Raw genomic sequence first — 57,671 nt, forward strand, 5'->3', positions numbered from 1 at the left:
TATTATGTCTGGACATTATTTTATTGCTATTTTATTTATGGTAATGTATCTGATTATTCATATTATATTCTATAAGGCGCATCAAATTAAAAACGATAAAATTAGAGTTATGACTTTGTTAATCTTACCATTTCTTATGTTCTTTCTTATTATCATAACCATTCTAATAGATACTGGAATTGGCGCATTCTTGATAATTTATGGAGGGGTGGAAGTATGAAGCGTATTATTTTAATGATTCTTTTTGGATTTCCATTTAACTTTCTGTATATCGCATATATGTGTAACCCTTTAGTAGAAGAAAATAATCTTTTGTTTTCCTTTTCATATGTTTTAATGGGCATTGTAGCTATTATACCTATTATTATTGCCGCGCTTTACAAATGGGATAAAGATTTTTGGTTATTCACAAGCTTACAATGTACCAATATATTTATCTCATGTTTATTAACGCGATTATGTATTGATTTAAAGGCTTCAGCAGAAATATTTGAAATACAAGATGCTTCTGGTGCAGTTATAATGTGTTTCATGGCGCAATCAATAATTTTCGTTTTTTTTACAGGTTGGATTTCTACTGGACGAGAACTGTTTAAAATTTTTAAATCTAAAAAGCAATAATGGGATAATAACATTATTTAACGATCAAACTCATTTATATATTTTAACTTTTTAACGTCTGTAATATTACGTTGCATTATTATTTTTTGTTTTTATATACTTTATTTTGTTCAAAAATAAAATTTTGCTTGTAGGATTTCTTGAGGAAATCCTTTGTGTTGGGGCCCCGTGTTTGTTTTGGAGCTTATGTGGGAATGTGTTTTGTAAATGTAGAGGAGGTTGATTTTTGTGAGTTTATTGGATTTTCATAAGGAGATAAAAGGTTATACTCAGGATAGACAACCGGGGATTGAAGCGGATATGAATCCTAAACCAATTGCAGAGTTAGATGAATATAAAGCTGCAGGAAAGTTACAAGGTAAAGTAGCATTAATTACTGGCGGGGACTCTGGGATTGGTCGTTCAGTCGCAATCCTTTATGCGAAAGAGGGCGCAAACGTAGCGATAGGTTATTACGACGAACACCAAGATGCAGAAGACACTGTTCGACGCTTAGAAGAATTAGGTGTCAAAGCGAAAGCTTATGCACATGACTTAAAAGATGAAAAGCAATCTAAACAACTCATTGATAATGTCGTTAAAGATTTCGGTGGATTAAATATTTTAGTAAATAATGGTGGCGTTCAATTTCCTAGAGATAACTTTGAAGACATTACACCCGATCAAGTGAAAGAAACATTTATGACAAATATTTTCGGAATGATGTTCTTGTCACAAGCAGCTGTGCCACACTTATCAGAAGGCGATGCCATTATTAATACTACGAGTGTGACGGCTTATAGAGGTTCTGGACATCTGATTGATTATTCTGCTACGAAAGGTGCTATTGTCTCATTTACTCGCTCTCTTGCGACAACATTAATGGAGAAAAGTATTCGTGTAAATGCTGTAGCACCTGGTCCAATTTATACGCCATTAATTCCATCTACTTTTGATGAGGAAAAGGTTGAAAATCAAGGTGGCGGTACACCTATGGGACGTCGTGGTCAACCAGCAGAACTTGCGCCGTCTTATGTTTTCTTAGCTACACATGCTGATAGCTCTTATATCACTGGTCAAGTGATACACGTTAATGGTGGAGATTATATTACAACTTAATACGTTGAATTGTGGAGGCTGGGACATAATTAATTGTCTCAGCCTTCTTAACATATTGGCAGTAGATGTCTGAATTAAAAGTGCACTTATATCAAGCTTCTTTTAATCCTAGCCATCCTTGCCGGCGGGGCCCCAACACAGAGAATTTCTTTTTAAGAAATTCTACAAACAATGAAAGTTGGGAGAGGGACAACGAATATAATTTTGCTAAATTATATTTCTGTCCCACTCCCTTTTTAAAATAAATTGATTAAGCAAAGATTGAGGAATGTTTATGACTGAAAAGGAAAAAATGTTAGCACATCAATGGTATGATGCAAACTTTGATGAGGAATTAAAACAAGATAGATTGAAAGCGAAGGAATTATGCTTTGATTTGAATCACACGCGTCCAAGTGATGAAGAAAAACGAGACAGAATCATGAATGAATTATTTGGATATCAAACTGAGAACGTAGGTATCTCTATACCTTTTGATACTGACTATGGTTGGAATGTTAAATTTGGAAAAAATGTATTTATTAATACAAATTGTTATCTAATGGATGGTGGAGGTATTACATTTGGAGATAATGTCTTTATCGGACCTAATTGTGGCTTTTATACCGCTACGCATCCTTTAAATTATAAAGAACGTAATAAAGGTTTAGAACTCGCTGAACCTATTGTCGTAGGAAGCAATACTTGGTTTGGAGGACACGTGTCAGTGATGCCTGGCGTCACAATTGGAGACGGTAGTGTCATAGGTGCAGGTAGTGTTGTAACTAAAGATATACCTCCTAATAGTTTAGCGGTGGGTAATCCCTGTAAAGTAATCAAATCTATAGAACAATAGAAGCAGTGATAGAGTTTAGAATAAATTTACATTGAACATATATAACATTATATAAAAAAGATATATAATATTTTATGGATAAGGAAAGATAAATTTAAAGAGAAGTTTTAACACTCGCACATTTAAATTTATGTATATTAATGACATCTAAGAAGGGAAATCTATGAAAAATTTCAAAAACTTTATCGCTAATCAAAGTAGAAGAAAAATTAATTTTATTACATCTCCAATAAATATGATGAATAAATCAAATTATAATCATCAAGTGATGACTTACGCTAAATATTATGGTGATTTAAAAGTCAATGACCATCAAATTCTATATCAAGTGAGAAATGGTAAGAATATTACAGGTAATCCTTATGCAATATTTCTATACTTAGTTAACCATAAAGAATATAAAAGGTTTCTTCATAAATGGGTGGTCGATTCTAAAGAAACATTGAACTTCTATAAAAATAAATTTAAGAATTACAATAACGTAGACTTTGTCATTATAGACTCGAGTGATTATTTGAAATCACTTGCTGAAAGTAAATATTTAATTAACGATTCAACCTTTCCCTTATATTTTGCCAAAAAGGAAAATCAAATTTACATCAACACATGGCACGGGACACCTCTGAAATATATGGGATTAGATATGGACAACAATGTACAAGGATCACAGAACATTATTAAGAATTTTTTATCCAGCGATTATATAATCAGCTCAAATAGGCATACTACAAATATATTCAAAAGCGCATTTAACCTTCATCACATCTATAATGGAGAAATTCTTGAAAAAGGATACCCCAGAATTGACTTAACATTAAAAAATCAAAAATCTCAAATTTTTAATACATTGAAAGATCTTATTAGTGAAAATGAAGAGAAAATATTATTATATTGTTCGACATGGCGAGGAGAAGATTTAAATAATCCAGATATAAATATAGAAAGCATACTTAGTGAAGCAAAAGCGCTTGAAGCACATTTAAATTATAAAGTATTAGTAAAAGTACATCCTTTTATTTATGAAGAGGCTAAAAAGGATTGTGATTTGAAAAATTATTTAATTCCTGACTATGTTGATACCAACGAAGTATTAGCAATTGTTGATTTAATGGTTACAGATTATTCGAGTATTTTCTTTGATTATTTAGTAACGAATAAACCAATCATTTTTTATACTCCTGATTATGAGGACTATAAGTTCTGTAGGGAATGTATATTAATCCAAATGAATTGCCTGGTCCCGTTTGCACCCATATTGAAGATGTCATTTCTTCAATCAATAATAAAAGTTATGAAAATCATCAAATTAAAAGTAATTATGAAAAATTTAAAACGACTTATGTAAGTTTAGAAGACGGATATGCTTCTAAAAATATCGTTGAACATATTTTTAATCGAAAAGCGGAATCCCCAAAACGTAATACAACAGGAAAGAAAACAATTTTAATTTATCCAGGTGGAATGAAAAATAATGGCATCACTACATCAATCATTAATTTATTAGAAAATATTGACTATCATCAATATGATATTACGATATTTTTGAACTATAGTAAGAAAAAAGAAATGTTGAGCAATTTAGATAGAGTGAATCCAAATGTAAGAATTATATTTAGAAGAGGGCCATTACTTGCATCCTTAAAAGAGTGTTATAAGGTTGATTTTGTAAAACAAAGAGGGCTTCAATCATTTTTAGAAAAATTCCTCTACCCTAAAAAGGTATATCAACGAGAATTTAGAAAAATATTTGGAGATTCTCATTTTGATTATGCTATCGATTTTAGTGGTTATTCTATGTTTTGGGCTAATCTTATTTTAGCAAGTAATGCTAAACGTAAATTAGTTTATTTACATAGTGATATTAAAGCAGATATGGAAAGAAGAATTAATGGTGTGAGACCACATTATCAAAATTTAAAAGGTTTGGTTTCTCTTTATCCATATTTTGATAAACTCGTCAGCGTTTCCGAAGCTACGAGTCTTTTAAACAAAGAAAAAATAAATAATCCTTTATTAAGTGATAAGTATTGTTCTTCGAGAAATACGATTAACTTAAATAAGATACACACTTTAGTAGAAGATGATTCAGATCGATTCGAGAAAAATGGTGAGTCAGTCTTAATCAATATTAAAAATGGTAATGTTCAAACAGTTGAGTTTAGTTACAATGACTTTAAAATTGTGAGCATAGGGCGACTTTCTCCTGAAAAAGGATTTGATCTACTCATTAATGCTGTTGCTAAATTAGTGCCAAAATATCCAAACATAAAGTTATATATTATGGGTGAAGGACCATTAAAAAAATCTCTACAGTCGCTTATAAAAAAATTAAAAATGAGAAACCATGTGTTTTTATTAGGACACAGAAAAAATCCATTTTATGTGATGAAACAATCAAATTTATTTGCACTCACTTCTCATTACGAAGGACAATCAATGGTATTATTAGAAGCTTTAACTCTAGGAGTGAATGTTCTTGCATCAGATATTGTTGCTAATAGATATGTATTAAAGGATGCAAGTATGGCACACTTGTTATCAACGAGATAGAGGAGATTGCAAAAGGTATTGAAACATTCATATTAGGTCAAAATGAGAAATATGAAAAGTTTGATGCTGAAGCATATAATGACAAAGCTATTAAAGAATTCTATGATTTATTACAATAAAAATTAAAATCAAAACGGTTGGTCAGCTCATGATTCACCGTTTTGATTTTTTTAATGACTAATTTTTGCTATATGACACGTAAGCGTTAATACCACTATGAATATTAAATTGTGGTGAATAACCCAGATGCCTAAGTGGGGTAATATCTGCATATGAATGTTTGATATCACCTATTCGACATTCTTTATAAATGTGAGGAATGGTATAGCCAAAGACTTTTTCAAAGGATTTAAAAACAGCATTAAGAGATGTTTCGCTTCCAGTTCCAACATTGAATATCCCCCCATTAGTATCTTTAGAATAAAGGACTGTCCATATTGCTGAAACTAAATCATCTATATATACAAAATCACGCGTTTGTTCACCGTCACCATAAAACGTAAATTGTTTTTTATTCATAAATTTTTCATTAAGAATTGATAAAACGCCTGAATAATCAGAGTTCGGATTTTGTTTTGGTCCATAAACATTGAAAAATCTTAAACATACAGTAGGTACGTTATAGAGATGATGATAAATGTGAGCGTACTGTTCTCCAGAAAATTTTTGTATCGCATAAGGGGAAAGCGGGGCTACTTTAGAATTTATCGTTGATTTAGGTAGATCAGGCAAATCGCCATACACAGCGGCAGATGATGCGAAAATAAATTTTTTAATTTGACTATCCCATTTTCGTGTAGCTTCTAATAAATTAATCGTTGCATTAATATTGGTCTCGTTTGAGATAACAGGTTTTTCAATTGTTTCAACTACACTTACCATCGCAGCTAAGTGAAAGATATAATCAAATTGTTCTTTTTTAATTAACTCTGAAACAAATGCCACATCAGTAATATCTTTTAAATAAAAATGTTCTTTAGGTATGAAAGGAATATTTTCTAATCTTCCTGTACTAAGATTATCAATGACATGCACTTCCACACCTTCATGAGTTAACCGTTCTGAAATGTGTGACCCAATAAAACCTGCGCCTCCAGTAATTAAAGCTTTCATAGATGCACTTCCTTAAGATGTATTGAATAATTAACACTAACATTATACTATAATATTTTTATCTAATTTAACTAAATTTCAAGGTTGAGTATTGTTGAGTTAAGGATATTTTTCATAAACTAAAAAAAGACAAGTTCTATATAGATAGAACTTGCCTTTTATACTTTAACCGAAGAAAATTAGTCTTAATTTATTTTAATCCATATTATTATTTTGATAGCTTTCGTAAATATTTTCATATTTAATTTTTCCTATTCCACCTACAATGTATTTTCCAAATTTGAATAAATTAAAGAGATATCCAACTGTAATAGCTAGAGTAAGTGTAACGATGGTATTGAATAATACATTTTTAATGGGGTTACGACTCAGTAATCCTAAATCATGAACAAAGAAATAATGAATTAAGTAGATACAATAAGAATAATTACTAATAAATACAATAAATTTTGGTACATACTTAATATAAGAAGAGAAAAGGAAAAACAATAAAATTACCATTGTTACATAAATAGGAGTGTCCACTCTTTTTGATTCTACCCATGTGCTTATACTCAATATATAATTTAAAAACATAAAAATTATTGAGAGAAATGCTCCAATAATAATATGCCAAGTATAATCTTTGATTTTATTCATAAACGCTTCATAATAAGTTCCTATATAAAAGCCAAGCAAGAAATAGCTCAACCATCCTATGAATATCATCCATCCCTCACGATCCTATATAGCTGCTAATATTGGATTATTAGGAGGCGATATAAAAGTTCTCATGGCCCAATACATAGTAGTTATTAAAATTGATATTACAATCATTTTAATAGGATTTAGACCAATTAAGTATTTAGAAAATAGCCAATGTAGTAAATAAAATTGAAAAATGATTACTATAAAATATGTAACAGCTCCTCCGTGAAACATTGTATCTCCAACATGGAAGAGATATTCATGTAAATTTTTCGGTCTAAAGTAAAAATAGGAAATGCTTAAATTGATTATTACATAAGGTATCCCTAAATAGATTAATTTATTTTTGAAGAATCCTTTCTTTATCTTGGAACCATAATTTTTGGCTAGTAAGAATTCTGATATAAACACGAACATAGGTGTACTAAACATTAATAATAGTTGGAATAGTCGGAGAGATGTACTATGTGGAACGTCATGCATTTTTGAAAAAGTAGTGGTAATTGAGTGGATAATTACTATACTTAAACAAGCAATGGAACGCATCCAAAAAATTACAGATGTATAAGTTTTCATGTAGTGATACCTTTCTGAATTTATTTTGTTTTATAAAATACTGGCCCAGTCATTAATTGTATATAATAACCTTCTTGTTTTCAACAATATTTTTTAATATAAAAAGAATTAAATATATATACGATAATCATATTATTGACTATGATAAATCATTTGCTGTGAACTTATTTTCAAGACTTTTCTGATAATATAAATGTAAGCGATTGCAAAATCATGTTGTTACATAGTAGAATGAAATAAATGATATGAACTATCATTTAAATGTATGTCAATGTTTTGTGATTTTTTAATAAATTTAAAATACATAGGGGGTAAATGAGAATGGTAGTACCTTTCAAAAATGAACCTGGGATTGATTTTTCAGTTCAAGACAATGTAGATCGCTTTAATGAAGAATTGAAAAAGGTAAAAGGCCAACTTGGTCAAGATATTCCTTTAGTCATTAATGGAGAGAAAATTGATAAAAGCGACAAATTTGAGTCTTTAAACCCTGCAGATACATCTCAATTGGTTGCAAAAGTCTCTAAAGCTACAAAAGATGATGTGGAAAAGGCATTTAAAGCAGCTAATGAAGCATATCAATCATGGAAGAAATGGTCGCATAAAGATCGTGCTGAATTGTTATTACGTGTAGCAGCGATTATCCGTCGTCGCAAAGAAGAAATTTCAGCTGTTATGGTTTATGAAGCAGGTAAGCCATGGGATGAAGCGGTTGGTGATGCTGCTGAAGGTATCGACTTCATCGAATACTATGCACGTTCAATGATGGATTTAGCAGATGGTAAACCTGTATTAGATCGTGAAGGGGAACATAACAAATATTTCTACAAACCAATTGGTACAGGCGTTACAATCCCGCCTTGGAACTTCCCATTTGCAATTATGGCTGGTACAACTTTAGCTCCTGTAGTTGCAGGTAATACAGTGTTACTTAAACCTGCTGAAGACACTGTATTAACAGCATACAAATTAATCGAAATATTAGAAGAAGCTGGTCTACCTAAGGGCGTTGTCAACTTTGTCCCTGGTGATCCTAAAGACATTGGTGACTACTTAGTAGACCATAAAGACACACACTTTGTTACATTTACAGGTTCTCGTGCCACAGGTACACGTATATATGAACGTAGTTCAGTAGTTCAAGAAGGTCAACACTTCTTGAAACGTGTCATTGCTGAAATGGGTGGTAAAGATGCCATCGTTGTTGATGAGAACATAGATACAGATTTAGCTGCTGAAGCGATTGTAACTTCTGCATTTGGCTTCTCAGGACAAAAATGTTCAGCATGTTCACGCGCCATTGTTCATAAAGATGTACATGATGAAGTCCTTAAAAAAGCAGTTCAACTTACAAAAGATCTCACACTAGGTAATACTGAAAATAACACATTCATGGGACCAGTCATTAACCAAAAGCAATTCGACAAAATTAAAAATTATATCGAAATTGGTAAAGATGAAGGCCAATTAGAACAAGGTGGAGGCACTGATGATTCAACAGGTTACTTCATTGAACCAACTATCTTCTCAGGTCTTAAATCTTCTGACCGTATCATGCAAGAAGAAATCTTCGGACCAGTTGTTGGATTTATTAAAGTAGATAATTTCGATGAAGCCATCGATGTAGCGAATGACACAGAATATGGCTTAACTGGTGCTGTGATTACTAATAACCGTGAACATTGGATTAAAGCTGTGAACGAATATGATGTAGGTAACTTATATCTCAACCGTGGTTGTACTGCTGCAGTTGTTGGTTACCATCCATTTGGTGGCTTTAAAATGTCTGGTACAGATGCAAAAACAGGCAGCCCTGACTACTTATTAAACTTCTTAGAACAAAAAGTTGTTTCTGAAATGTTCTAAATAAAAATAATTTAGCCGTCATGATGAAGGTGAAACGCGTTCAATTACGTTCTATTCTTCAAATGACGGCTATTTTATATCACTTTTAATTGTAGATGGCTTACTCAGAAATGCTTAGATTAATCGCTTTATGAAAGACGGCGTCGATTTCTGAAGCTGGCCAATCAATATCTTCTTGTTTAATCCATTCCATAAATCCATCTAATGTCGAACCATAAATGTAAAAGACAAGATTTTCTGGGATTGCAGTATCTACAGAAATACGATGTATATTTTCTTTAATATCTGCCTTCATAATGTCTACACAAAATTCTCTAAATATTTTAGCGAATGAGACATCATCTTTTTGAACTTTCTCTATTCTTTCTAATTCTTCTTTATTCGTAAAGGTAGCTTCAATCGTTTGGAACGGATTATTTAAACGTTCTTTTAAATCTGTTGAAAAGTAGTCTTTAGTGAGTAATTTAAATAAATAGACTAATAAATCATATTTATCATAGAAATGTTTATAAAATGTTGTGCGATGAACCATCGCATGATTACATATCTGGTTAACTGAAATTACTTCAAAACTTCGTTTTTCTAGTAGTTCATAAAGACTTGTTGATAAAGCTTTTTTAGTTTTAATTACTCTTAAGTCATTTTCATTCATAACATAACCTCACATTAAAAATCTACACTGTATAGTTAGACTATAGCGATGATAATTTTATAACGCAACGATATTGATTAAAATAGTCGAATTTTACATATTTTCACCAAATCGACACATTTAACTTTTTGTAGATATTGTAAAAAATCACGTAGAGGCATATTCTTTTCTTAATGATAATGATTCTTAATTAGAGATAAAAAGGTGAGTATGATGTTGAATGTAAAGAATGGATTAAAAGACAAAAAATATAGAATCAAGCATATAGGAATTACAAATAAAAAAATGCTATATCGTTTAGGTGCTATGGGTGTAACTAAAGGTAGCGAAATCAGTATTAAGCAACAATGTTTGTTAAATGGACCAAGTATCGTTGAAATAAATGGGCAATATCTCAGTATAAGACAATCTGATGCACGCCTTATTGCATTGGAGGACTAATTTCGATGAGTGAGACTTTCTGTATATTAGGTAATCCAAATGTAGGTAAAACCTCTTTATTCAATGCTTTAACCGGTTCGTACGAATACGTAGGGAATTGGAGTGGGGTAACAGTAGAAAAAAAGATTGGTAAATTGAAAGGGAGTTTAGGTAGTTTAATTGATTTACCCGGTATTTATGACTTGTCACCGATATCTAAAGATGAAACAGTTGTCACTGATTATTTATTGACGACAAATTTCACAGGCGCAATCAATATTATTGACGCTAGTCAACTTAAGAGAAATATGCAACTCACTATTCAACTAATGGAATTAAATGTGCCATTAATTATTGGATTAAATATGGTCGATGTAGCGACACAAAGAGGTATTAAGATTCAATTTGATCAATTAATGAAAAGGTTAAAAATACCTATGTTCCCAATCGTGGCTCGAAAATCTAAAGGGACTAATGACATATTACATGAGTTAGAGTTTTTAAAGCCCGATGACAGACAAGTATTTAAAATTGATTATGGTAAAGAAATAGAAGATGCAATTGAACGCATGAGTTTAATTATAAAAACAAATTCAAACTTTCCAAAAGAACGCATTCGTTTTATAGCAATACAATAATTTACTCGATAACGTACAAATTTCTCAAAAATTAAGTGATGCAATTTTAGAACAAATCGCACCCATTAAACAAGAATTAAACCATCAATCAGATTTATATGCTCGTGAACATATTGAAAAGATACGCAATAACTATATCAATGAAATATTAGAAGGTGCAGTTGAATATCCTGAAGAAGAAAAGCAATTCCTCACTGCCACTATAGATAAACTTCTTATTAACAAGTACTTAGGGATCCCTATTTTTCTAGGTATTATGTGGCTTATTTTTCAAACGACATTCACATGGATAGGCACACCATTATCTGACCAGATGGATAGCTTCATTGGAGGGCCATTTACAGATTGGGTAAAGTTACTCATGAATGATTTGCATGTTTTGCCATTTCTTCAAGATTTAATTACGGACGGCATCATCGCTGGCGTAGGTTCAGTACTTGTCTTTGTGCCTCAAATCGTCGTGCTGTTCTTCTTTATTTCTTTATTAGAAGATTCGGGTTATATGGCAAGAATTGCCGTCTTAATGGATAAAACAATGGAAACAATTGGACTCAGTGGCAAATCATTTATTCCAATGATTATAGGATTTGGGTGTAATGTGCCAAGTATTATGGCTGCACGCAGTATTGAAAATGAAAAAGAACGTTTGATTACGATACTCATCGCACCTTTCATGTCTTGTTCAGCGCGTTTACCTGTCTATGCTTTATTTGTGGGCGTATTCTTTAAAGCTTATCAATCTCTAGTGGTGCTAAGTCTATATTTATTAGGAATTTTAGTCGCGTTGATTGTCAGCACGATTTTAAATCGCTGTATTTTAAAAAATTCAGATTCGATTTTTATTGTTGAGCTCCCTACTTATCGCGTACCATCCTTTAGAACACTCTGGAGAAGTACTTGGGAAAAGGCTAAAGGATTCGTAAGAAAAGCTGGTACGTTTATCTTTGGTGGTTCAGTAGTAATTTGGACTTTGACTTACATCGGCCCTCACGGTGTGAATGTGAAAATAAATCAAAGTTTTATACACATTTTAGGAGAGGCAGTGTCACCAATTATTGCACCCCTAGGTTTTGGTACATGGCAAGCCGGTGCAACATTAATTCCTGGATTTTTAGCTAAAGAAGTGATTATTAGTTCTATGGCAATTCTCTATTCATCCAGTGAAGATGGTTTGGTTCATGTTATCCAACAGCAATTCACACCATTATCTGCATATGCCTTTATGATATTCATATTACTCTATGTACCATGTATCTCTACAGTCGCAACGATTCGTAAAGAAACGTGTTCATGGAAATGGACATTATTCGCACTCATTTATCCGATTATTACTGCATATGGATTAACGCTAGCATTTTATCAAATAAGTAAATTATTTATATAAGGAAGTGATAATATGTACATCGCTATTAATATAATCATTTGTTTAGCGATATTTGGTTATACAGTCATGTCGCTTTATAAGTTCTTTAAACGGTCTAAGTCAGGGCAATGTGGCGGTTGTAAAACAGGTTGCCAGTGTGACCATTCCGCCTCAGACAAAGTAAAACCGACGCATTCTAAAATTTAAAGCTATTCATATAAACTTCTTCGTTTTCGAGTACGCCTCGTTAATGAAGAAGTTTTTATTATTAAGAAAAAGTTGAGTAATTATTAATTTACAAAAATAATGATTAATAATTTTAAAAAGTGATATATTATATGTAACTATAAATAGTAGTATTTAATTATTTTGCAGTAAACATGGAGGATTTGACTTATGAAAGGTAGCAAGAAGCTTGATAACTTATTAGAAGATAATAAGAAAAAATTAAAGAAATTATTTAAGTATGATAAGAAAGAAGCGTTATCATTCACGAAAGAAGATAGAGAAAAAGTCAAAGATAAGTTTGGGGTCTATGTTATTTTTGATCAAAAGAAACCGGTATTTGTAGGGCAAACAGGTGGTTACTCAACAACTTATAAGCCCATTTCTAAAGATTTATATACTAAGTTAGGTCAATATAATTCACAGTCTGATAGTGGTACGACGAAATTTAGAAAAGGGTTTGCGCAAAGCAACAATCTAGATACTTCTGATTTAAAAAGTATCACTGCAGAACAACATAGTTTAACGTTCCAATACATTAAAGTGAAAGATGAACCTACTTTTATTAATATTTTAGAACTTTTAGCTTTAGAATATGCGAAAGACAAAGGTTATCAGCTTTATAATTTTGAATAAGTAAACAAAAAGATACAGATGCAGGTCATAACATGTAATCTTTAATCATTCATTGAAGTATCGATATAAAATACGCTCTAAGAGAGCGGGACAGTAATAATAAATGATGTCCCAATCTCTTAGAGCTATTATTTTAGAATTTATGACTAGGTTGCGTCTTAAAGTTTAGATTGATGTTGTAATTCTTCTTGATATTTACGTTTATAAAATTTAGATAACTTGAGATCGTGAATAAATGAAATAACTGGTCGTGCTGTCATCTGCAGACTGCCTATGACAAAGAGTATAGTGCCAGCAACCATTGTTTGGTCACTAAAGAAGAAAAAGCTTCCCACTAGAAAGATTAAACCTAATACAATATCATTAATTTGATATAAAGCTTTGTAGAAAGTGGTAATTTGATTGGCACGATTTTGACTTTCAGAACTTAAATTATTTTTATTAAAATGAAGATCAACATCGTTTTTATGATGAATCATAGATATTCCCCCACATTATTTGATGTGTAAAGCATTCCCATTTCCATTTCTACTTAAACTCAACGCGTATGAGATAAATAAAAGGAGTTGTTACAATGCAATATCAAACGACATATCAATCACCACTAGGCCAATTACAGTTAATTAGCGATGGTACTTCGCTGACTCATCTTTTATATCCACATCAATATGAAAAAAATATTGATATGAAAGATGATTTACCTATTTTCACTAGCGCTAAACGATGGTTAGATCATTATTTTAATGGTGACGATCCAATGATAGATTTTCAATTATTGCCACAGGGAAGTAATTTTCAACAAGAGGTTTGGAATGAATTAACGACAATTAAGTATGGAGATTTAAAAACATATGGAGATATTGCGAAAATAGTAGGTCGGAAATTAAATAAATCAAAGATGTCAGCGCAAGCCGTTGGAGGTGCTGTAGGAAGCAATCCTATTTCAATCATCATACCGTGTCATCGTGTTGTTGGAAAAGATGGTAGTTTAACAGGTTATGGAGGCACAATTGATAACAAAATTAAATTGTTAGAAATTGAAAATGTCGATATGACAAAACTTTATCGTCCTAAACATAGTACAAAACCATAAGATAATAGAAAGGGAGTAGGATAGCGAAATCAATTTCGCTGGCCTACTCCCTTGCACTTTATTATTTTTTATTCTGGAATATGATATTCACGGATATCTTCTTGAATGTCTTTTAAGTAATAAATATCTTTGTCTTCATTAGATTGTTCAATCTCATGGTTAAAGTCTAAGTCGTCAAAACGTTTAAAGAATGATTCATATTCTTCAACAGATACTTCTGTACGATTGTTTAATAATGATTTATGACCTTCGATATCTAAATGTTTGTCGAAGCCATCAACAAGTGTTGCACTGAAGAATTCGCCTACAGAACCGGAACCATAACTAAATAATCCGATTGTTTGATCGCCTTTAAGGTCACGTGTCTCTAGTAATGAAATTAAGCTTAAGTATAATGATCCAGTATAAATATTACCGACGTAGCGATTATAATACACTGCATCTTCATAACCTGATTTCAAACGTTCTTGAGTCGTTTCATCAGCATTATCAATAATCGAATCTAATGCTTTTTTGCCCATTTTAGTAAATGGAACATGGAAACAAAGTGATTCAAAGTCAGATAATGATTTTCCTTGGCGACGTGCGTATTCATTCCAGCTTTCTTGGAAAGATTTGATATAAGCATCTTTAGACAATGCTCCGGCAACTAGTGGGTATTTATGCCCAGTTGGTCTCCAGAAATCATATACACCTTCAGTGTATGCAACAGCGTCATCGTTTAATTTTAAAATACTTGGTTCATGTGAAATCATCATTGCTACAGCACCGGCACCTTGTGTTGGTTCACCGCCAGAGTTAATACCATAACGTGCAGTGTCGCTTGCGATGACTAGTACCTTTTCATTAGGACGTTGTGCAAGGTAATCTTTAGCAAGTTGTATAGCTGGTGTTGCGGCATAACATGCTTCTTTCATTTCAAAGCAACGCGCGAAGGGTTGGATACCTAACAAATGATGTATCTGAACGGCAGCTGCCTTTGCATTATCGATGGCAGATTCAGTTGCGACGATAACCATTCCAATATTCTTTTTATCTTCGTCTGTTATAATATCCTTAGCAGCATTTGCTCCCATAGATACTATATCTTGGTTTACTGGGCTTACGGCCATCTCTGTTTGACCGATTCCAATGAGAAATTTATTTGGATCAACTTGGCGTGCTTCGGCGAGTTTTGCCATGTCTACATAATACTTTGGTACGTAAAAGTTTATTCTATCGATACCTATGTTCATAAGGCGAATCATCCTTTCATTTTTAAAAGTAGCATTAGTATCATATCAGAACGATACATTATTATACAATGAAATATAACAGAATAATTCATCAAAGTATAACAGAAATGTAAGCGTTTTACACGATAATTTGCTACCATGTAATCAATCGCATATGCGAAGTTTTAGGATCTTTAATTTTCAGGAAAATAATTATTAACAAGTTTAAAATAAATAGATAGACATATATAAAGGAGTATACTCATGAAAAGTTTAGAAAAGGGATTTAGACATTTATCGCGAGAAGACAAATTAAAACAATTAGTCGAATATGGTTGGCTTCATACTGATAATTATGAATCATTACTCAATCAACCACTTATAAATGAAGAAGTTGCGAACAGTTTAATAGAGAATGTCATTGGACAAGGCGCTTTACCAGTAGGACTATTACCGAAGATTGTGGTGGATGATAAAGAATATGTAGTGCCAATGATGGTAGAAGAACCTTCAGTCGTGGCAGCTGCGAGTTACGGGGCGAAATTAGTGAATCAAAGTGGAGGATTCAAAACGATTTCTAGTCAACGTCTAATGATAGGACAAATCGTCTTTGATGATGTGGATGACACTGAACAATTATCTTCAGATATTGAACGTCTTGAGTCTCAAATTCATCAAATTGCTGATGAAGCATACCCATCTATCAAAGAACGTGGTGGCGGTTATCAACGTATCGAAATTGATACATTTCCAGAACAGAATTTATTGTCACTGAAAGTATTCGTGGATACGAAGGACGCGATGGGTGCCAATATGTTAAATACGATACTTGAAGCTATTACAGCTCACCTTAAAAATGAATTCCCAGACAAAGAAGTATTAATGAGCATCTTATCAAATCACGCGACAGCTTCCGTTGTAAAAGTACAAGGTGAAATAGATGTTAAAGACTTAAATAGAGGAGAGAGAAGTGGCGAAGACGTAGCTTATCGAATGGGACGTGCATCGGTACTAGCACAAGTTGATATTCATCGTGCTGCTACTCACAATAAAGGAGTAATGAACGGTATTCATGCAGTAGTTCTAGCCACAGGTAACGATACTAGAGGCGCAGAAGCCAGTGCACACGCCTACGCAAGTCGTGATGGACACTACAGAGGTATCGCAACATGGGAATATGCTAAAGACCGTGGCAAATTGATTGGTACGATTGAAGTGCCAATGACATTAGCAATTGTTGGTGGCGGAACAAAAGTATTGCCAATTGCTAAAGCTTCTCTTGATTTATTAAATGTGGAAACAGCTCAAGAATTGGGACATGTTGTTGCTGCAGTGGGATTAGCCCAAAACTTCTCTGCATGTAGAGCGCTTGTATCTGAAGGCATTCAACAAGGACATATGAGCTTACAATACAAATCATTAGCCATTGTAGTTGGTGCCGAAGGGGAAGAAATTGCAAAAGTTGCAGAGGCATTAAAACAGGAACCTCGCGCCAATACAGCTAAAGCTAAAGAAATTTTAGAAAATATACGCCAATCATAATTAAAAAGCCATCAAACGGGTATGTTCTCCATATGTAATCATAAATATGGATAGATACTTGTTTGATGGCTTTATACATATTAATAAATGTAATTGTAGTGGCGTGCGGATGATTTACTGATAATACGTGTGCCATAACCTAAAGGCACGTTATAGTTATATTCCGAAATTTTGATGCTACCACTTTTATATACTCTTTCAACGACAGCAACATGGCCATAATAACCTGCAGTTGATTGCATCACAGCATATTTTCTTGGTTTGTGACCTGTTGAATAACCTGATCGACGTGCATTATAGTACCAGTTTTTAGCATTTCCCCATCTGTTAGAAACAGGTTTTCCTAATTGTACACGACGTTTATAGGCCCACCAAGTACATTGGTGTTTGTTGTAATAATTATATGAAGCAGCGTGAGATACGTGCGTTTGTTCATTTGTTTGATATGTCAAAGTTCCAGTGAACATCATTCCAGTAGCGATAATAATACGTGATAATAATTTTTTAAGTTTCATTTCTTCTCCCCAAAAAATGTATTTATTTATTAACCTCACTCATAATAATATTTAAAAATACGTAATACAATATAAGAAATGAATTATACAAGTAAATGTAATCCTCATGAAATATTGTGTCAGATTTTGTAATAAAGTTAATATTGTATGCAATTTATAATAGAAAAAGGCGCCCATAGGAGGACGCCTTGCGAGATGATAAACCCCATGTATTCTTGTATATGATAAATGTTAAAAGCATTGTTCCAACATCAATTATATACCGGTGAATTGGTTGAAAACAGCAAGTGCACGTTTGATACTCGTCACTGGTATGTTTTCAGGACATGGATTATTTCGAAAATATGTCAATATTTCACTATGGCTCTTCACTTCTTTAGGAAAATTGATATCTTGATTAATCCAATCAACCAATTCACCTAATGGTGTGTCATCACCAAGGAAATTTTGCATAAATTCGTAAAAGCTCAATTCCTCACCTCAAAAAATGTAATCTGAGCCAAAAACGATTATAACATATTTTCATTTGTTAAAAATACTTACTATATAAGAATGATTATACTGAATTGTATTCAAAAAAATTTTAATCACTAGAAAGGTCAATCTTATTGTATAATTAATTGTAGTTAATATTTATTTTTATAAAAGAGGGGATATGCTTGGATATTAAACATATGAAGTACTTTGTTGAAGTCGTCAAACAGGGTGGAATGACAAATGCTTCTAAATCACTATACATCGCACAGCCTACCATTAGTAAAGCGATTAAAGATATTGAAGCGGAAATGGCTGTCCCTTTATTCGATAGAAGTAAGAGAAATTTAGTCCTTACAGATGCGGGAAAGATTTTCTTTAATAAATGTAAGGAAATTATCGCCTTATATGATAATTTACCTACTGAGATTAATAGCATGTATGGTTTAGAATCAGGACATATTAATATTAGTATGTCAGCAGTCATGAGTATGCGTAAATTTATAGGTATATTAGGGGAATTTCACCAATTGTATCCGAATATTACATATAATCTGATTGAAAGTGGAGGAAAAACTACAGAGCACCTCATCTTAAATGATGAAGTTGATATCGGTGTTACGACTTTGCCAGTTGACCATCATTTATTCGAATCTATTTCACTTAATAAAGAAGATTTAAGAGTGGTGTTACACAGAGAACATCCGTTAGCACACAAATCTTCTATTAATATGGAAGAGTTAGCAGAAGAAAATTTTATATTATTTAATGAAGATTTTTATTTGAATGATAAAATTATTGAAAATGCTAAAAATGCAGGTTTTGTTCCCAATATGGCTTCCCAAATTTCTCAATGGAACGTAATAGAAAATCTTATTATAAATAAATTAGGTATTACCATTTTACCAGCAACGATTTCTGAATTACTTAACGACGACGTAAAAATGATTAAACTAGAAAATGCTAATACTGATTGGGAACTTGGCGTTGTGTGGAAGAAAGATAAACGTTTAAGTCATGCAACGAATAAATGGATAGAATTTTTAAAGGAAAACTTAACAGAATAAATTAAATCATTTCATTATGAGATTAAGAAAAACTGTCGATAGTGTACATCATTATTCGACAGTTTTTTTATCGGATTGTGCAAACGGTTTCATAGATTAGAGGAATAGAAAACATTCTGAATAGATATTTTCACTATAGAATCGCGAGCATTATAATAGATAGTAACACTGAAAAAAGTTAGTAACAATTTAGACACAATTTGATAGAAAGGGATGTTGATGATGGAGAGGGCTCGATTTTTGGTTAAATTAATACTTCAACTTGCACTCATCTTACTCATTACTTTTATAGGTACAGAAGTGCAGAAACTATTACACATCCCACTTGCAGGTAGTATCGTTGGTTTAATATTGTTCTTCTTTCTTTTACAGTTTAAGATTATTCCAGAAAGTTGGATTGATGTAGGGGCTAATTTCTTACTCAAGACAATGGTATTTTTCTTTATCCCATCAGTAGTAGGGATTATGGATGTTGCTTCTAATATTACATTGAATTACGTATTGTTCTTCATCGTTATTATTATTGGCACATGCTTAGTCGCTTTATCTTCAGGTTTCATCGCTGAAAAAATGGTAGGAAAAGACAAAATAACAAAAGGGACAGATCAGTCATGAATGATTACTTACAAGCCGTTCTCATGATATTATTAACCGTCGTTTTGTACTATGGTTCGAAGAGACTTCAAGATAAATATAAAAATCCATTTCTAAATCCCGCACTGATAGCTTCAATAGGGATAATAGTTGTATTATTGGTTTTTGGAGTGAGTTATAAAGGGTATATGAAAGGTGGTAATTGGATTAACCACGTTTTAAACGCTACAGTCGTTTGTCTTGCTTATCCGTTATACGAAAATAGACAGAAAATAAAGCAATATATATCTGTTATATTTGCAAGCGTGTTGACTGGTGTACTGCTCAATTTTGTGTTAGTATTTACAACGTTGAAAATCTTTGGTTATTCTAAGGACACGATTGTCACCCTATTACCAAGATCAATCACTGCTGCAGTTGGTATCGAAGTATCCCATGAATTGGGAGGCACAGATACGATGACTGTACTCTTTATTATAACTACAGGTTTAATCGGCAGTATTTTAGGTTCAATGTTATTGCGTATGGGAGGTTTTAAGTCCTCTATAGCCAGAGGATTAACTTATGGGAATGCTTCTCACGCCTTCGGTACAGCAAAGGCATTGGAATTAGATATAGAATCAGGAGCATTTAGTTCTATTGGTATGATTCTTACGGCTGTCATTAGCTCAGTCTTAATACCAATACTGATTTTAATGTTTTACTAAAGGGAAAGATGTACTCATATATTAGAAAGGGAGGCTATTTGTAAAAATGGCAAAAATCAAAGCAAACGAAGCATTAGTTAAAGCGTTACAAGCTTGGGACATCGACCATTTATATGGTATTCCAGGTGACTCAATCGACGCAGTAGTTGATAGTTTACGTACGGTAAGAGATCAATTTAAATTCTACCATGTACGTCACGAAGAAGTAGCAAGCTTAGCAGCTGCTAGTTACACTAAAATGACAGGTAAAATCGGTGTAGCATTAAGTATCGGTGGACCTGGTTTAGTTCACTTATTAAATGGTATGTACGATGCTAAAATGGATAACGTTCCTCAATTAATTTTATCTGGTCAAACAAACAGTACTTTATTAGGAACTAAAGCATTCCAAGAAACAAATCTTTCTAAATTATGTGAAGATGTTTCAGTATACAATCACCAAATTCAAAAAGGTGACAACGTATTCGAAATCATTAACGAAGCAATCCGCACTGCATATGAGAAAAAAGGTGTAGCAGTAGTTATTTGTCCAAATGACTTATTAACTCAAAAAATTAAAGATACAACTAACAGAGCGGTTGATACAACTAAACCAAAACCTGTATCACCAAAATTCAAGAGCATCAAAAAAGCTGCAAAATTAATCGATAAAGCTAAAAAACCAGTAATGATTATTGGTGTTGGTACACAACATGCTAAAGACGAATTACGTGAATTTGTTGAAGCAGCAAAAATTCCAGTAATTCACACATTACCAGCTAAAACAATCTTACCTGATGACCATCCATACAGCATTGGTAACTTAGGTAAAATTGGTACAAAAACATCTTATCAAACAATTCAAGATGCTGACTTATTAATCATGGCTGGTACAAACTACCCTTACGTAGATTACCTACCTAAGAAAAATATTAAAGCAATCCAAATTGATACAAACGAAGCTAATTTAGGTCACCGTTTCAATATCAATGTTGGTATCTTAGGCGACAGTAAAGTTGCTTTCCATCAACTAACTGAAAATATTAAACACGTAGCTAAACGTGCTTTCTTAGATAAAACATTAGAACGTAAAGCTGTTTGGGATAAATGGATGGAACAAGATAAGAACAATAATAAATCACCATTACGTCCAGAACGCTTAATGAAAGCAATCAATGCTAACTTAAAAGATGATGCAATCATCTCAGCAGATGTTGGTACTGCAACAGTTTGGTCAACACGTTACCTAAACTTATCAGTAAACAATAAATTCATCATCTCAAGTTGGTTAGGTACAATGGGTTGCGGTCTTCCAGGTGCTATGGCAGCTAAAATTGCATACCCTAATCGTCAAGCTGTAGCTATTGCTGGTGACGGTGCATTCCAAATGGTAATGCAAGACTTCGCAACTGCAGTTCAATATGATTTACCAATGACAATTTTCGTATTAAACAATAAACAATTATCATTCATTAAATATGAACAACAAGCTGCTGGTGAATTAGAATATGCGATTGATTTCTCTGACATGGATCACGCTAAATTCGCTGAAGCTGCTGGTGGTAAAGGTTATGTTGTTAGAGACGCTAGCCGTCTAGACGATATCGTAGAAGAAGCTATGGCTCAAGACGTTCCAACTATCGTTGACGTTCACGTTGATCCTAACGCTGCGCCATTACCAGGTAAAATCGTTAACGAAGAAGCGCTTGGTTACGGTAGATGGGCTTACAGATCAATCACTGAAGATAAAAACTTAGACTTTGATCAAATCCCACCAATCTCTGTAGCAGCTAAACGTTTCTTATAATAGTTGCTTCTTAAAGAACTCGGCTTATGCGTCGGGTTCTTTTTATTTGAAAAAATAAAGAATTGTCTTGTAAACGCTTAATCAAGTGTGTATACTAATTGTAAATAAATAGTAAACATTGCGTGTTACTGGTCATGCAGGCATGAGCAAATGAGAGTTTCCATTTTTCTAGATATCTAGAAAGTGATGGTCTTGTTTGTTCATGTCTTTTTTTATGCCAATGTACGCTTTTACTATAGATAGAGAGGAATGTTTAACATGTTTAAAAAGTTATTTGGGCAGTTACAACGTATTGGTAAAGCATTAATGCTTCCAGTTGCGATTCTACCTGCTGCCGGTTTACTTTTAGCAATAGGTACAGCTTTACAAGGCGATTCACTTCAACACTATTTACCATTCATAAAGAATGGTATTGTCCAACAGGTTGCTACGATGATGACAGGTGCTGGTGGAATTATTTTTGATAATCTACCAATCATATTCGCACTAGGTGTAGCCATTGGTCTTGCGAGCGGTGATGGTGTAGCAGCTATAGCAGCGTTTGTAGGATTTATCATTATGAATAAGACAATGGGAGCATTCTTACATATTACATCTGAGCAACTTGGTGATCCTTCTAAAGGTTATGCTAATGTACTTGGTATACCAACATTACAAACAGGTGTATTTGGCGGTATCATCGTAGGGGCGCTCGCCGCTTGGTGTTACAATAAGTTTTACAATATTTCATTACCATCATATTTAGGTTTCTTTGCAGGTAAACGCTTTGTACCTATTATGATGGCTACGACTTCGTTTATATTAGCTTTTCCAATGGCAATCATTTGGCCTTATATTCAAACGGGCCTAAATTCATTTAGTGAAGGATTGCTCGATTCTAATACAGGTTTAGCGGTATTTTTATTTGGTTTTATTAAGAGATTACTTATTCCTTTTGGATTGCATCATATCTTCCATGCGCCGTTCTGGTTTGAATTCGGTTCTTGGAAAAATGCAGCAGGAGACATTATCAGAGGGGATCAACGTATCTTTATAGAACAAATTCGTGAAGGCGCACACTTAACATCTGGTAAATTCATGCAAGGTGAGTTCCCAGTTATGATGTTTGGTTTACCTGCAGCAGCATTAGCGATTTATCACACAGCGAAGCCAGAAAATAAAAAGATAGTTGCTGGTTTAATGGGTTCAGCAGCATTAACTTCATTCTTAACAGGGATTACAGAGCCTTTAGAATTCTCATTCTTATTCGTTGCACCTTTATTATTCTTTATACATGCTGTACTTGATGGTTTAGCATTCTTAACTTTATATTTATTAGATGTTCATTTAGGTTATACATTCTCAGGAGGATTTATTGATTATGTTTTACTAGGCATCTTACCTAATAAAACGTCTTGGTGGTTAGTGATTCCAGTCGGTTTAGTGTATGCAGTCATTTACTATTTTGTATTTAGGTTCCTTATCACTAAATTTAACTTTAAGACCCCTGGCCGTGAAGATAAACAAACTGCTACCAAGAGTACCTCAACAAGTGAACTTCCATTTGCCGTTTTAGAAGCTATGGGTGGCAAAGAGAATATTAAACATTTAGACGCTTGTATCACGCGTTTAAGAGTTGAAGTAGAAGATAAATCTAAAGTAGATGTACAAGGTCTAAAAGCTTTAGGTGCTTCAGGTGTTCTAGAAGTTGGTAATAATATGCAAGCCATTTTCGGACCTAAATCAGACCAGATTAAGCATGACATGGCTAAAATTATGAGTGGTGAAATTACTAAACCTAGTGAAACGACAGTGACTGAAGATGTTTCTGATGAACCGATTCATGTCGAAGATGTGAGTGAAACAGAACTCTTTGCGCCTGGCCATGGTCACATCATCCCACTTTCTGAGGTTCCTGATAAGGTGTTCTCTGAAAAGATGATGGGTGATGGTGTAGGATTTATTCCGGAAAAGGGTGAAATCGTCGCACCTTTCGATGGTACAGTGAAAACCGTTTTCCCTACGAAACATGCAATTGGTCTAGAATCAGATTCAGGCGTAGAAGTATTGATTCACATTGGCATTGATACTGTAAAATTAAATGGCAAAGGTTTTGAGAGCCTAGTCCATGCCGATGAAACAGTGACGCAAGGTCAACCATTAATGAAGATTGACTTAGCTTACTTGAAAGAAAATGCTCCAAGTATCATTACACCAGTGATTATTACAAATCTAGGAGCGCGTACTTTAAATGTTGAAGACGTTAAAGAGGTTGATCCAGGAAAGGTCATGATGACAATTAAATAATAGCTAAGTGGAAGTGGGATAGACCCGTGTTGTAAGCCCGCTGTAAGATGACTAGGATTGGAAGTACTTAATATAAGTGTACTGTCAATTTGGAAAAACAAGCTGAGTACTGAGGTCTTAGCTTGTTTTTTTACATCTTTATTGACATAAGCATTGATAAATTGCAATGTAGAGGTATAAGTCACATGTATGTCATAACAAGTTGAAGGGTGGATATGGGGCATGATTGATTCCAAGCTAGACAAAAAGTCGAATGAAAGGCACAAAGGTAATAAAATCCTCAATGTCTTAATCATCTTTGTCATGTCAATTGCTATACAAATACCAGTAGGCATATCTCTAGTAGCACTTCCTTTATCATTGCGTCTAAATGATTGGTATACGATTGCCATAAGTATGCTTACTCTAGGGATAGCGTTACTTATTGTATGGGGTGTGCGGTCATATTATTTACATCGTACATATGAATATCAACACTATAAAATGAGAGCAAGAGACATTTTAATTAATTTAGGTTTCTTTCTCCTGGTGATTATGTGTAGTATTAGTGCTAATCTTTTAATGCTCTATTTTACAGGTGATACAAACACAGAGAATGAAAAAACAATAGATGAAAGTCTTAGCTCACTTGTAGATAAAAGTCATTTACCTCATCCTACTATTGTACTTGTAACAGTATTATGTATTTGTTTCATAGGACCTTATCTTGAAGAGCTTGTGTTTAGAGGAATTTTCAAAGAAACTTTATTTATGAAAAGTCGTTTCTGGTTGCCTTTAATCATCTCATCAATGGTATTCAGTTCACAACATCTATCATCAAATATATTCTCCTACGGATTATATTTTTTAATGGGATGTGCCCTCTATATTACTTATAATAGAAGGCGAAATTTAAAAGATAGTATGATGGTACATATGCTAAATAACTCTCTGACAACGATTCCTATTTTTATTGGTTACTTATACTTCTACTTTAAGTAACATTGAGAATTTTAACTAAATAAAAAGCATTTAATTCAAACTTGGTCATCTTTAACAAAATGATTGAGTAAGAATTAAATGCTTATTTTTAATGTTGTAAAAAAGAGTTCGCCTTATGCTGGGGTAATATCATTTTCAATTAATAATTTAATTGCTTTGTGATCTGTAGCATTTCTGAATAAATCATATGCATTTTCAATGTCACTTAACTTACTATAATGTGTGACGAGTTGTTCAGGTTGAATAATCTTACTTTTTAAAGCTTCTAATAATTCTTCAGTCGTATTACCTGAAACTAAACCTGTTGTTACATTGATATTTTTAATCCAAAGTTTATCAATATCAAATTGAACTGGTAGACCATGAACGCCGACATTAGCAATGGTTCCATCTACACCTATAAGTTTTTGACATAAATCAAATGTTTGTGGAATACCTACAGCTTCAATAGCGACATCCACGCCACGAGGGTTGAGTTCTTTTACTTTTTGAATAGCTTCTTCAGCATTTTTGGAATTAACAACGTGTGTTGCACCTAGTGATTGAGCTGTTTCTAAACGATTATCATCCAAATCAATCATAATAATTTTAGAAGGAGAGAAGAATTGAGCAGTTAATAAAGTGGCCAATCCGACTGGCCCAGCGCCGATGATAGCGACAGTGCTACCAGGTTTTACTTTACCTTTTAATACGCCAATTTCATATCCAGTTGGTAGAATATCTGATAACATGACGAGTGCTTCGTCAGGTAAAGAAGCGGGTGCGTGATATAAAGAATTATCTGCAAAAGGAACTTTAACATATTCAGCTTGCGTACCATTGATTAAATGTCCTAAAATCCAGCCACCATCATTTTCACAATGTGCGTAAATGTCTTTTTTACAGTAATAACATTTACCACAAGATGAAACTGCAGAGACGATAACTTTGTCTCCAACTTTAAAATTATTTACATTGCTACCTACTGCTTCGACAATACCGATACCTTCATGACCTAAAGTTGTATTTTCAGTCACTTCAGGTGTATCACCTTTAATAATGTGTAAGTCTGTTCCACAAATGGTTGTCTTTACCATTCTAATAATAGCGTCAGTGCTCTCTTTAATTTCAGGCTTCTCTTTATCGATAAGTTCCGCAACGCCAGGTTTAACATAGTTATACGCTTTCATAGTAAAACCTCCTATTATTGTGAATTATTTCACAATAATTATACCATGATATAAAAGAATAAAGTTAAGATATTTTTATGACAAAGCTCCTTCAAATGATGTCATAAACATTTCGTTAGCACTTTTAATGAAAATAAATATCTAAACATTTAAAATATAAGTGAATATATAGATAAGGAGTAATCATCATGAGTGAAGAAGGTAAATTAGTAGCTGAGAAAGAAATAGAAGTAAATAATTATGATATTGATGCAATGGGGATTGTAAGTAACATTGTGTATGTAAGATGGTTTGAAGATTTACGAACAGTATTTATCAATCAACATATGAATTATTCAGCGATGTTGAAAAATCACATCTCACCAATATTGATGAAGACTGAAATAGAGTATAAAGTGCCTGTTACGATACATGATCGTCCCATCGGTCGTTGTTGGTTAGTGCAAGCGAGTAAATTGAAATGGGTCTTTAAATTTGAAATTTCGTCTGGGGACAAAATTCATTGCGTAGGATCTCAAATGGGTGGATTCTATCATCTTGAGCAACAAAAAATTACAAAAATGCCACAAGTATTTCAAGATATTCTAAAAAGCGAATAGATTCAGTAAGAGATAAAAGTAACTCGTACTACTATATTAAACAAATTTATAGGATTGAAGGTGTTTAGCGTGTGTCAAAACATACAAAGCATAGAAGAATTTCATCAACTGGTTCAAACGTATCCTCTTGTGGTCATTCATGTCATGAGAGAGCATTGTAGTGTTTGCCATGCAGTACTCCCTCAAATTCAAGATTTGTTAAATGAATATCCGCATGCAAAATTAGGGGTTATTAACCAATCGCAAGTTCAAGATATTGCAGGGGAACTTTCTATTTTCACAGTTCCTGTTGACTTGATTTTTATGAATGGTAAAGAGATGCATAGACAGGGTCGTTTTATTGATATGCAAACCTTTGAACATCAACTTCAATTAATGTACGACGCAATTGAATAAAAATAAGTATAGGGAGTCGTAAGAGTAGACTTCACTTCTTATAATACGAGGCTGGGATATTATTGTTTATCTCAGCCTTGTTTGACGTATTGGTAGTATATGTATGAGGTGAAAGTGCGCTTATATGAAGTTGCGCTCAACCCTAATTGATTGGGCAGTCAAATACTTCGTGTTACTATTAAATACGTGTGACTTTTCAAGAATAAGAAAAATCAAACAAATAAAATCTTAGTTGACATGGAGGAGGCTCAAATGGAGAAAAAACGCCGTCAAGAACACTTGAAAAATATTATATTCTGTTTACTCGGTACGCTTATTATAGCGCTTGGCGTTAATATGTTTGTTATTCCTGGTAATTTAGGTGAGGGTGGCGCTATCGGACTTTCACTTATTTTAAACTATACATTAGGAATTTCACCTGCGCTTAGTTCATTCATCATTAATGCCATACTCATTGTTGTGGGTTGGAAATTTTTAAGTCGTACAACAGCTATTTACACAGCCATAACGATCACAGCAAGTTCTATCTTTCTTGATTTAACAGAGCATTTTGGACTAGGTATTCATGAAAACTTTATTAATTCTGTATTCGCCGGTCTACTTATAGGAATTGGTTCGGGTCTAGTGATTGCTGCACAAAGCACATTAGGCGGTACTTCTGTCATCGCGAGAATTATCAGTAAATATTCTGAAGTTAAAACCTCTCAAGCATTATTGATACTAGATGCCTTAGTCGTATTATCTTTCCTTCTTGTATTGCCGGTTACAAATGTACTCTATACGATAGTCATGCTTTTCATAGTAGAAAAAGCAATGGCATTTGTAGTTGAAGGTTTCAATCCTAAAAAGGCTGTAACCGTGATTTCAAAATACAATAGAGAAATTAGCTCTGACATTTTCCAAGCAACTGGAAGAGGCGCCACATTGCTTAGTGGTAAAGGCGCTTATCAACAAAATAATACAGATGTCCTATATGCGGTGGTCTCTCAAAGTCAAATTGGTACAGTGAAAAAAATCGTCAATTCTTATGATGAGAGTGCCTTTCTCGTGATCCACGATGTACGTGATGTATTAGGTAATGGCTTTATCAATCTTAAATAGTCAAACAGATTTAAGATGAAGCCAATTGCTCAACGTTTTTCTATTTTTGATTTAAAATTAAATTAAATAGAAAACGAGGAGGTAGAAAGCCCATGTTTAAAAAATTAGTTACTATTATAGGTTCTACGATTATGGGCACAATTTTATTCGCAAGAGTAAAAGAAAAAAGAAGCTATAAGAGCTTTTTACAGGAAAAAATGATACGTATGTCAGGAATGAAAAAGACATTTGAAAATGTTGAAGATGCCAAAGCTGCTTTAGAGGAAACCAAACATGTGACGGCTGGAAAGTATAATGGTACAGATTATGAATTTAGACATAAAGTCCAAATTAAGGACTATTACGGTTCATTAGTTTATATCATCAATGACAAAGGCAATCGTGATCAACGTACGATTCTTTATATTCACGGTGGGGCATGGTTTCAAGATCCTTTAGATTCTCACTTTGAATATATTGATTTAATGGCAGACACGTTAGATGCCAAGGTTGTCATGCCTATTTATCCAAAAGTTCCGCACAGAGATCATCGTACAACATTTGAATTATTAAACAAACTTTATCCTCATTTACTTAATAAAGTAGATGATTCAAACCAAATGACGATCATGGGAGATTCAGCAGGTGGTCAAATTGCGTTGGCCTTTGCTCAGAAACTTAAAAAAGATAACATGCCACAACCTAGTCATATTGTATTAATTTCACCGGTATTAGATGCGACATTTAGCAATCCTGAAGCTCAAAAATATGAAAAAGAGGACCCAATGTTAGGTATTGAAGGAAGTAAATATTTAGTAGAGTTATGGGCTGGTAACACGTCGCTAGATGATTATAAAATCTCTCCAATCAATGGGGATTTAGACGGTTTAGGGCATATTACAATTGCAATTGGTACGAAAGAAACGTTGTACCCTGATGCAGTAAAGCTTTCACATATGTTGAATGAAAAAGGTATCAGTCACGAGTTTATTCAAGGGTATAATCTGTTTCATATTTATCCGATATTCCCAATACCTGAACGCCAACGTTTCTTAGAACAACTGAAAAGTATTATTAATAAAGACAAATGATAAAGAAAAGCTCACAATAGACATTTGAATATGTTTCTTGTGAGCTTTTACATATTTAATTATGACGGACTATGAATGTGTATGTGGCTCATTATGTACCTTCGGGTTGCTTTTTCAAAGAAAGGATGAGAATGAGTAACATAATCAATAGCATTCCTAAAATTTGTAGGGGTTTAAATGTGATATTTAGCCAAAGACTACTGGCAACAACGGCTACGACAGGTTCGATTGTTCCAAACAATGTCGTTTCTTTCGCTGAAAGGTATTTCAAACTATCAATAAAAAGATAAAAGGCTAATGCAGTGCCTCCAATAATACCGAAAATTAAAAACGTGATAGTAGAACTATGCCATTGTGAAAAATGAGCGTGCCAAATGGGATGACGTAGATTCATCAAAAGGCCAGAAATAATCATTGCCCATCCGACAACGAGAATAGATGCATATTTATTCAATAATTGATTCGCATAAATAGTATAAAATGCTAAAGCAAGTCCAGCTAAAATGCCCCAAAATAAACTTGAAGGTGCAACGACTAACTTCGATACAGAACCATTCGTTAGCAGTAAGAAAGTACCAACAAGTGTTAAAATCATTGCCAAGACATCAAATATTTTTAACCGCTCTTTTCCTCTAAATACAAACCACAATATGATATAAACAGGCGCAATATATTGAAGTAGTGTGGCAACAGCTGCGTTACCAGTATTGATTGAAGACATATAGGCATATTGAACAATTAGCATTCCAAATAAGCTATAAATAAGTAGCGTCACTACATGGGAGAGGTGCTTAAAAATAATAAATACAGATTGTTTAGGATTCATAATCTTAAATATCATTAATAAAAATAACCCGCTGATGATTAAGCGCGCAGTCACGTACCAGTCTATTTGAATGCCTTCATATTTAAATAAATAGTCGGAAACAGTGCCGCCTAAGCCCCATAAACTTGCGCCTATCACTGCAAAGCAAATACCTTTTATTCTAGATTCCGTGTGACTTAGCAAATTGCCACCTCCAAATAGATGATTAATCACATCATATATGGTATATAATAAAAAATATATATCTATTTCGATAAAAAGTATCAATATATTGAGGTTGTTAACCATGACAATAAATATTAAGTTGAAAGACAATTTAGAAGAAGTCATTCAATATCCAGAGGTATTATGGCAACATGTAATCTTACATACAAAACTTAATCAAACAATTTTAGGTTATATCCCGTTACATTGGCATAATAATTTGCAATTGATGGTTGTGACATACGGAAAGATCAATATTAAAATTGCTGGGCAAAACGTGATATTGAAGGAGAATGAAGGATTATTTATCAATACGAATATCGTACATGAAATAGAAGATAAAGAAGAGGATGCGTCATTTTATTGTTGGAATATCGGTTTACCCGATGCAACTGATTACGTCAACTTTAAATATGTAAATGAAATTATAAATCAAATAGACTTCCATCCTTTTATGAAATTAACTACAGAAATTCAAGATGAGAGAATTTTAATTGAAAAGGTTAAACACGTGGGGGAATTATTTGAAGAGAGGGGAGCGCACTATCAACTTAATATTTTAAGTGAGTATTATTTATGTTTAAAACAACTGATCACACTCATTGATCGAGACCAGAGTATTAACGATTATTTCTTCGACCCAAGAGTCAAAGACTGCATTAATTATATTCAAGAGCACTATGAACATAAAATAGGGATGCGCGACTTAAGTGAAATATCGAAAATCAGCAATTCTGAAACGATTAAATTGTTTAAAAAATATGTAGGTCTCACGCCTTTCCAATATTTACTCCACTATCGTTTGGAAAAGGCCGCAAAGCAACTCACGCTTACTTCTAACAATGTCACTGAAGTTGCTATGGGTTGTGGTTTTTCAACTACAAGCTATTTTATTCAAGTCTATAAAGAAAAGTATCACGTGACACCTAAACAATTTCAATTATTACACTAATAAATATGCGAATTCAGTTATCAATATACCTGATAACTTGAATTCGCATTTTTTTGAGTCTGATTATTTGTTTGAGATTTATTTGAATCTACCATTTGGTAATTAGTATTCGTGAATGAATGTGAATGAGATGAATCTGAGCTACTTGATGTTGAACTTACGTCTTCATCACTATTTCTAGATGTGTTGTTGATATGAGAGTGATCACTATCTAACACGGAGCTACTCATATCTTTACCTTGTAAACTACCGATCAGTATAAAAGCAAGATAACAACTACAAGTGACTAAAATGATTGCAAGATAGATGCCAACAGCGAGTTTTACTGGTTTATCCATCCATATCCTCCTAAGGTCGTAGTAACTTTCATACTCAACATAACATCTAATCTTTAATCTAATGTAAATTCAAAGTAAAGTTCTTATTACTTTACAAAAAATAATGATGAAAATTTAAGATTTGTACAATTTAAATACGAAAATTAATATTTAATAAGCAAAAACCATAGAAAACATGCATAAAAATTTACATTTCTTTACATTATCTTAATCTTGTATTAAAGGAGTTAAAACTGAGTCAATACCTACATGATAGTCTACTATTAGTTAGAGAATAAAAAATTTGTAACAAATTTAGATGAATTATATATATTATATTGACTTTTGATTAAATTTTTCTTTAGACTTAACTTGATGGAAACGTTTTAAATTTTTGTAAAGATTGTGAGTTAATTAATTTAAAATCAGTTGTTTATCATTTCCATTAACAATTTAATATTACACAGAAAAGCGAGGTAAGATGGATTGATTCTCATTATAGTGTGTGTCCTGTTGATTCTATGGCTCGGTATAAAAGAGAAAAGACGTCATGCGAATCGACTTAATAAAATTCCTATACGAATTAATATCAATGGTATTCGTGGGAAATCAACAATTACTCGGATGGCTTACAGTATCCTTCGAGAAGACCATTACAGAGTAATTGGTAAAACGACAGGAACAGATGCAAGAATGATGTACTGGTTCACACAGAAAGAATACGATGTAATTAGGAAACCTCAAGGTGCTAATATCGGTGAACAGCGTGATATTATTCGTAAGGTTGTTAAGCAAAAAGCAAACGCACTTGTTAATGAGTGTATGGCTGTAAACCCTGACTACCAAATAACGTTCCAAAAAGACTTGGTAAAGGCGAATATTGGCGTCATCGTAAATGTTATGGAGGACCATATGGACGTATTAGGTCCTACACTTCAAGATGTGGCTCAAGCCTTTACTGCAACGATTCCTTACAACGGTAAATTAGTTGTAATGAAAGATGAATATACTGATTTCTTTGCGAAAGAAGCTAAAAAGCGGAATTCGGAATTAATCGTCGTAGATAAAGATGAAATACCTGAATCATACTTAAGAAAATTTGACTACTTAGTCTTCCCTGATAATGTTGCCATTGTCTTAGGTATTGCAGAAGCTGTTGGTATTGATCACGAGACAGCACTTCAAGGTATGTTAAATGCCCCAGCGGATCCAGGCGCGGTGCGTATTAAATATTTCCATGCAAATAACACAAAAAATGTGTTTGTTAATGCTTTTGCAGCAAACGAACCCAAATCTACAAAGGCAATTTTGAACAAAGTGGAATCATATAATTATCCATACAATAAGAAAATCATTATTCTTAATTGTCGTTCGGATAGAATTGATAGAACACAATTATTTGTTGAGAATTTCTTAGAAGATGTTGATTATGATGTATTAATTTGTACTGGTAAAAGTACGCAATTGGTTTCAAACCTTATGCAAAAAATGCCAGAAAAGAAATATTTAAATTACGAAGGGCAAGAATTCTCAGAAATTGAAAAAGGAATTATGCATGAAGCTGAAAATGCACTTGTCTTTTGTGTCGGAAATATCCACGGCCCGGGTGGAAGAATAGCGGAATTCATAGAAGGGATAGAATAAAATGATAGGTTCAGAGTTATATTTCTCCTTATTCGTAGGTGTAGTTCTCAGTTTAATTTTTGCTGAGAAATTCGGGATTAACCCGGCAGGACTTGTTGTTCCTGGTTATTTAGCTTTAATTTTTGATCAGCCCATAATGTTATTATCGGTATTAATTATTAGTTGTTTAACATTCTTTATTGTTAATAACGGTATTAGTCAATGGGTGATTTTATATGGTAGAAGAAAATTCGCTGCCATGATTTTGACAGGTATGGTACTGAAATTTATATTTGACCTCCTTTATCCTCTGACACCATTTGAAATGGTAGAAGTATCAGGTATTGGTGTTGTCATCCCAGGTATCATTGCAAATACAATTCAAAAACAAGGTGTCGTAATCACATTATCATCAACGATGTTATTAACATGTATTACTTATGTCATCTTATTCTTATATAGCTTTATCAACTAATCACGAACAAGGAGCGCGTAATAATGAAAAAGAAAAAACGATTATCGCCCAGTGAGTGGTTACTTAAACAGTCGAAACGACATAAAAGAAGAAACACGCTTTACACGGCGATTGTCCTTTTAATAGCTTTAGTTTTATTGGTATTTGCTATAAAAGCAATACATGTCAATCCTGTTAAAAGTGATGCTAAAAGTGGCAATAGTATTCGAATTACATATTTAGGTAACATTACGTTAAATAAACACATTCGTCAAAATAATCTCAATGAAGTTTTCTCAGGTATTCAAGACACTTTGAAGAATAGTGATTTTTCTACTGCTTCTCTATTGGTTAATGAATTTTCAAAAGATCAAAAAGAAGAACTTAATAAAAACTTAGAAAACATCATGTTCTTACGTAAGCAAAATATTAAGAGTGTGAACCTCATCAACCAATCCATTGATAATATTCAAGCGACAGAGTTGATGAGACGAGTAGAATCTCAAGCAGGTTATAACTTCTTAACAGGTAATGGTTCAAACCCAATCAATAGTAAAACCGTTCAACAAGAGATTAAAGGTAAGAAAATTGCAAATGTATCATTTACTGATATTGAATCTAATTATACGAAACCTTTAAAAAACACGACATCAATTAGTTTAGATCCTGAAATTTTTTATCCATTGATTAAAAAATTGAAAGAGAATAATGATTATGTCGTTGTGAATGTTGATTGGGGAATTCCTAATGAACGTAACGTGACGGATAGACAAAGACAATATGCACACGCGTTATCTGATGCTGGTGCGGATGTCATTATCGGTCATAATTCAGTAGTTCAAAAGGTGGAAAAATACAAGAAAACACCTATCTTCTACAGCTTAGGTAATACAACTTCAGATGACTTCTTATCTAAAAATCAAAAAGGTATGATTGTACAACAAGATTGGAACGGAAAAAATAACAAATTCCATATCACTCCAATACAGTCTAAAGACGGTAGAATCTCTAAAGATGATATGAGCAAAATGGATCATATTCGTTTCCATAACAATATCAAAGATAAATCAATTAACTTAAAATCTGATAATAGTGGAGGTTATACTTTTGAATATTAAAAAACATTGGTTGCCAATCGTTGTTGTCGTTTTAGTCATTGTCATCTTTTTATTAGTGACATTTGCCAAGGCAAATGAAGGTTTAGATAAATACGAGCAAGATGAATTAAAAACTGGAGAACAGCAATATCTTTCAAAAGGGGCAAGCTAAATATGAATATATATAATAAAGTGACCTTAAGCGTCATTTTAGTTATAACGATTGTGATTTCATTCCTCTTTTATTTCATTACGACTGAAAAGAAAGTGGATAAAGACACGTTGTATGAAAATAAAATAGCGAACCATAAACAATCTGGTAACCAAAAGAAATATGGTGTTGCCTCTAATAACGCTATTGCCACTAAAGTAGGTAATAAAATTATTGAAGATGGCGGTAATGCCATTGACGCGGCTGAAGGTGTTGCGTATGCGCTTGCTGTCACTGAACCTCATTCCTCAGGTTTAGGTGGTGGGGGTGCGACGCTATCATATAACGGTAAAGATGGTGAAGTGCCTAAATTATATGAATACAAAACAATGTCTTCATATAATTTCAAGCAAGGTGACAAAATTGGTACGCCAGGATTTGTAAGAGGAATGCATGATATGCATGAAAAAGAAGGTAAGATGGACGAGAAGAAAATCTTCGACTATGTTATTCCTCTAGCAGAAGATGGATTCGAAGTAGATTCAGAGTTAGAACGTAGTTTGAAAATTTACGGATCTAAAATTGACCGTAATTCTCCTTTCTTCAAAGGTAGTAAAACGGTGCGTGAAGGTGACGTTGTTAAACAAAATAAGCTTGCTGACACCTTGAAGAAAATTCGTGATAAAGGTCCAGATTATTTCTATGAAGATGTCGGTAAAAGTGTATCTAAACAGTTGAAAAATGAATTGACTGAAAAAGATTTTACGACCTTTAAAACAGAATCTAAAGAACCCGTTAGCACGACATATAAAAATAACAAAGTTTACTCATCATCTAATCCATTAGGTGGTACATTAACATTACAAGGTCTTAAAGTAGATGAAAAAGAAAATCAAAATAATGCAGACCGTACGAATTTTATCACTGCAATGATTAAATCACGTGACTTGATGTATCAAAACCGTGATATCGTAAACGGTTCAGAGGCAAGTAATGAAGAAAGTCTTTCTGATGAATATTTACTAGGCCAATTAAATAAAGTTAATGTAGGCGGTAATACTGAGAATAGTAGTGATTTCAACCAAATTAGAACTGATAATACAAGTACAACTCACTTTGTTGTTATCGATAAAAACGGCAAGTTAGCAAGTACAACGAATACGCTCTCAAGTTACTTTGGTTCAGGTGATTTCATGAAAGAAGGATTCTATATGAATAACTCATTAGGAGACTTCTCTAAAGATTCATCTAGCCCTAACTATGGGGAGCCACATAAAGCACCAAGATCATTTATTTCACCTTCAATTGTAGTAGGACCTAATTTCTACATGGGTATTGGTACTCCAGGTGGTAACAAAATCCCAACAATATTAGACGAAACAATTGTGGATTATTTAAATGGTAATGGTACACTTCAAGAATCGATTGATAAACCACGATTTTATAATGATGGTGGAACAATCTTCTATGAAAATGCTATGAGCGATGAAGATATTAATATCTTCAAGAGTCTCGGCTATGGTGTTGAAGAAAAACGTAATGACCCTAACTTTGGTAGTGTCCAAGGTGCGGTGTACGATAAGAACAAAAAAACGGTTGATGTAGGTTCTGACGTAGGTAACCGTTAAAATTGAATATAATGTATCGAAATACACCTTTAAAGTTGAAATTGAATTCACTTTGAAGGTGTATTTTTTATGAAATGAAATTCTCTGATAAAAACATTTAATTTTAAAGTGACTTATTTCTGATTGCAAGCTTAAATAGCCTTTTATAAACAAATTTTCAAATCATCTGCGAATTTTTTATGACATCTTTTGTAAGCGTGTACAGTCAAATATAGAAATAGTATGATGATTGAGTAAAAGTTTTACATACATAAATTTGATGACTAAGAGGTGGCTTATGGATTTCATAGCGTTATTAATAGGATTAGGACCATTATTAGGTTGGGGGCTGTTCCCAACAATTGCCTCTAAATTTGGTGGACGTCCAGTTAACCAAATCTTCGGGGCGACAGTGGGTACGCTCATTTTTGCTATTGTATTAGCCTTAGTAAAAGGTATTGGCATACCTGGAGGAATGGCGCTCGTATTTTCAATTATTTCAGGTGCAGGATGGGCATTTGGACAAATCATTACATTTAAAGCATTCGAGTTAGTAGGTTCTTCTAGAGCAATGCCAATCACAACTGCTTTTCAATTATTAGGTGCTTCATTATGGGGCGTTTTCGCATTAGGAAATTGGCCCGGCGTAGCGAATAAAGTGGTAGGTTTTGTTGCACTGATTGTCATTTTAATTGGTGCACGAATGACGGTTTGGACTGAAAAAAGTGAACAAGAATATAGTCAGAATCTTAGAAAAGCAGTGATTTTATTACTGATTGGAGAAATTGGTTACTGGGTTTATTCAGCTGCACCACAAGCAACTGATATTGGTGGGCTAAAAGCATTTTTACCACAAGCCATTGGAATGGTACTTGTCGCTGTAATGTATGCATTGATGAATATGCAAAAAGGCAATGCCTTTAAAGAAGCGGTAAGTTGGAAACAGATTATCTCTGGTTTCTTCTTTGCATTTGCAGCTTTAACATATTTAATTTCAGCTCAACCCAATATGAATGGCCTTGCTACTGGCTTCGTACTTTCACAAACATCTGTAGTTTTAGCTACATTAACTGGAATTTTCTTTTTAAATCAAAAGAAAACGCCAAAAGAATTGATGATTACCATTGTCGGGTTAGTCTTAATACTTATCGCAGCATCTGTGACAGTATTTATTAAATAATATAGTGAAGGATTGATATTTATGAAAAAGACAGAAGTATTAAATAGTCATATTTCACAAGCAATTTCAACGTTAGGTCATTATGATTTATTAACAATTAATGATGCAGGTATGCCCATACCAAACGATGATAAGCGTATAGACATAGCTGTCACGAAAGGTTTGCCTCGTTTCATTGATGTGTTAGAAAATGTGCTAACTGAAGTAGAAATTCAAAAAATATATTTAGCCGAAGAGATAAAGACGCATAATTCGAAACAATTAAAAGCAATTAAGCAGTTAATCAATGAACATGTAATCATTGAATTTATACCGCATTCTAAAATGAAAGAAATGCTACAATCGCCTTTGAATGAAGGAAATATACGAACAGGTGAAACGACACCTTTTTCAAATATTATACTGGAATCTAACGTAACGTTTTAAAGTATTCAAAAATTTAAAAATCATAATATATATAAAGAAGGTGCCATTCGAATGAGTAAGAATAAAGTGGTAATCGTAGGATCTACAAATGTCGATAAATTTATTAATGTCGAACGTTTTCCTAAACCGGGAGAAACGTTACATATCGATCAAGCGCAACAAGAGTTTGGTGGAGGCAAAGGTGCGAACCAAGCTATTGCTGCTAGACGATTGGAAGCAGATACGACATTTATAACCAAAGTGGGTAAAGAAGAAAACGCAGATTTTATCATCGATGATTTTAAAGAAGCTTCTATCAATACTGACTACATCTTAACTTCTGAAAATGAAGAAACAGGACAAGCATTTATTACTGTGACTAATGAGGGACAGAATACAATTCTGGTTTATGGTGGAGCGAATATGACTTTAAATGCTGAAGATGTCAATCATGGTGAGCAAGCGATTAGAGAAGCAGATTTTGTTGTTGCTCAATTAGAAATTCCTATTGAAGCCATTGAACAAGCGTTCAAAATAGCTAAAGCACATGGTGTAACAACGATACTTAATCCTGCGCCTGCAATTGATTTGCCAGATTCACTACTTTCACTCACTGACATCATTATTCCGAATGAAACTGAAGCAGAACGATTATCTGGAATTACTATAAAAAATGAAGCCGATATGCAACAAACGGTAGATTACTTCTTTGAGCGCGGTATTTCAACAGTACTTATCACGCTAGGTGAACAAGGAACGTACTTTGCCACGCAACATGAATCTCACATTGTTCCAGCATATCAAGTCAAAGCCATTGATACGACTGCAGCAGGAGATACATTTATTGGTGCTTTTGTGAGTCGATTGGAAACGGATTTGAGCAACCTTGAAGATGCGATTCAATTTGCTAACCAGGCATCTTCTCTTACTGTTCAACGAAAAGGCGCACAAGCATCAATCCCAACCTACAAAGAAGTAACAGCTCAATATCAGTAATAATTATTCCAATAAAAGTAGGTACAAATGTGCCTACTTTTTTAATATAACGTTTTCATACTGTGACAGAGCGTTTATGATAGAGATATAAAGAAAACGCTTATACATAATTGCTTGAATGAGAAGGTGAACAAAAGATGGAAGAAGTTGTATTAGGCATTGATTTAGGAACAAGCGCAATTAAAATTATTGCAGTCAATCATCAAGGAGAAGTATTAGATACAGTCAGCGAACCATTAGAATTATTCCAAGACCAACCTGGATATAGCGAACAAAATCCTGACGATTGGTACGAGTCCACGAAACGTGGCATCCAACGTATAACAAGCTCCCAAATGTTAAAGAATAAGATAGTTAAAGGTCTTTCTTTTTCAGGACAAATGCATGGCTTAATCATATTGGACAAACAAGGCAAGCCATTACGAAGAGCAATCTTGTGGAATGATACGAGAAACTCAGAACAATGTCGCCAAATTAAAGAAATATACGGAGAGCGACTCAATTATAATCCTATTTTAGAAGGCTTTACGTTACCTAAAATGTTGTGGGTTCAACAGCACGAACCTGATATTTGGGAACAAGTGCATGTATTTATGCTACCTAAAGATTACTTAAGATATTGTCTTACTGATCAAATACATATGGAATACAGTGACGCTGCGAGTACATTACTTTTAAACCCACAAACGAATCAATGGACGAAAGAAGTTGGCGCACGATTTAACATTCATGATCTCTATCCACCATTAGTTCATTCACACGAATGTGTTGGATATATTAAATCATCGCTTGCGAAAGAACTTGGGTTTGAGAGTGATGTTGCAGTTTATGCAGGTGGTGGCGATAATGCTTGCGGTGCGATAGGCGCTGGAGTCATTAATGATAAGGAAGCTTTATGTAGTGTTGGAACATCTGGCGTAGTGTTAAATGTCGAATATAATCATGTCACTGCTTATGATCATAACCTTCATTTCTTCAATCATAGTATCCCAGATACGTATTATGCGATGGGAGTCACATTAGCTGCTGGTTATAGTTTAAATTGGTTAAAGAAGACCTTCTTTGAAAATGATTCATTCGAAACAATTTTAAGAAATGCAGAAACATCAAAACTAGGTGCCAATGGTCTATTATTTGCGCCATATTTAGCAGGCGAGCGGACACCACATGGTGATTCGCAAATTAGAGGGAGTTTTATAGGAATAAGTGGACAACATACTAAAGCCGATTTTGCACGTGCAGTAGTTGAAGGTATTACATATTCACTATATGACTCTATAAAATTAATGCGAGAAGCGGGACATGAGATTAACTCGATTACATCTATTGGAGGAGGCGCTAAAAGTAAGTTTTGGTTACAACTGCAAGCCGACATTTTCAATATGGAAGTTAAGAAATTGAAACATGAAGAAGGACCAAGTATGGGTGCCGCAATGTTAGCAGCATATGGATTGGGATGGTATGAGAGTATAGAATCATGCGTGGCATCCTTTATTAAAGTTGAAGAAATATTTAAACCTAATAAAGAAAAGCACCAGCAATATAAAAAATATCATGATATCTATCAACGAATTTATCACCAAACTAAGCACTTAACAGAGGATTTATTAAAAATTTCTAAATAAAAGGGTGGAAACCATCGGATTTGAGGATTCGATGGTTTTTTAATTTTTGATTTATGTGATTGCTAAATCTGGAAAAACGTTGATTAAAATTGTGTAGAAAATAGACTTTTAAAAAGTTAATAGACCAAAAATGATTTTTTGTTGATGTGACTTAAGAGAATAAATATTTCCTTGAAAATGAACGTTGACATTAAATAAATTAAAAAGTTTAATAAAAATATAATTTTGAAAATAATATAGCAGCACGATAATAAGACACCGAGAGGATGATTAAATGTTAATTTCAAAACGAGAATTATGTGAGTCTTTATATCGCATGTCACCAAGAACATTTGCATATATGAATGAACTCGAATATCCTAATTTATTATTAACAATTGAGCGCTACGATATTTCACTTCCTACTTCAAATCAACTTCAAAAAGCAATACAATTCGGACACTATCCCCTGACTCATACTCAAGATCTTAACAAGAAAAATGAAGAGGTTTTTATCAAAATAAAAGATGAAACGCTAAAAATGAATGAAGAGGAGAGGTTGAATTTTCTTCAATTTTATCCCTCTCATCAAATGAATGAGATGATAAACGCCTATTCAAGAATGACAAAATTAAATATAAAAGAAACGAAACGACCACTAAAATTACCATTCCCCCTTGATCAAGATACATTGGTAAAAGAAATGAATATATCACAAAATAACGAAAGTGCTCCTATATTTTTATATGTACTACAAAAGCTACTCTCTGAAATGAAAAGATGTGACTTAAAATTCTCAGTCCACGAAAATATTTTAGAAATTAAATATTCAAACCACATCATTAAAGTATTTTTTAACCTTCATAAAAATAGTAAAGTGATATTTCCTTTACAAATATTTATTAGTGCACATTGTAGACATGTTCCTTTTATTGAACAAATAGAGTCACTATCTGTCGTTTCTTCTAAAGAACTATTATCGAGTATGAGTAAATTGTTATTATTAATATTTCAATTGCCTGAGACACTTACTAGACTGGAGTATTCTCTAAGTCAAAGAAACCACACTTTAGCTGAGAAACTATCTAAAAAATATAAATAAAGGTTAATGTAATGTGCAGCTATCGGGTTAGGGGGCCTCCAAATGGTCAAAAATATTTATAATGTGTAGGTAAGAGAGAAGTTAAGATAAAATTCTGCTTTTTATTCAATGAATATCGATGTAAAAAGTTATATTTAAAATAAACATTCATATTTAAGGGCGTATTGCACAAGAAATTTGCAAGAAGCCCTTAAAAATTGTGAGCAATTTGTTACATAAATAGAGTTGAAGCGTTAAAATAATAAAGTCGCCTAAATGTTGTATACTAGTTACTTTATACATTGTAATAAGACATAATTAATATGTTTTGAAATTTGAGGGGATAATTAAATAAAGCGTTTACATTTATTTGGGTTATGGTGTAAAATGTGTTAAATAGAATCAAATAACAAAATATATTCTATTTTAAACTTTTTAAAGTGATAATAATTGCAATTAGTGAATAATTTCACAATATAGACTAAATTATTATACAAAAATTATTGAAATCGCTTTCTTAAGGGTGTACGATAGCTATGGCCTAAAAAAACAGAAAGAAGGTTTTGGGGAAATGAATATAATCCTAGGAGTAGGGACTCTAGTACTTGTACTTATAATTATGACATTGTTCTTAAATTTTGCGCCATACGGTAAACAAGGTTTACAAGCTTTATCAGGGGCAGCTTGTGCAACATATTTACCACAAGCGTTTTTAAGTTACGCTATTGGTGGCGTATTTCATATTAAATTTTTTCAAGAAATTGGTGATTTAGCAGGAAGTTTAAGCGGAATTGCAGTAGGTATTCTAACATGTTTAAACTTACGCGTATCTCCAGTATTTGCTGTTATCGTTGGTTTAGTATTACATGATCAGAAATTATTACCAGCATTCATAGCTGCATATATTGTTGCTTTTGGAATTAAATTCATTGAGAAGAAAGTTCCAGAAGGACTAGATTTAATTGTTGTTATTTTATTGGCTCCAGCAATTACATTTGGTTTAGCAAATCTGATTTCACCAGGGGTCATCGCTGTTCTTAAACAAATTGGTTCAGCTATTTCTTCTGTAGGTAATGACAATCCTTACGCATTAGCAGTTATATTAGGACTAGTTATCCCAGTTACAGGTATGACACCATTAAGTTCAATGGTTTTAACAAGTTTATTAGGTTTAACAGGTATACCAATGGCAATCGGTGCCTTAACATGTACAGGTGCTTCATTTGCTAACGCAGTTTTATTCAGCAGACTACACATTGGTAAGAAAACGAATGCATTCGCAGTATTTATTGAACCATTAACTCAAATAGATTTAATTGCACGTTATCCATTACAACTCTTCGGTTCAAATGCAATTATCGGAGTTGTAAATGCTTGTATCGTTACATTTAGCGGCTTAGTTATTAACGTAAAAGGTATGGCAACGCCTATCGCAGGTGCGATTGTATTATTCGGATTTAATAATGCAGTAACTTCAGTTATAACAATTGTTGCAGTGGGTATAGTAAGTGTAGTACTTGCATTTGTTCTAAGTTCACTTATCAAGAAATTTGATTTAATGAATATTAGTTTTAAATTGCCAGGGAAAAAGAATCGAGTTAAGGAGAGTGTTTAATAATGGCTAAAAGCTATGATTACCAAAGCGCTTTTGACATTATTGGACCAGTTATGATGGGACCATCAAGTTCGCATACTGCTGGTGCAGTAAAGATAGGTAACTCAGCACGAGCTGTTTTAGGAGATGTGCCTAAAAGCGTAGAAATTCATTATTATGAATCATTTGCTAAAACGCATCAAGGACATGGAACAGACGTTGCTGTAGTAGGTGGTGCTATGGGCTATAGCACATTTGATAATCGAATTAAATCAGCTTTAGATATTGCTAAAGAAGATCATATAGATGTAGATATTATCGAAGAAGACGGGGAAAGTATTGGGCAACATCCTAACTGTGCTTATATTAAAGCTGACACTAAGGATGGTCGTCATATTGAAGTCATTGGTATTTCAATTGGCGGTGGTACAATCAAACTCAAAGGTATTAATGTGAATGGTTTAGAAGTGGAAATTAATAACGGGCTTCCAATGCTAGAAATCGATGGCGAAATAGATAAAGCACAAGTCAATCACCTAATTAATGATATTACAGATATGGAAGTTGATTTTGGTGATGAAACAGTCAAAACGAGCGACAATAATTGTTTAGTCGTATTACCTTTAAACAAAGCAATCTCAGAATCAACATTAAATAAAATTAGAGATAAATACAGTGACTTAAACGTTTCCTATATCAATTAGAGGGGGATTAAAATGTTTGATTCAATTAGAGAGACAATAGATTATTCGGTTGAAAATAACATTACATTCGCTGATATTATGATCAACGAAGAAATGGAAAGAGAAGGCATATCACGCGATGAAGTACGTGAACGCATGAAACAAAATCTTGAAGTTATGCGTGACGCTGTTGAAAAAGGAACAACAGGTGAAGGTGTAGAAAGTGTTACAGGTTATACAGGACACGATGCAGCTAAACTTCGTGACTACAATGAAAAGAATCATGCGCTATCTGGCCGAGAAATGATTGAGGCTGTGAAAGGCGCTGTTGCTACTAATGAAGTTAACGCAGCAATGGGTATTATCTGTGCTACACCTACAGCTGGTTCATCGGGAACTATTCCCGGCGTACTTTTCAAACTAGAAAAAACACACGATTTAACAGAAGATCAAATGGTAGACTTCCTTTTCACTTCAGCATTATTTGGACGTGTTGTAGCGAATAATGCAAGTGTTGCAGGTGCAACAGGTGGTTGCCAAGCAGAAGTAGGTTCTGCATCAGCAATGGCAGCTGCAGCTTCAGTGGCTATCTTCAAAGGTACACCAGAACAATCTGGTCATGCGATGGCACTTGCAATAAGTAACCTATTAGGTTTAGTTTGTGACCCAGTAGCAGGATTAGTTGAAATTCCTTGCGTAATGAGAAACGCAATTGGTTCAGGTAACGCATTAATTTCAGCAGACCTTGCATTAGCTGGTGTAGAAAGTCGTATTCCAGTGGACGAAGTAATTGGTGCAATGGACAGAGTTGGCCGTAACTTGCCAGCATCTCTTCGTGAAACTGGTTTAGGTGGCTTAGCAGGTACACCAACTGGCGAAGAAATTAAACGTAAGATTTTCGGTGAAGCTGACAATATGGTGAATAATAAATAAATGATAAATTGAAATTTAAAGCATTTAGGTTTTGTTTGGAAAAGCAAAGCTTAAGTGCTTTTTTAGTATCAACAAGGATAAGTCCCTCGCACTCCTTTATAAATCGCGAATGAATAAATTCAGTAAACGCTTCTTTACAAAACAAGGGCCCCAATCTAAAATAACTTAAAAGGGGCTGATGCAATGCTAAGATTGTTTCTTATCTTTATTGCATTCATCATTAACATGACGATAACTTATTTGGGAACTACGGAGGGAACATGGGTCAACTTATTATTTAAATCGTTATCGCTAAGTATGATTCTTGTATTTATGTTCTACTATATTCGTTTTGTTATTGAGAATAGAAATAAAGAATGAAGTTGAACTAAGTAGTTTATTATAGCTCAACTTCATTCTTTTTATTTGTATAAATCTAGCTGATAAAATGCTAAATCTAACCATCTTTCAAATTTGTAACCTACATTCGTGATTGTTCCAGCGTGAGTGAAATTAAATTTCTTGTGTAATTGAATACTTCCTTCATTTGAAGCATCAATACCAGCTACAATCGTGCGATAATTGTTGTCTTTAGCGTGTTGAATGAGTGTGGTTAATAATTGTGAAGCGATACCTTGACCACGATATTTGGGATCTACATATATAGAATGTTCAATCGAATAAAGGTACGCAGGCCAATCTCTAAAGGAACCATATGTTGCATATCCTACAATATGGTTATCCTTAACATAGACCCATATGGGCTCATCGGCCATTGCCTTCGCTTCAAACCACTGTACTCGTTCTTCTAATTCTTTAGGATCATAAGTGTATATAGCAGTAGTATTAATGATTGCATCATTATAAATATTTAAAATATCAGGTAAATCCTCTTTTCTAGCAAATCGTATCATTTACATCCCTCTTTTCATATTTCTTTTCATTAAAAACCAATTTACATGAGTAATCAATAACTTGTTAAGTTCTATTACATTATGTTTAAAAAGAAAATGTTTATCAGCAAGTTAAACTAAGTCACTCATGTTGGTGTTGAAAAATAATGCTATACTAAATTTAAAATCATATTTATTCATTGAGAAATATAATTTAAAGGAGTTACTGAAATGAAAAAATGGACGAGTCATTTAATGACGTTCATAGGCATATTGTTAATCATCCTAGCAATTTATTTGTTCGCAAAGCCACATATTGATAATTATTTCCATGATAAAGATAATAATAATAAAATCGAACAATATGATAAAGATGAAAAAAAGGATGTCTCAACAAAACATAAAAAGCCTACAATTCCAAAAGATAAATCTAAAATGGCAGGTTACATTGAAGTGCCAGACGCTGAAATTAAAGAACCTGTATATCCAGGACCCGCCACGCCTGAGCAACTCAATAGAGGTGTAAGCTTTGCAGAAGGCGATGAATCACTTGATCAACAAAACATTGCAATCGCTGGTCATACATTTACTGACCGCCCGCATTATCAATTTACAAATTTAAAGGCTGCTAAGAAAGGGAGTAAAGTATATTTCAAAGTAGGTAACGAAGTTAGAAAGTATAAAATGACGAAAATTCATGATGTCGATCCTACAGAAGTGAAAGTATTAGATGAACATAAAGGTAAGAAGAATCAATTAACACTAATCACTTGCGATGATTATAATGAACAAACAGGTGTTTGGGAAAAACGTAAAATATTTGTAGCAACACAAGTAAATTAATGTTGAACGATACGTACGAGGCTGGGATATCATTTGGTATCTCAGCTTTTTATGAAATTCTGCAAACCATGCAAGTTGGGCGTGGCGCAACGAAAATCATTTGACTAAATGACATGTCTGACTCACACACGTGTTTGTTTTTTTATGATATGAAATGTCTTTCAAAAGTTGAATATAGTTTCAGTGTCTTGCCATGAACTTCATTACTCTTAATCTCAAAGATATAATGAGGATAAAGTTGTTCACATAAAGGGGATGCAAGAAATATGATAAGTGCAATTGCAGTTGATATGGACGGCACATTTTTAGATTCAAACAAGCAATTTGATGAAACACGCTTTGAGCGTATCTTTAAGAAATTAAGGGAGAACCATATTCAATTTATAGCGGCTAGCGGCAATCAATATGCTAAGTTAAAGTCAATCTTTGGTGTTAGAGATATGTTTTTTATTTCTGAAAATGGAGCAGTCATTTATAAAGGGAATCAATTATATAATTACCGTAGCTTTAATCGTAAAGAATTTCAAAATGTGGTCGATTATCTAAATATTGATCAAAACATGAAAGAGTTAATTGTATGTGGTATAAAAAGTGCATATATTTTAAAGAACACTTCCGACACGTTTAAAGAAGACGCTTATTTTTATTATCATCAGTTGGAAGAAATTGATTCATTGCAAGAATTACCTCAAGATGATTATGTGAAGATAGCATTTAATATTAATCGTAGAACGCATCCTCATGTTGATGAAGCATTGAACGAGACTTTTAAAGATACCATTCAACTTGTATCTAGTGGTCATGACAGTATAGACGTGATTATGCCAAATATGACAAAAGGACAAGCATTAACACGATTACTTAATGAGTGGGAAATGTCATCAGATGAATTAATGGCATTTGGTGATGCAAATAATGATAAAGACATGTTAGAACTAGCCAAACATAGTTACGTAATGGCCAATAGTAGTGATGCCTCACTTTTTGAAATTGCGAATAGTGTAGCGCCATCAAATGATGAACAAGGCGTTTTAACTACGATTGAAGAAAAAGTGTTAAAGCATTTATAAGAATATGAAAAGGTGAGACAGCGATATTAATGCTATATCTCACCTTTTTTAATATATTAATTTAAACGTGTATCACAAGTGCCTGTTTGAATCACAGATAATGCTGCGTTCAAGCCACCTTCAACTAAGTTTTGTACTGCTTCGTCTGAGAAGAACGCGATGTGAGGTGTCATTAAAATGTTTTCATGTCTAATGAGTTCTAACAATGTTTGGTCTTCAATTGTTTTATTTGTCCAATCGAATGTGAAGTAGTCGGCTTCATTTTCATAAGTATCGATGGCAGCACCATATAAAGTACCATTGTTCACAGCTTCGATAAGGTCAGGTGTGTTAATAACAGCGCCACGAGCAGCATTGACTAGCACAGCACCTTTCTTAACTTTCGCAAACATTTCTTTATCAAATAGATGGAAGCTTTCTTTATTAGCAGGAACGTGAAGTGAGATAATATCTGCATCTTTAATCGCTTCTTCAACTGAATCCTTATACTCTAAGAAATCTAGAGAATCATTTGGATATGCATCGTAGCCAACAACTTTTGCACCGAAACCTGCATAGATTTTACCAGTTGCAGCTCCAATACGACCTGTACCAATAATCGCAACGGTCATATTTTTAACAGGTTTAGACATTATAGGTGCAGCCCAAGTGAAGTTATGATCTTGTACGCGTCTTTCAATAGCTGGGAATTTACGCACAAGTTGTAAAGCAATAGAAACTGAATATTCGGCGATTGTCTCAGGTGAATAACTAGGAATGTTAGAAATAACAATACCATGTTTTTTAGCAAGATCTAAATCATACATATCAAATCCTGCAGTACGTTGAGCGATTTGTTTGATGCCGTAAGCTTCTAATTTAGGGTAAACTTCATCTTCCAATTTACCAAATTGCATTGTAGTGACACCGTCGTAGTCTTTAAGTTGATCTACAGTATCTTTACTTAAAAGGTCAGTAGAAGTTGTCACTTCAATATTATTTTTTTCACCCCAATTTAATGCCATTTCTTTCTCATATTCGCGTGTACCGAAAAACATAATTCTTGTCATTAAAAATACCCCCATTTCTAAAAAAAATAAAAAAACAATAATAACAATAAGTTATCTAGATAAAAAATAATTAAGTAAGACTAAAACTTACAAACCTATTATATTGTGAAAGTTTTCACAAATCAAGAAAGAACATATTGTCGAGAAAGAAAAATGTGAAAATATTCACATTAATGATAAACGTGTCACTTTTTAAGAAAGAAATCAATTACTTTTGTTGTGTATAAAAGTCATTTATACTTTCTTTATGAAAAGAATCGATTAGTAGGAGGATGAACATTTAAATGAGTAGTATGAATCAAAAGATTATTGATGCGTTTGAATTTAGACATGCAACGAAACAATTTGATCCATCTAAAAAGGTTAGCGATGAAGACTTTGAAACAATATTGGAATCAGGTAGATTGTCACCAAGTTCTTTAGGTTTAGAACCTTGGCATTTTGTAGTAGTTCAAAGTGAAACATTGAGAGATAAATTAAAGCCTTATAGTTGGGGTGCTCAAAAGCAATTAGATACCGCAAGTCACTTTGTATTAATTTTTGCACGTAAAAATGTAACATCTCACTCAGATTATGTTCAAAATCTTATCCGAGGCGTTAAAGAATATGAAGAAAGTACCATTCCAGCAGTAGAGGAAAAATTTGATAACTTCCAAACAAACTTCCATATTAATGACAATGAGCGTACATTATATGATTGGGCAAGTAAACAAACATACATCGCTTTAGGAAATATGATGACTACAGCGGCGCTATTAGGTGTAGATTCATGCCCAATGGAAGGATTTGATTTAGATAAAGTTACTGAAATTTTATCAGAAGAAGGAATTCTTGATACTGAACATTTTGGTATTTCAGTCATGGTTGGTTTTGGCTATAGAGCTGAAGAGCCCGCGCACGGTAAAGTCCGTCAAAGTAAAGATGATGTCATTAGTTGGATAGAATAAAATGCTATATTTATCTTTAGATTCTAGAACTCAAACTTCTAGAATCTATTTTTCTTTTTCAATAAAATATAAAAATTTTGTGTAGTGAATAACACATTGCTAAGTGGGTATATCACATATGTGACTTCTTTTAGAAATAGTATAAACACATCATTTTGAAAATAGATTAAAAGAGGTTAGAATTAAAAATACGAAAAGTAAACGTTTACATTTTTCATAGATTCAAAATTTACGAAAGATAGTTTCAATAAATTAATTATCACTATAAAGGATGGATTAAAATGGCAAATATTAACGTTAGATATTATATCGATGAAAATTATGGCTTGTTTATAAATAACGAATTCCAAGCAAGTGGTAGTGGTGAAACAATCACAGTAACAAATCCTGCGAATGGTGAAGATTTAGCTAAAGTTGCTCGCGCAGGTAAAGAAGACGTAGATAAAGCAGTTCAAGCTGCGCATGATGCGTTTGACAGTTGGAGTAAAATTTCTAAAGCAGAACGCGCAGACTATTTATCAGAAATTGGTCGTCGCATTCATGAAAAAGCTGAACACTTAGCAACAGTAGAATCATTACAAAATGGTAAACCTTACCGTGAAACTTCTACTATTGATGTGCCTCAAGCAGCTGAACAATTTAAATATTTCGCAAGTGTATTAACTACTGATGAAGGCACAGTTAATGAAATTGATGAAAACACAATGAGTTTAGTAGTCAATGAACCAGTTGGTGTGGTAGGTGCAGTTGTAGCATGGAACTTCCCAATCTTATTAGCATCTTGGAAATTAGGTCCAGCACTAGCTGCAGGAAATACAGTTGTTATTCAACCATCATCTTCTACACCTTTATCTTTAATTGAACTTGCAAAAATCTTCCAAGAAGTACTACCTAAAGGTGTAGTTAACGTATTAACTGGTAAAGGATCTGAATCAGGTGACGCAATCTTTAACCATGAAGGTGTAGATAAATTATCATTCACAGGTTCAACAGATGTAGGTTATGGCGTAGCTAAAGCTGGAGCTGAGCGCATTGTACCTACAACATTAGAGCTTGGTGGTAAAAGTGCGAACATCATATTTGATGATGCAAACTTAGATCAAGTAGTTGAAGGCGTACAATTAGGTATTCTATTTAACCAAGGTGAAGTATGTAGTGCCGGTTCAAGATTACTCGTACAATCTTCAATATATGATAAATTATTACCTAAATTAAAAGAAGCATTCGAAAATATCAAAGTGGGCGATCCATTTGATGAAGATGTGAAAATGAGTGCTCAAACTGGTCCAGACCAATTAGAAAAAATTCAAAGTTATGTAAAAATTGCTGAAGAAGATGATAAAGCGAATATCCTCACTGGCGGTCATCGAATTACTGATAATGGACTAGATAAAGGTTATTATTTTGAACCTACAATCATTGAATTAAAAGATAATGGACATAAACTTGCTCAAGAAGAAATTTTCGGTCCAGTATTAGTTGTTGAAAAATTCGATGATGAACAACAAGCAATTGATATCGCAAATGATTCAGAATACGGTCTAGCAGGTGGTATCTTTACTACAAATATCAACCGTGCGTTAAATGTTTCTAAAGCAATGAGAACAGGACGTATCTGGATTAACACTTACAATCAAATCCCAGCAGGTGCACCATTCGGCGGTTATAAAAAATCTGGTATCGGTCGAGAAGTATATAAAGATGCTATTAAAAACTATCAACAAGTTAAAAATATCTTCATCGATACAAGTGACCAACCCAATGGTATGTATTAATTAAGATGAAAACTTCAAATAAAAAAGAGGGCGTAATGCCCTCTTTTTATACTGTCTGCAAAGATTGAACTTTGTAGGCAGTTTTATTTATACATAATTATAAAAAATCTATTCAGGAACCACGTTTGTATCACTATGGATAGTAATATCAAATCCTTCGGGTGAAGTAACATGTGTTTCTTCTGAATTTGGTTTATATATGTCAATATGTGTTAAACCATAAGTGCTTTCGTTCGCTTCTCTTTTATGATTGGACTGCCAAGTATTGGCTGCAATATGGTGATGATATTTTTGTGTAGACATAAAGAGCGCCTGTGGGAAGTTAGAAATATGTTCTAATCCTAGTTCATCGATATAAAATGCACGTGCTTGTCCTAAATTATGTGTTTTAAGATGTAAGTGACCGATTTTTCCATCTTTTGGCCATCCTTGCCATCCATCAGTCGAACGTTGTTCAATTAAATCGTTAGCATCAACTTCTAGCGTATCCATCTTCACGAAACCATCACGCCATTGCCATTCATCAGTAGGCCGATCTTGATAAACTTCAATTCCATTTCCTTCTGGATCAGCAAAGTATAAAGCTTCGCTTACAAGGTGATCACCGCCACCCACGGCAATATTTAATTGAATTGCGTGATATAAGAAATTTGCCAAGTCTCTACGTGTAGGTAAAAGAAAAGCAATATGGAATAAACCTGCTTCTCTAAAGCCAGGTTGGCGGCCGTCATGTAATTCTTGAAGAGTAAGGGTGTGCCCATTAGCACCTACATTCAATATAGTTTGTTGCGCATGTTGTGCTTTAATTGTAAATCCTAGCACAGTAGAGTAAAATTCAGTCATTTTATTTAAATCTTTAACGTTTAAAGTAATATTTGTAACTTGAGTTGCTTCAGTAGAATGGAATGAAGTCATTTCGTCTTACCTCCTATGATGAAAAGTCACCATTGTTTAATATTTATATCTAGTATAATTAATATACTATTAAAACATTTAATACGCAAGCTTTAATATCTAAAAAAATTCCAAGAAGGTGAATACACTTCTTGGAAATTGAATTACTATTTATTTGTTACTTTTATTAACCTAAATACACATCTTGTGCATGGTCATCTTTTTCTAAAACGTCTTTAGCGAATGGGCAAGATGCAATGATTTTTAAGTTGTTGTCACGTGCATATTCAACCACGCGATTGACTAATTTTTTACCTAAACCTTGTCCACCTAATTCATCTGATACACCTGTATGATCAATATCAATTTCGTTGTTATCTACTTCTTTGAAAGTGATAACTGCTTGTGGGTTATTTTCATCTTCCCCAACATAAAATTTATGATCGCCTTGTTTGATTTCTTCAGCCATTTACGTTCACTCCTTTAAAAATGTATATACATATAAATATCACTTTTCATGATTTTTGAAACATTTTGAATACGCCACATGATTAATATATCGTTAGCTATTGCTTTTTTGATAAGTAACCGATATAGTGATAAACGAAATAATTACGCTTTATGGGGGTCTCATTTTGAAAAGAAAGGCAATCATCTGGATTACTTTATCCATTATATTAATACTGAGTGGATGTAGTAAAAGTATGAATCATAAAAAAGACAATATTAGTAGTCAAAATAAAATGAAAATATACACAACTGTGTTTGCGTTTCAAAGTTTTACTCAACAAATTGGCGGGAAGTACGTAGATGTTGAATCTATCTATCCTCCAGGTGCAGATTTACATTCTTATGAACCAACGCAAAAAGATATGATTAATATTGCTAAAAGCGATTTGTTTATTTATTCAAATGATGACTTAGACCCAGTTTCTGCGAAAATCACCCAATCTATGGAAAATAAAAACATGAAATTAGCTCTTGCAAATGGTTTGAAACAAAAAGACTTGATTCACTCTGATGATCATGATGAGGATTGGGGACATCAACACCATCATGAATCAAGTAATGATCCTCATATATGGTTAGATCCTGTACTAGACCGCGTATTTGCAAAGGAAATCAAAGATAAATTAATTCAAAAAGACCCTAAACATAAGTCTTATTATGAAGAAAACTACAAAAAGTTAGATAAAGAAATCAAAGATATTGATAATAAAATGAAAAGGATCACTAAAAATCCGAAACGTGATAAAGTAATCATTTCACATGACTCATTAGGTTATCTCGCACATCGATATCATTTTAAACAAGAAGGTGTGAATGGAATGAATGACGAGGAACCGAGTCAGAAGAAGATATTAAGCATTGTGAAGGAGATTAAAAAGTCAAAATCTCCATATGTACTATATGAACAGAACATCACTTCTAAAATTACAGATGTGATTAAAAAGGAAACTGATACCCAACCTTTAAGCTTTCATAATTTAGCAGTACTCACGAAAAAAGAACAAAATGATGACGCCATCACTTATCAATCATTAATGAAAAAAGATATCCAATCTCTAGAAAAAGCATTAAATCATTAAAAATACCTAGCATTACACATATACTTCAAATCGAAGTTCAATGTGTAATGCTTTTTTATTTATCAATCAACAAGAGGAAAGATAAACATAAGTGGTAAATTATAATTTTCCCAAATAAAATAGCCCCTCAAATTTAATTTAAAATGAGGGACCAATCATACGTTTCTGCTTTAATATTTATTTATAGCGCAAGTAGCTCACGGTAGTGTTGTAATATTCTTCGAAACCATGGATGCCGTCTGCACCACCTAAACCTGATTCACGCCAACCAGCATGATAGCCGTTAACAACTTCTTCTGCTTCACAATTTGCGTAAACTTCCCCGAATTTTAAACGCTCTGAAGCGGTCATCACTTCTTGTAAGTTTTCAGAGAAGATGTATGAAGATAAACCAGCATTTGTATCATTAGCATCTTCAATGACTTGGTCAAAGTCTTCATAAGTGGCAATTGCTAATACAGGACCAAATATTTCCTCTTTAAATACGCTATCTTCAGTATTTACATGATCTAGGATCGTTGGTTCATAGAAGAAACCAGCACGGTCTAATTGATGACCACCCATGACTAATGTTGCGCCATTATTCATAGCAGATTCTACTTTTTCATGAATACTATCCAGTTGTTTTTGGTTAATGATTGCGCCATAATCTGTATTTTCATCTAAAGGATCTCCGACAGTCAGTTGACCCATTTTGTCTTTTACCTTTTCTACAAATACATCATGGACATCTTTATGAACAAAGATACGTTCTGGACAAGTACACACTTGACCTGCATTATTAATACGAGCAGTAACGATATAGTCAACAGCTTTGTCTAAATCAGCATGTGGTGTGACGAGTACAGGAGCATTACCACCTAATTCTAGATTTAATTTCTTAACTGTTTGTGCTGCATGCTCATAGACGGATTTACCTGCGCGCATACTACCCGTTAATGAAATAAGTTGGATATCCTTATGAGTTGCGAGTTGAGTGCCAACTGTTTCGCCAGTACCTGGAATAATTTGAATCAAACCAGCCGGAATCGTTGAAGCACGGAAGAGCTCAGCTAAACGTAATGTTAATAATGTAGTTTCTTCACTAGGTTTAATAACGACGGAACAGCCAGTCACGATAGCTGGAATAACTTTACGCATCAAGACCATAATCGGTGCATTCCAAGGCACAATCCCTGCTGTGACACCAATTGGTTTCTTAGTTAATTGAATGATTTCATTCTCTACACTATTTTGTAACACTTCGCCTTTGTTACTCATACTTAAACTTGTCATATAGTCGATAAATGTAATTGATTTATCAATTTCTCCATAAGCTTCGGCGAGTGTTTTTCCTTGTTCTTTCACATATAATTGTGCAATTTCATCACGGTTTTGTTCTAATAGAGGAATAAGTAATTTAACGTGTTCAGCACGAGTTGGTTGAGGGACACGTTCCCATTCGAGTTGTGCGTGTTTAGATTTTTCAATCGCTTCATTGACTTCTTCTTCAGTCGCGAACGTAATTGTATCAAATTTTTCTCCTGTAGCAGGATTAATGACATCCATCGTTTCAGTTGATTTACTTTCGATAAATTCATTGTTAATAAATAATTGATTTGTCATTTGTGACACCTCCATCATTTATATTCCCGAAATTGATTATCCTAATTTTGAAAATAAAAAAGAGGTTGGGACATAATCAATTGTCTCAACCTTCTTTAATATATTGGCAGTAGATGTCTGAATTGAAAGTGCGCTTATATCAAGCTTCTTTCAATCCTAGCCATCCTTGCCGGCGGGGCCCCAACATAGAGAATTTCTTAAAAAGAAATTCTACAAACAATGCAAGTTGGGAGAGAGACAACGAAAATAATTTTGATAAATTATATTTCTGTCTCACTCCCTTAAATTTATTTTCTAAGAATACCTTTATAAATCACTGGGATAAGTAAGATAAAACCGAATAACCCCATAATAGGGAAAACTTTACCAATCAATGAGATAAATCCGATAAATGTGCATATGAACGTAATGATAGACATCACAATGATTAAACTATAATAACGTTTCGTAAATGGTTGGCTAAAACGAGAAGCAAATGCGTACATCAGGCCGACAACCGTATTGTAAATCACTAATACCATAATGACAGACATAATTGTGCCAATTGAAGGTGAGATTTGCTTCGCTAAGAGTAGCGATGGTAATGCTACATGTTTAATTTTATTAAATTCAGTGACTAGACCTAAATTGATCATTAATAATAAGAACGTAATGATGATACCGCCAATCAGACCGCCATAAATCGTCGACTTCTGGAACTTTAATTTGCCACCCATCACTGTTAAAAAGCTAAACGCAGCAGCAATTTGTAAGCTGGCGTAGTTAATCGCATCGAACCACCAACCGGGTGAAATAGATTTATTATGATTGGAGTACTCATTTGCCGCAGTAAAATCCACGTGTCCTGTAATAAAATAATACATCGCAATCATGACTACAATTGCAACTAGGAATGGCGTGACGCCTCCAAGTACTGCAATAAGTCGATCAAATTGTAAAAATAGAGTAAGCAAAATGAGCACGACGAGGATGAGAGAACTTAACCAGAATGGTATACCAAAACTTTCATTTATTGTTGAAGCACCACCTGCAGTCATAATGATAGCGAGTGAAAATAAAAACACAGTCAGTATGATATCGAATAGTTTTGCAATGACTGGGTGTAAATAATAGCGGATGGATTCAGAATGATGCTGAGATTTAAGACGGTAGCCAGTGTTTAAAACAAATATTCCGCCTAAAGTCACAATCAGACCAGTAATCAATATTCCAGTAATACTATAAACGCCATGACTTGTAAAAAATTGAAATATTTCTTGTCCTGTCGCAAATCCTGCTCCAACCACCACGCCGACAAATGCAAATGCCACGATGATGGATTCTTTAACAGTATTCATTAAACATGCATATCCCTTCAAAATTGATATATTCTATATGTATTCTTTTCTTTTAAAAAGTTTAAAAATCACATTCATCTATTGTAGATGATAAAGATAAAAAAATAAA

At 33.4% G+C, this 57,671-nt stretch carries 54 protein-coding genes and 3 pseudogenes; 41 read left to right on the forward strand and 16 right to left on the reverse strand.

The annotated features are described in order from the left end of the window. Nucleotides 1-216: 216 nt before the first annotated feature. The 4 genes and pseudogenes from CD155_RS09060 (at nucleotide 217) to CD155_RS09075 (ending at nucleotide 5,223) form a co-directional block, all read left to right on the forward strand. Nucleotides 217-621, forward strand: a complete 405-nt coding sequence (locus tag CD155_RS09060; protein WP_103213125.1) for a hypothetical protein — start codon at nucleotides 217-219, stop codon at nucleotides 619-621. A gap of 228 nt (nucleotides 622-849) precedes the next feature. Next, entirely contained in the window at nucleotides 850-1,719 is an 870-nt protein-coding gene (locus CD155_RS09065) for an SDR family oxidoreductase (RefSeq protein WP_002444350.1), read from the forward strand. Between the two features lie 274 nt (nucleotides 1,720-1,993). Then, nucleotides 1,994-2,554 (forward strand): sugar O-acetyltransferase, encoded by a 561-nt coding sequence (locus CD155_RS09070; protein ID WP_103213126.1) that lies wholly within the window; start codon nucleotides 1,994-1,996, stop codon nucleotides 2,552-2,554. A gap of 163 nt (nucleotides 2,555-2,717) precedes the next feature. After that, a pseudogene (locus CD155_RS09075) lies at nucleotides 2,718-5,223 on the forward strand (CDP-glycerol glycerophosphotransferase family protein). A gap of 58 nt (nucleotides 5,224-5,281) precedes the next feature. Here CD155_RS09075 and CD155_RS09080 read toward each other — a convergent pair. Together CD155_RS09080 and CD155_RS09085 are read right to left on the reverse strand one after the other, a co-directional pair. Next, nucleotides 5,282-6,217 carry an NAD-dependent epimerase/dehydratase family protein gene (locus tag CD155_RS09080; protein ID WP_103213127.1) on the reverse strand — a complete coding sequence of 312 codons (936 nt, stop codon included), beginning with the start codon at nucleotides 6,215-6,217 and terminating at the stop codon, nucleotides 5,282-5,284. Nucleotides 6,218-6,412: 195 nt separating this feature from the next. Continuing rightward, nucleotides 6,413-7,480: pseudogene (locus tag CD155_RS09085) on the reverse strand (acyltransferase family protein). 321 nt (nucleotides 7,481-7,801) lie between these two features. On the opposite strand from CD155_RS09085, the gene pruA reads away from it, so the two are divergent. Then, on the forward strand, nucleotides 7,802-9,346 hold the full coding sequence (gene pruA / locus CD155_RS09090) for an L-glutamate gamma-semialdehyde dehydrogenase (protein WP_103213128.1): 1,545 nt from the start codon (nucleotides 7,802-7,804) through the stop codon (nucleotides 9,344-9,346). Nucleotides 9,347-9,446: 100 nt separating this feature from the next. Here pruA and CD155_RS09095 read toward each other — a convergent pair whose 3' ends face one another. Then, nucleotides 9,447-9,998, reverse strand: coding sequence for a TetR family transcriptional regulator (locus tag CD155_RS09095; RefSeq protein WP_002444342.1), 552 nt, complete (start codon nucleotides 9,996-9,998; stop codon nucleotides 9,447-9,449). A gap of 213 nt (nucleotides 9,999-10,211) precedes the next feature. On the opposite strand from CD155_RS09095, the gene CD155_RS09100 reads away from it, so the two are divergent. The 4 genes and pseudogenes from CD155_RS09100 (at nucleotide 10,212) to CD155_RS09115 (ending at nucleotide 13,280) form a co-directional block, all read left to right on the forward strand. Next, nucleotides 10,212-10,439, forward strand: coding sequence for a FeoA family protein (locus CD155_RS09100; protein WP_037541676.1), 228 nt, complete (start codon nucleotides 10,212-10,214; stop codon nucleotides 10,437-10,439). A 5-nt stretch (nucleotides 10,440-10,444) separates the two neighbouring features. After that, nucleotides 10,445-12,440: pseudogene (feoB, locus tag CD155_RS09105) on the forward strand (ferrous iron transport protein B). Nucleotides 12,441-12,452: 12 nt separating this feature from the next. Next, nucleotides 12,453-12,626, forward strand: coding sequence for a FeoB-associated Cys-rich membrane protein (locus tag CD155_RS09110; protein WP_103213129.1), 174 nt, complete (start codon nucleotides 12,453-12,455; stop codon nucleotides 12,624-12,626). 189 nt (nucleotides 12,627-12,815) lie between these two features. Then, complete coding sequence (locus tag CD155_RS09115; protein WP_070871719.1) at nucleotides 12,816-13,280, forward strand: hypothetical protein; 465 nt, start codon at nucleotides 12,816-12,818, stop codon at nucleotides 13,278-13,280. A 158-nt stretch (nucleotides 13,281-13,438) separates the two neighbouring features. Here the strand turns inward: CD155_RS09115 and CD155_RS09120 are convergent, their stop codons facing one another. After that, nucleotides 13,439-13,759 (reverse strand): YrhK family protein, encoded by a 321-nt coding sequence (locus tag CD155_RS09120; protein WP_002444336.1) that lies wholly within the window; start codon nucleotides 13,757-13,759, stop codon nucleotides 13,439-13,441. 95 nt (nucleotides 13,760-13,854) lie between these two features. Here CD155_RS09120 and CD155_RS09125 point away from each other — a divergent pair, with 95 nt between their 5' ends. Then, nucleotides 13,855-14,373 carry a methylated-DNA--[protein]-cysteine S-methyltransferase gene (locus CD155_RS09125; RefSeq protein ID WP_070871720.1) on the forward strand — a complete coding sequence of 173 codons (519 nt, stop codon included), beginning with the start codon at nucleotides 13,855-13,857 and terminating at the stop codon, nucleotides 14,371-14,373. Between the two features lie 68 nt (nucleotides 14,374-14,441). On the opposite strand, the gene CD155_RS09130 is transcribed toward CD155_RS09125, so the two are convergent. Then, nucleotides 14,442-15,608: a hydroxymethylglutaryl-CoA synthase gene (locus CD155_RS09130; RefSeq protein ID WP_103213130.1), complete on the reverse strand. Its 1,167-nt coding sequence runs from the start codon at nucleotides 15,606-15,608 to the stop codon at nucleotides 14,442-14,444. Nucleotides 15,609-15,851: 243 nt separating this feature from the next. On the opposite strand from CD155_RS09130, the gene CD155_RS09135 reads away from it, so the two are divergent. Beyond that, the gene (locus CD155_RS09135) at nucleotides 15,852-17,129 is read left to right on the forward strand and encodes a hydroxymethylglutaryl-CoA reductase, degradative (protein ID WP_103213131.1); all 1,278 of its coding nucleotides are present in this window, start codon (nucleotides 15,852-15,854) and stop codon (nucleotides 17,127-17,129) included. A gap of 80 nt (nucleotides 17,130-17,209) precedes the next feature. On the opposite strand, the gene CD155_RS09140 is transcribed toward CD155_RS09135, so the two are convergent. Then, the gene (locus tag CD155_RS09140) at nucleotides 17,210-17,644 is read right to left on the reverse strand and encodes a CHAP domain-containing protein (RefSeq protein WP_103213132.1); all 435 of its coding nucleotides are present in this window, start codon (nucleotides 17,642-17,644) and stop codon (nucleotides 17,210-17,212) included. Nucleotides 17,645-17,899: 255 nt separating this feature from the next. After that, nucleotides 17,900-18,115, reverse strand: coding sequence for a sterile alpha motif-like domain-containing protein (locus CD155_RS09145; RefSeq protein ID WP_037541673.1), 216 nt, complete (start codon nucleotides 18,113-18,115; stop codon nucleotides 17,900-17,902). A gap of 188 nt (nucleotides 18,116-18,303) precedes the next feature. Here CD155_RS09145 and cidR point away from each other — a divergent pair, with 188 nt between their 5' ends. The 6 genes from cidR (at nucleotide 18,304) to CD155_RS09175 (ending at nucleotide 25,539) form a co-directional block, all read left to right on the forward strand. After that, complete coding sequence (cidR, locus tag CD155_RS09150) at nucleotides 18,304-19,185, forward strand: cidABC operon transcriptional activator CidR (protein ID WP_103213133.1); 882 nt, start codon at nucleotides 18,304-18,306, stop codon at nucleotides 19,183-19,185. A gap of 222 nt (nucleotides 19,186-19,407) precedes the next feature. After that, nucleotides 19,408-19,800 (forward strand): CidA/LrgA family protein, encoded by a 393-nt coding sequence (locus tag CD155_RS09155; protein WP_037541672.1) that lies wholly within the window; start codon nucleotides 19,408-19,410, stop codon nucleotides 19,798-19,800. Next, entirely contained in the window at nucleotides 19,797-20,486 is a 690-nt protein-coding gene (locus CD155_RS09160) for an LrgB family protein (RefSeq protein WP_002444324.1), read from the forward strand. Before CD155_RS09155 ends, CD155_RS09160 begins: the two co-directional genes overlap by 4 nt. Nucleotides 20,487-20,532: 46 nt before the next feature. Next, entirely contained in the window at nucleotides 20,533-22,272 is a 1,740-nt protein-coding gene (locus CD155_RS09165; protein ID WP_002444321.1) for a pyruvate oxidase, read from the forward strand. A gap of 258 nt (nucleotides 22,273-22,530) precedes the next feature. Next, nucleotides 22,531-24,558 carry a glucose-specific PTS transporter subunit IIBC gene (gene ptsG, locus CD155_RS09170; RefSeq protein ID WP_103213134.1) on the forward strand — a complete coding sequence of 676 codons (2,028 nt, stop codon included), beginning with the start codon at nucleotides 22,531-22,533 and terminating at the stop codon, nucleotides 24,556-24,558. Nucleotides 24,559-24,780: 222 nt separating this feature from the next. After that, a complete protein-coding gene (locus tag CD155_RS09175; protein ID WP_002444317.1) occupies nucleotides 24,781-25,539 on the forward strand; it encodes a CPBP family intramembrane glutamic endopeptidase in 759 nt (252 codons plus the stop codon). Nucleotides 25,540-25,652: 113 nt separating this feature from the next. Here CD155_RS09175 and CD155_RS09180 read toward each other — a convergent pair whose 3' ends face one another. Next, nucleotides 25,653-26,708 (reverse strand): zinc-dependent alcohol dehydrogenase family protein, encoded by a 1,056-nt coding sequence (locus tag CD155_RS09180; protein ID WP_103213135.1) that lies wholly within the window; start codon nucleotides 26,706-26,708, stop codon nucleotides 25,653-25,655. A gap of 188 nt (nucleotides 26,709-26,896) precedes the next feature. Between CD155_RS09180 and CD155_RS09185 the strand changes: the two genes are divergently transcribed. The 4 genes from CD155_RS09185 (at nucleotide 26,897) to CD155_RS09200 (ending at nucleotide 29,874) form a co-directional block, all read left to right on the forward strand. Next, the gene (locus CD155_RS09185) at nucleotides 26,897-27,307 is read left to right on the forward strand and encodes an acyl-CoA thioesterase (RefSeq protein WP_103213136.1); all 411 of its coding nucleotides are present in this window, start codon (nucleotides 26,897-26,899) and stop codon (nucleotides 27,305-27,307) included. 69 nt (nucleotides 27,308-27,376) lie between these two features. Beyond that, on the forward strand, nucleotides 27,377-27,703 hold the full coding sequence (locus CD155_RS09190; protein ID WP_103213137.1) for a thioredoxin family protein: 327 nt from the start codon (nucleotides 27,377-27,379) through the stop codon (nucleotides 27,701-27,703). Between the two features lie 252 nt (nucleotides 27,704-27,955). Continuing rightward, a complete protein-coding gene (locus CD155_RS09195) occupies nucleotides 27,956-28,804 on the forward strand; it encodes a YitT family protein (protein WP_037541670.1) in 849 nt (282 codons plus the stop codon). Between the two features lie 92 nt (nucleotides 28,805-28,896). Continuing rightward, on the forward strand, nucleotides 28,897-29,874 hold the full coding sequence (locus CD155_RS09200) for an alpha/beta hydrolase fold domain-containing protein (protein WP_103213138.1): 978 nt from the start codon (nucleotides 28,897-28,899) through the stop codon (nucleotides 29,872-29,874). Between the two features lie 91 nt (nucleotides 29,875-29,965). Here CD155_RS09200 and CD155_RS09205 read toward each other — a convergent pair whose 3' ends face one another. Continuing rightward, on the reverse strand, nucleotides 29,966-30,967 hold the full coding sequence (locus CD155_RS09205) for a DMT family transporter (RefSeq protein ID WP_370444531.1): 1,002 nt from the start codon (nucleotides 30,965-30,967) through the stop codon (nucleotides 29,966-29,968). 19 nt (nucleotides 30,968-30,986) lie between these two features. Here CD155_RS09205 and CD155_RS09210 point away from each other — a divergent pair, with 19 nt between their 5' ends. Further along, nucleotides 30,987-31,856 carry an AraC family transcriptional regulator gene (locus CD155_RS09210; RefSeq protein ID WP_103213140.1) on the forward strand — a complete coding sequence of 290 codons (870 nt, stop codon included), beginning with the start codon at nucleotides 30,987-30,989 and terminating at the stop codon, nucleotides 31,854-31,856. A 20-nt stretch (nucleotides 31,857-31,876) separates the two neighbouring features. Here the strand turns inward: CD155_RS09210 and CD155_RS09215 are convergent, their stop codons facing one another. Continuing rightward, nucleotides 31,877-32,194 carry a hypothetical protein gene (locus CD155_RS09215; RefSeq protein ID WP_103213141.1) on the reverse strand — a complete coding sequence of 106 codons (318 nt, stop codon included), beginning with the start codon at nucleotides 32,192-32,194 and terminating at the stop codon, nucleotides 31,877-31,879. A gap of 465 nt (nucleotides 32,195-32,659) precedes the next feature. Between CD155_RS09215 and pgsB the strand changes: the two genes are divergently transcribed. From pgsB to CD155_RS09285, 14 genes are all read left to right on the forward strand, one after another. Further along, complete coding sequence (pgsB, locus tag CD155_RS09220) at nucleotides 32,660-33,817, forward strand: poly-gamma-glutamate synthase PgsB (protein ID WP_103213142.1); 1,158 nt, start codon at nucleotides 32,660-32,662, stop codon at nucleotides 33,815-33,817. Between the two features lies 1 nt (nucleotide 33,818). Next, nucleotides 33,819-34,271: a poly-gamma-glutamate biosynthesis protein PgsC gene (gene pgsC / locus CD155_RS09225; protein ID WP_002444299.1), complete on the forward strand. Its 453-nt coding sequence runs from the start codon at nucleotides 33,819-33,821 to the stop codon at nucleotides 34,269-34,271. A 23-nt stretch (nucleotides 34,272-34,294) separates the two neighbouring features. Next, a complete protein-coding gene (locus CD155_RS09230; protein ID WP_103213143.1) occupies nucleotides 34,295-35,368 on the forward strand; it encodes a CapA family protein in 1,074 nt (357 codons plus the stop codon). Further along, nucleotides 35,358-35,519: a hypothetical protein gene (locus tag CD155_RS09235; protein ID WP_002444294.1), complete on the forward strand. Its 162-nt coding sequence runs from the start codon at nucleotides 35,358-35,360 to the stop codon at nucleotides 35,517-35,519. The genes CD155_RS09230 and CD155_RS09235 overlap by 11 nt, the downstream gene beginning before the upstream one ends. A gap of 2 nt (nucleotides 35,520-35,521) precedes the next feature. Further along, complete coding sequence (locus CD155_RS09240; RefSeq protein ID WP_103213144.1) at nucleotides 35,522-37,126, forward strand: gamma-glutamyltransferase; 1,605 nt, start codon at nucleotides 35,522-35,524, stop codon at nucleotides 37,124-37,126. 277 nt (nucleotides 37,127-37,403) lie between these two features. After that, on the forward strand, nucleotides 37,404-38,285 hold the full coding sequence (gene rbsU, locus CD155_RS09245; RefSeq protein ID WP_103213145.1) for a ribose/proton symporter RbsU: 882 nt from the start codon (nucleotides 37,404-37,406) through the stop codon (nucleotides 38,283-38,285). 21 nt (nucleotides 38,286-38,306) lie between these two features. Beyond that, nucleotides 38,307-38,711 carry a D-ribose pyranase gene (gene rbsD, locus CD155_RS09250; protein WP_103213146.1) on the forward strand — a complete coding sequence of 135 codons (405 nt, stop codon included), beginning with the start codon at nucleotides 38,307-38,309 and terminating at the stop codon, nucleotides 38,709-38,711. 51 nt (nucleotides 38,712-38,762) lie between these two features. After that, the gene (gene rbsK / locus CD155_RS09255; protein ID WP_103213147.1) at nucleotides 38,763-39,686 is read left to right on the forward strand and encodes a ribokinase; all 924 of its coding nucleotides are present in this window, start codon (nucleotides 38,763-38,765) and stop codon (nucleotides 39,684-39,686) included. 137 nt (nucleotides 39,687-39,823) lie between these two features. Continuing rightward, complete coding sequence (gene xylB, locus CD155_RS09260) at nucleotides 39,824-41,311, forward strand: xylulokinase (RefSeq protein WP_103213148.1); 1,488 nt, start codon at nucleotides 39,824-39,826, stop codon at nucleotides 41,309-41,311. A 274-nt stretch (nucleotides 41,312-41,585) separates the two neighbouring features. Next, nucleotides 41,586-42,392: a hypothetical protein gene (locus CD155_RS09265; RefSeq protein ID WP_103213149.1), complete on the forward strand. Its 807-nt coding sequence runs from the start codon at nucleotides 41,586-41,588 to the stop codon at nucleotides 42,390-42,392. 550 nt (nucleotides 42,393-42,942) lie between these two features. Beyond that, entirely contained in the window at nucleotides 42,943-43,986 is a 1,044-nt protein-coding gene (locus tag CD155_RS09270; RefSeq protein ID WP_037541661.1) for a PTS sugar transporter subunit IIC, read from the forward strand. A gap of 2 nt (nucleotides 43,987-43,988) precedes the next feature. Next, nucleotides 43,989-44,669, forward strand: coding sequence for an L-serine ammonia-lyase, iron-sulfur-dependent subunit beta (sdaAB, locus tag CD155_RS09275; RefSeq protein ID WP_103213150.1), 681 nt, complete (start codon nucleotides 43,989-43,991; stop codon nucleotides 44,667-44,669). A gap of 12 nt (nucleotides 44,670-44,681) precedes the next feature. After that, nucleotides 44,682-45,581, forward strand: coding sequence for an L-serine ammonia-lyase, iron-sulfur-dependent, subunit alpha (gene sdaAA, locus CD155_RS09280; protein WP_002444283.1), 900 nt, complete (start codon nucleotides 44,682-44,684; stop codon nucleotides 45,579-45,581). A 183-nt stretch (nucleotides 45,582-45,764) separates the two neighbouring features. Then, nucleotides 45,765-45,941 carry a hypothetical protein gene (locus CD155_RS09285; RefSeq protein ID WP_103213151.1) on the forward strand — a complete coding sequence of 59 codons (177 nt, stop codon included), beginning with the start codon at nucleotides 45,765-45,767 and terminating at the stop codon, nucleotides 45,939-45,941. Between the two features lie 41 nt (nucleotides 45,942-45,982). On the opposite strand, the gene CD155_RS09290 is transcribed toward CD155_RS09285, so the two are convergent. Then, nucleotides 45,983-46,474, reverse strand: coding sequence for a GNAT family N-acetyltransferase (locus CD155_RS09290; protein ID WP_002444278.1), 492 nt, complete (start codon nucleotides 46,472-46,474; stop codon nucleotides 45,983-45,985). 210 nt (nucleotides 46,475-46,684) lie between these two features. Between CD155_RS09290 and srtA the strand changes: the two genes are divergently transcribed. Beyond that, the gene (srtA, locus tag CD155_RS09295; protein WP_002444277.1) at nucleotides 46,685-47,296 is read left to right on the forward strand and encodes a class A sortase SrtA; all 612 of its coding nucleotides are present in this window, start codon (nucleotides 46,685-46,687) and stop codon (nucleotides 47,294-47,296) included. Nucleotides 47,297-47,562: 266 nt separating this feature from the next. Next, on the forward strand, nucleotides 47,563-48,366 hold the full coding sequence (locus CD155_RS09300; RefSeq protein ID WP_103213152.1) for a Cof-type HAD-IIB family hydrolase: 804 nt from the start codon (nucleotides 47,563-47,565) through the stop codon (nucleotides 48,364-48,366). A 56-nt stretch (nucleotides 48,367-48,422) separates the two neighbouring features. On the opposite strand, the gene CD155_RS09305 is transcribed toward CD155_RS09300, so the two are convergent. Further along, the gene (locus tag CD155_RS09305) at nucleotides 48,423-49,415 is read right to left on the reverse strand and encodes a D-lactate dehydrogenase (RefSeq protein ID WP_103213153.1); all 993 of its coding nucleotides are present in this window, start codon (nucleotides 49,413-49,415) and stop codon (nucleotides 48,423-48,425) included. 284 nt (nucleotides 49,416-49,699) lie between these two features. Between CD155_RS09305 and CD155_RS09310 the strand changes: the two genes are divergently transcribed. After that, a complete protein-coding gene (locus CD155_RS09310) occupies nucleotides 49,700-50,362 on the forward strand; it encodes an NAD(P)H-dependent oxidoreductase (protein WP_070830167.1) in 663 nt (220 codons plus the stop codon). Nucleotides 50,363-50,643: 281 nt separating this feature from the next. Continuing rightward, nucleotides 50,644-52,137, forward strand: a complete 1,494-nt coding sequence (locus CD155_RS09315; RefSeq protein ID WP_103213154.1) for an aldehyde dehydrogenase family protein — start codon at nucleotides 50,644-50,646, stop codon at nucleotides 52,135-52,137. A 108-nt stretch (nucleotides 52,138-52,245) separates the two neighbouring features. On the opposite strand, the gene CD155_RS09320 is transcribed toward CD155_RS09315, so the two are convergent. Both CD155_RS09320 and CD155_RS09325 read right to left on the reverse strand, forming a co-directional pair. Next, nucleotides 52,246-53,052 (reverse strand): VOC family protein, encoded by an 807-nt coding sequence (locus CD155_RS09320; RefSeq protein ID WP_103213155.1) that lies wholly within the window; start codon nucleotides 53,050-53,052, stop codon nucleotides 52,246-52,248. Between the two features lie 166 nt (nucleotides 53,053-53,218). Beyond that, a complete protein-coding gene (locus tag CD155_RS09325) occupies nucleotides 53,219-53,500 on the reverse strand; it encodes a GNAT family N-acetyltransferase (protein WP_044466775.1) in 282 nt (93 codons plus the stop codon). Nucleotides 53,501-53,666: 166 nt separating this feature from the next. Between CD155_RS09325 and CD155_RS09330 the strand changes: the two genes are divergently transcribed. Continuing rightward, entirely contained in the window at nucleotides 53,667-54,620 is a 954-nt protein-coding gene (locus CD155_RS09330; protein WP_103213156.1) for a metal ABC transporter solute-binding protein, Zn/Mn family, read from the forward strand. Between the two features lie 177 nt (nucleotides 54,621-54,797). Here the strand turns inward: CD155_RS09330 and aldA are convergent, their stop codons facing one another. Together aldA and CD155_RS09340 are read right to left on the reverse strand one after the other, a co-directional pair. After that, on the reverse strand, nucleotides 54,798-56,225 hold the full coding sequence (gene aldA, locus CD155_RS09335) for an aldehyde dehydrogenase (protein ID WP_172605805.1): 1,428 nt from the start codon (nucleotides 56,223-56,225) through the stop codon (nucleotides 54,798-54,800). A 287-nt stretch (nucleotides 56,226-56,512) separates the two neighbouring features. After that, nucleotides 56,513-57,562 (reverse strand): YkvI family membrane protein, encoded by a 1,050-nt coding sequence (locus CD155_RS09340; protein WP_103213158.1) that lies wholly within the window; start codon nucleotides 57,560-57,562, stop codon nucleotides 56,513-56,515. Between the last annotated feature and the right edge of the window lie 109 nt (nucleotides 57,563-57,671).

The sequence above is a fragment of the Staphylococcus caprae genome (assembly GCF_002902725.1).
GTDB classification, from domain to species: Bacteria; Bacillota; Bacilli; order Staphylococcales; family Staphylococcaceae; genus Staphylococcus; species Staphylococcus caprae.

Coding starts and splice junctions, on each gene's coding strand:
- CD155_RS09060 (WP_103213125.1), top strand. CDS start 217: ATGAAGCGTATTATTTTAATGATTCTTTTTGGATTTCCATTTAACTTT.
- CD155_RS09070 (WP_103213126.1), top strand. CDS start 1,994: ATGACTGAAAAGGAAAAAATGTTAGCACATCAATGGTATGATGCAAAC.
- CD155_RS09080 (WP_103213127.1), bottom strand. CDS start 6,217: ATGAAAGCTTTAATTACTGGAGGCGCAGGTTTTATTGGGTCACACATT.
- pruA (WP_103213128.1), top strand. CDS start 7,802: ATGGTAGTACCTTTCAAAAATGAACCTGGGATTGATTTTTCAGTTCAA.
- CD155_RS09095 (WP_002444342.1), bottom strand. CDS start 9,998: ATGAATGAAAATGACTTAAGAGTAATTAAAACTAAAAAAGCTTTATCA.
- CD155_RS09100 (WP_037541676.1), top strand. CDS start 10,212: ATGTTGAATGTAAAGAATGGATTAAAAGACAAAAAATATAGAATCAAG.
- CD155_RS09110 (WP_103213129.1), top strand. CDS start 12,453: ATGTACATCGCTATTAATATAATCATTTGTTTAGCGATATTTGGTTAT.
- CD155_RS09115 (WP_070871719.1), top strand. CDS start 12,816: ATGAAAGGTAGCAAGAAGCTTGATAACTTATTAGAAGATAATAAGAAA.
- CD155_RS09120 (WP_002444336.1), bottom strand. CDS start 13,759: ATGATTCATCATAAAAACGATGTTGATCTTCATTTTAATAAAAATAAT.
- CD155_RS09125 (WP_070871720.1), top strand. CDS start 13,855: ATGCAATATCAAACGACATATCAATCACCACTAGGCCAATTACAGTTA.
- CD155_RS09130 (WP_103213130.1), bottom strand. CDS start 15,608: ATGAACATAGGTATCGATAGAATAAACTTTTACGTACCAAAGTATTAT.
- CD155_RS09135 (WP_103213131.1), top strand. CDS start 15,852: ATGAAAAGTTTAGAAAAGGGATTTAGACATTTATCGCGAGAAGACAAA.
- CD155_RS09140 (WP_103213132.1), bottom strand. CDS start 17,644: ATGAAACTTAAAAAATTATTATCACGTATTATTATCGCTACTGGAATG.
- CD155_RS09155 (WP_037541672.1), top strand. CDS start 19,408: ATGGAGAGGGCTCGATTTTTGGTTAAATTAATACTTCAACTTGCACTC.
- CD155_RS09160 (WP_002444324.1), top strand. CDS start 19,797: ATGAATGATTACTTACAAGCCGTTCTCATGATATTATTAACCGTCGTT.
- CD155_RS09165 (WP_002444321.1), top strand. CDS start 20,533: ATGGCAAAAATCAAAGCAAACGAAGCATTAGTTAAAGCGTTACAAGCT.
- ptsG (WP_103213134.1), top strand. CDS start 22,531: ATGTTTAAAAAGTTATTTGGGCAGTTACAACGTATTGGTAAAGCATTA.
- CD155_RS09175 (WP_002444317.1), top strand. CDS start 24,781: ATGATTGATTCCAAGCTAGACAAAAAGTCGAATGAAAGGCACAAAGGT.
- CD155_RS09180 (WP_103213135.1), bottom strand. CDS start 26,708: ATGAAAGCGTATAACTATGTTAAACCTGGCGTTGCGGAACTTATCGAT.
- CD155_RS09185 (WP_103213136.1), top strand. CDS start 26,897: ATGAGTGAAGAAGGTAAATTAGTAGCTGAGAAAGAAATAGAAGTAAAT.
- CD155_RS09195 (WP_037541670.1), top strand. CDS start 27,956: ATGGAGAAAAAACGCCGTCAAGAACACTTGAAAAATATTATATTCTGT.
- CD155_RS09200 (WP_103213138.1), top strand. CDS start 28,897: ATGTTTAAAAAATTAGTTACTATTATAGGTTCTACGATTATGGGCACA.
- CD155_RS09210 (WP_103213140.1), top strand. CDS start 30,987: ATGACAATAAATATTAAGTTGAAAGACAATTTAGAAGAAGTCATTCAA.
- CD155_RS09215 (WP_103213141.1), bottom strand. CDS start 32,194: ATGGATAAACCAGTAAAACTCGCTGTTGGCATCTATCTTGCAATCATT.
- pgsC (WP_002444299.1), top strand. CDS start 33,819: ATGATAGGTTCAGAGTTATATTTCTCCTTATTCGTAGGTGTAGTTCTC.
- CD155_RS09230 (WP_103213143.1), top strand. CDS start 34,295: ATGAAAAAGAAAAAACGATTATCGCCCAGTGAGTGGTTACTTAAACAG.
- CD155_RS09240 (WP_103213144.1), top strand. CDS start 35,522: ATGAATATATATAATAAAGTGACCTTAAGCGTCATTTTAGTTATAACG.
- rbsU (WP_103213145.1), top strand. CDS start 37,404: ATGGATTTCATAGCGTTATTAATAGGATTAGGACCATTATTAGGTTGG.
- rbsD (WP_103213146.1), top strand. CDS start 38,307: ATGAAAAAGACAGAAGTATTAAATAGTCATATTTCACAAGCAATTTCA.
- rbsK (WP_103213147.1), top strand. CDS start 38,763: ATGAGTAAGAATAAAGTGGTAATCGTAGGATCTACAAATGTCGATAAA.
- xylB (WP_103213148.1), top strand. CDS start 39,824: ATGGAAGAAGTTGTATTAGGCATTGATTTAGGAACAAGCGCAATTAAA.
- CD155_RS09265 (WP_103213149.1), top strand. CDS start 41,586: ATGTTAATTTCAAAACGAGAATTATGTGAGTCTTTATATCGCATGTCA.
- CD155_RS09270 (WP_037541661.1), top strand. CDS start 42,943: ATGAATATAATCCTAGGAGTAGGGACTCTAGTACTTGTACTTATAATT.
- sdaAB (WP_103213150.1), top strand. CDS start 43,989: ATGGCTAAAAGCTATGATTACCAAAGCGCTTTTGACATTATTGGACCA.
- sdaAA (WP_002444283.1), top strand. CDS start 44,682: ATGTTTGATTCAATTAGAGAGACAATAGATTATTCGGTTGAAAATAAC.
- CD155_RS09285 (WP_103213151.1), top strand. CDS start 45,765: ATGCTAAGATTGTTTCTTATCTTTATTGCATTCATCATTAACATGACG.
- CD155_RS09290 (WP_002444278.1), bottom strand. CDS start 46,474: ATGATACGATTTGCTAGAAAAGAGGATTTACCTGATATTTTAAATATT.
- srtA (WP_002444277.1), top strand. CDS start 46,685: ATGAAAAAATGGACGAGTCATTTAATGACGTTCATAGGCATATTGTTA.
- CD155_RS09300 (WP_103213152.1), top strand. CDS start 47,563: ATGATAAGTGCAATTGCAGTTGATATGGACGGCACATTTTTAGATTCA.
- CD155_RS09305 (WP_103213153.1), bottom strand. CDS start 49,415: ATGACAAGAATTATGTTTTTCGGTACACGCGAATATGAGAAAGAAATG.
- CD155_RS09310 (WP_070830167.1), top strand. CDS start 49,700: ATGAGTAGTATGAATCAAAAGATTATTGATGCGTTTGAATTTAGACAT.
- CD155_RS09315 (WP_103213154.1), top strand. CDS start 50,644: ATGGCAAATATTAACGTTAGATATTATATCGATGAAAATTATGGCTTG.
- CD155_RS09320 (WP_103213155.1), bottom strand. CDS start 53,052: ATGACTTCATTCCATTCTACTGAAGCAACTCAAGTTACAAATATTACT.
- CD155_RS09325 (WP_044466775.1), bottom strand. CDS start 53,500: ATGGCTGAAGAAATCAAACAAGGCGATCATAAATTTTATGTTGGGGAA.
- aldA (WP_172605805.1), bottom strand. CDS start 56,225: ATGACAAATCAATTATTTATTAACAATGAATTTATCGAAAGTAAATCA.
- CD155_RS09340 (WP_103213158.1), bottom strand. CDS start 57,562: ATGAATACTGTTAAAGAATCCATCATCGTGGCATTTGCATTTGTCGGC.